A 44,721-nucleotide genomic window follows, 5' to 3' on the forward strand; every position below is an offset into this window, starting at 1 on the left:
GCTGCCAGCCCGGCGGGCGGCATCGGCCCGGCAGGCGGCGGCGGTTCCTCAAGCGGCACCGCCCCGGCAGACGGCACCGCCCCGGCGGGCAGTGCCGCCCCGGCAGACAGTACCGGCGCCTTCGCCCGGAAGGCCGCCCCGTGAACGACGCCCGTCCTGCCGCGCGGGAAACCCGGGTGACCGTCCCCGCCCCCGTTCCCATCCTCATGTACCACGCCGTCTCCCCCGACCCCGCGCCCGCGACCCGGGGGCTCTCCGTCTCCCCCGGGGCCTTCGCCGCGCAGATGGGGATCGTCGCCGGGCTCGGGTTCACCCCGGTGACCACCGCCGCGCTCGCCGGCGCCTGGCGGAGCGGGGCGCCGCTGCCCGCACGGCCCCTGCTCGTCACCTTCGACGACGGGTACGAGGGCGTGCACCGCCACGCCCTCCCCGTCCTGGCGCGGCACTCCTTCGTCGCCACCGTCTTCGTCTCCACCGGCTGGCTGCCCGGCCGGCACTCCACCGGCGGCGCGCTCGACACCATGCTCGACTGGGCCCAGGTGCGCGAACTCGCCGACGCGGGCACGGAGATCGGCGGGCACAGCCACACCCACCCGCAGCTCGACCAGCTCGACGGGCGGCGGCTCCGCTTCGAGGCACTGCGCTGCCGGGAGATCGTGGCCGAGGAGACCGGCACCGCCCCGGGCTCCTTCGCGTACCCCTACGGCTACTCCAGCCGCCGGGTCCGGCACACCGTCCGGGAGTCGGGCTTCGCGCAGGCGCTCGCCGTCGGGAACGCGCTGGCCCGGCGCCATCAGGGGCCGTACGCCCTGGAGCGGGTCACCGTGCGCCGCTCCACCGGCCCCGAGGAGTTCACCCGGCTCGTCGAGGGCCGGGCCCTCGGACGGAACTTCGCCCTCGACCGGACGATGACCAAGGGATACGCGCTCGCCCGGCGCGCCCGGGGAGCCGCCAGGGGCCACTGGATCTGACGGCCCGCCGAGGCGGGGCGCGGACCGGGGTACGAGGCCGCACGCGAACCCGGACGACCGGGGTACGGACCGCAGGCGAACCGGGACGGCGGGCCGCGGGCCACACGCGGGCGTGGGCGTGGGACAGCGCGCGGACAGGGGCACGGGCCTGGGCGTGGGACGGGCAAAACCCGGTGCGCCGTCTGGTCCGTTGGCGGATCATGGGCGCCATGGCTGACACCCCGCCGGTTCCCCCGGCACCGCAGCACGCGCTGCCGATCCGGCTCACCCTCGACGACAGCGATTCCCCGTCGGACGTCGTCGACGCCCTGTTCCTCGGCCGTTTCGCGACCGGAGAGCAGCCGTACGCGCACAGCACCACCCTGGACCGGGTCAGGCCCGAGGCGACGCTGCTCCCGGCGGGTGCCTCGGTGCTGCGGGTCGCGAAGGACGACGACCGCAGCGCGCTGCTCGCCGAGGGCGAGGGGTGGACGGTGCTGGTCTCCCGCTGGAGCCGGGGCGCGGACGTCACCGTGACGGCCACCAGCACGGAGCTGGCCGAGCGGGTCCTGAAGGAGGCGACCGACGGGGCGAAGGACGAGCCGCAGCCGCAGCCGGAGAACGTGACGATGGGCTTCTGGTACATGTCGCCCCGGCGTGGCCCGCACCGGACGACCCGGCAGATCAGCGCGGGGACCTGGGACGAGGTCCGGCCGAACTACTCGGCGCCGGTCGCCGAGTCCATGGACCGGCTGATGAAGGTGACGCCCGAATCCGTCGCCGGGCGGCTACTGCTGCTGCACGGCCCGCCGGGCACCGGGAAGACGTCCGCGCTGCGGACCCTGGCCCGGTCCTGGCGCGACTGGTGCCAGGTGGACTGTGTGCTCGATCCGGAGCGGCTCTTCAACGACGTCGGCTATCTGATGGACATCGCCATCGGGGAGGACGAGGGCACGGCGAAGGGCCGGTGGCGGCTGTTGCTCCTGGAGGACTGCGACGAGCTGATCCGGGGCGAGGCCAAGCACACGGCGGGGCAGGCGCTCTCGCGGCTGCTGAATCTGACGGACGGGCTGCTCGGGCAGGGCCGCAACGTGCTGGTCGGGGTCACCACCAACGAGGATCTGGAGCGGCTCCACCCGGCCGTGGTCAGGCCGGGGCGCTGTCTGGCCCGGATCGAGGTCGGGCCGCTGACCCGGGCCGAGTCGGTACGGTGGCTGGACCGTGAGGAGGGCGTGCCGCGGGAGGGCGCGACGCTGGCGGAGCTGTTCGCCCTGCGGCGCGGCACGCCTCCCGCGGAACTCCCGGAGCCCCGCTCGGCGGGGGCGGGCCTGTATCTGTAGGGCCTGTATCCGTGGGACCCGTATCCGTGGGACCCGTAGGCATATGGGTCCTGCCCGAGGGCCCGTAGGCATACGGGTCCCGTCTCCGTAGGGTCCGTATCCCCCGGCCCCATATCCATAGGCCCTGGACGGGTCGTGCGGGTGGGTCAGCTGTCGTAGGCCGCGCGCAGGGCCTCGCTCAGGGCCGCCTCGGCCGCCTCCCGGCTGAGGCCGAGCCTGCGGGCCTCCTCGGCGTACTGGGCGGCGGCGGAGGCCGCCCGGCGGCTCGCGGCGTCCCCTGCGGCGGCGACGAAGGTGCCGTGACGCCCGCGCGTCTCGATCACCCCGTCCGCCTCCAGGGCCTTGTACGCCTTGGCGACCGTGTTCGCGGCGAGTCCCAGCTGCTCCGCGAGCCCTCGTACCGTCGGCAGCTTGTAACCGACCGGCAGTCTGCCCGACCGGGCCCGCTCCGAGATCTGGGCACGCAGTTGTTCGTAGGGAGCGGTGGTGGATCCATGGTCCACGGCGATGGTGAGTGTCACCCCGCCGATTCTGCCCCCATGCCACCGGAAAATGGGAGGCGGCGGAGCGTCCCCGGCCCGTAGCGTGCGCCCACATGACAGTGATCGTCCGTGATGTGAAAGCCGAGGACGCCGGGGATTTCGCCCGGGTCCGCCGGACCGCCGTGCCCTGCCTGCTCGCCTCGGCCGAGCAATGCGTCTTCGACTGGGCGCACGCCCACCCCGAGAGCCATCGGCGTCCGCTCGTCGCCGTGACCGGGGACGGCGAGGTGATCGGTACGGCGGAGACGGGGATCGCCCACGAGGCCCCCGAACCCGGCCTCGGCTTCGTCAACATCTATGTGGACCCCGCGCACCAGGGCCGGGGCGCGGGCACCCTGCTGCTGCGCGCCGCCGAGGAGCACCTGGCCGCGCGGGGCGCGCGGAGCCTGTTCAGCTGGGTGCTCGACGCGCCGGAGAACACGGCCTGGGCGGCGCGGCGCGGGTACTCCCCCAGCCGTTCCGCGTACTTCCTCCGGCTCGATCTGGCCTCGGCCGTCCTCCCGCCGCTCCAGGAACCGCCCGCCGGGGTGGAGCTGCTGACCGCCGAGGACTTCGCGGAGGACCCCCGGCCGCTGTTCACGCTCGACGCGGTGACGACGGCGGACGAGCCGAGCGACGTGGGCGCGGAGCTGGCCGACTACGCGCACTGGCGGGAGACCACCTGGGAGCATCCGCTGTTCGACCGGGCGCTGACGACGGTCGCGGTGGTGGACGGCGTCCCGGTGGCGTTCAGCGCGGCGCAGACGGACGGGACCGGCCGGTACGGCACCGGGATGACGGGCACGGCGCCCGCCTTCCGGGGGCGCGGACTCGCCAAGCTGGTGAAGAACGCCTCGCTGCACCGGGCCCGCGCGGCAGGCTGTACGGAGGCGCTGACGGGGAACGACACGGAGAACGGGCCGATGCTCGCGATCAACAAGTGGTTCGGGTACGAGGTGGCGGCGCGGGAGGTACGGCATGTCCGGACGTTCGGTTGAGGTGACCCTGACCAAGGGGGGCCGGACGAAGATCCGTTACCCGGCCGAGGTGCTCGGCGAGGAGGGGACCCGGCTGTCGGTCCGCGCCCCGTGGGCCGCCGAGGGGATCCGGGACTTCGGCTTCGTGCGGTTCGAGCCGGGTGACGTCTTCGTGGAGCACTACTGGTGCGACCGCTGGTTCACGGTCAAGGAGGTGTGGACGGCCGACGGTGCCCGCAAGGGCTGGTACTGCGACATCACCCGGCCCGCTCTGATCGGGAGCGCGGAGGTCCTCGTCGACGATCTGGACCTGGACCTGTGGGTGTCGGCGGACGGGAGCGAGGTGCTGCGGCTCGACGAGGACGAGTTCGCGGCGAGCGGGCTCGCCGACTCCGACCCGGAGGCGGCGGCGCACGCCGTGGCCGCCCTGGACGCGCTGGAGTCGCTGGGCCGCGAGGGGCTGGTGGAGCTGCTGGGCCGCGAGGGGGTCTGACGGCTCGGCTGCCGTTCCTCAGGGGTCGCTTACCGGCGCCTTAAAGCGACCCTAAGCTTCCCCTTCTCCCCCGTTCCCCGGGCTTTCGGGCCGATGCGGACGGCTAGCTTTCTGGGCAACCCCCCACACCCCTTCGTGAAGGAGTTGCCCCCTCATGGCCTCTCGCCGTACCGCCGCCTTCGCCACCGCGAGCGCGGTGCTCGCCCTCTCCGGGCTCTCGGCGGCGCCCGCGTCCGCCCACGGGTCGATGACCGATCCGGTGAGCCGGGTGTCGGCCTGTTACGCGGAGGGGCCCGAATCGCCCAGGTCGGCGGCGTGCAAGGCGGCGGTCGCGGTCGGCGGGCCCCAGGCGCTCTACGACTGGAACGGCGTGAACATCGCGAACGCCGCCGGGAAGCACCGGGAGCTGATCGCGGACGGCAAGCTGTGCAGCGCCGGGAACGACAAGTACCGGGGTCTGGACCTGGCGCGGGCCGACTGGCCGGCGAGCCCGCTGACGGCCGGCGCGCACACCTTCCGTTACAAGGCGACGGCTCCGCACCGGGGTTCGTTCGCGCTGTACCTGACCAAGGACGGCTACGACCCGGTGAAGCCGCTGAAGTGGTCGGACCTGGAGGCGAAGCCGTTCGCGACGGTGACCGATCCGCGTCTGGAGAACGGCGCCTACGTCTTCCAGGGGACGGTGCCGAAGAAGTCCGGTCGCCACCTGGTCTATTCGATCTGGCAGCGCTCGGACTCTCCCGAGGCCTTCTACACCTGCTCGGACGTCGTCTTCGGACAGGACTCCGGCGGTACGGCCCCGGCGCCGACCGCCTCCGCCCCCAGTGACCAGCAGATCGAGGACGGCCGGGGCCAGTCCACCGTCGAGCACGGCGGGCACGGGGACGACGACGCGGCGACGGGCCCGGGGACGAGCACCCCGGCGCCCGAGCCGACGCAGGAGCAGGAGCCGGAGCAGGGCGGCGGGGCCGCCACGACGGCGCCGAACGCCCCCGCGCCCGCCACCGGTTCGGATTCCGGGGCGGGTGCGGACTCCGGGACCCCGACGGGTACCGGCACCGAGACGGGCGAGCTGCTCGCCGAGACCGGTGGCGGCTCCGCGACCTCGTATCTCGCGGTGGGCGGCGCCGCCGTCCTGGCGACGGGCGCGGCGCTGCTCTTCGCCCTCGCCCGCCGCCGTCGCGTCTGACCCGGGGTCAGCCGGCCGCCGACAGACAGGTCGTCGGGGTCGCGTGGGCCGGGTCGAGGGCGTTGGCCACCTCGTGGAAGGCGACCCGGTCCACGGTGCCGACGGCGACGTGTTCGGACAGGTCGAGGGCGCACTTGTCCTGGAGGAGGACGTTGGTGACGTCCGGGCCGGTCAGGAACTGGGAGCGGTAGGGGGTGACCACCTCGTCGTAGCGGCTCGCGATGACGTGGTAGCGGACGCCCGGCACGGTGTCGCCGCCCGCGTTGAGCGCGGTGAGGAAGGGCGAGCCCGCGATCTGGTCGGCGAGGCCCGGGGTGGCGTCGTCGATCAGGTCCCGCGCGCCGGGGAAGTACGGCAGGAGTCCCGTGAGGCCGAGCAGGGTGGTGCCGTGGTTGTCGGGGGCGAGGCCGACCAGGGTGTTCACCTTGGCCGCGCCGCCGAGGAACTTGAGGTACCAGCGGGGCATCATGCCGCCCTGGGAGTGCCCGACGAGGTCGGCTTCGGGGGCGCCGGTGGCGTCGAGGACCCGGTCGACGTAGGTCGCCAGCTGTCCGGCGGAGGCGGCGATGGGGCCGAGTCCGTGGAAGACGGGCACGCCGGGCAGTTGTCCGTAGTCCAGTGAGAAGACGCAGTAGCCCCGGTCGACGAGGTAGGGCGCGAGGCCCAGCCAGTTGTCGACGGAGTTGCCGAGGGTGCCGTGGACGAGGACGACGGGGCGCGGATGGGCGGCGGAGGGCTTGCAGGAGTAGTCGTTCCAGCCCCGGCTGACGCTCGCGCCCGTGGTCCGGGCCGTGGCGGCGGTGGGGGCGGTGAGGGTGGCGGCGGTGGCGAGCAGCAGGACGGACAGGGCTCTGAAGGTCCGCTGCCAGGAGGTACGGGACGGCATCGGGCGTTCTCCTCGCGGCTCAGGGGGATGGTGGGGGTACGCCCTGCGGTCCGGACCACAAGTGGAGACGCGCGGTGGGGCCGCGCCCGCACTACGTTACGCACGGGTAGCCTCGGCCGGGAAGTGACGCGTCGGCAAAATTGACATGAGCACAGCTCATTCCCGATCCCTTCGAATTCACCCGTTTGGGCGTGTCCTCCCTGCTAAAACATCCTTCTTCCCCGAATCTGGGGACATGAGTTTCGTCGATGAACTGAAAAACGCCGTCACCCCACGAGCCGCCCTCCTCGTGGTCGGCGTCTTCGCCCTCCAGCTGCTGTTCATCACGTCGTACGTCGGGGCCCTGCACCACCCGAAACCGAGAGACGTCCCCTTCGGCGTCGTCGCGCCGCAGGCCGTCTCCGAACGGTTCGTCGGACAGCTGGAGCAGCTCCCGGGCGGCCCCCTCGACCCCCGTGCGGTCGCCGACGAAGCCGAGGCACGGGACAAGATCATGAACCGGGAGATCGACGGCGCCCTGATCGTCGACCCGACGGGCCCTGCCGACACCCTGCTCGTCGCCTCCGGCGGCGGCACCGCGCTCTCCACCACCCTGGAGAAGATCGTCACCACGGTCGAGGCCGGCCAGCAGCGGACCGTGCGGACCCTCGACATCGCCCCCGCCTCCCGCGAGGACTTCAACGGGCTCTCGTCCTTCTACCTCGTCGTCGGCTGGTGCGTCGGCGGCTACATCTGCGCCGCCATCCTGGCGATCAGCTCCGGCGCCCGGCCCGCGAACCGCTCGCGCGCCGTCATCCGCCTCGGGGTCCTCGCGCTCTACTCGGTCCTCGGCGGTCTCGGCGGCGCCCTCATCGTCGGCCCGGTCCTGGGCGCCCTGCCCGGCAGCATCGCCGGTCTGTGGGGTCTGGGCGCCCTGGTCGTCTTCTCCGTCGGCGCCGCCACCCTCGCCCTCCAATCGGTCTTCGGGATCGTCGGCATCGGTCTGGCCATCCTGCTCATCGTGGTCGCGGGCAACCCCAGCGCGGGCGGCGCCTTCCCGCTGCCGATGCTGCCGCCGTTCTGGAGCTGGATCGGCTCCGCCCTGCCGCCGGGTGCCGGCACCTGGGCCGCCCGCTCGATCGCGTACTTCAAGGGCAACGACCTGACCGCCTCGCTCCTCGTCCTCTCCGCGTGGGCGGTCGTCGGCTCGGCGGTCACCCTGGTGGTGTCCTCCCTGAAGCCCAAGACGCCGGACGAGGCCATCGTGGCGGAGGTGGAGACGCCGGGCGGGGCCCGTTCCTGATCCCCGTCACGCCTCCGTACGACGAAGGGCCCCCGGTGCGCGATGCACCGGGGGCCCTTCCGTCCGTCCGGACTACTCGCCGTAGTAGGCGCGGGTCATCAGTTCCTTCATCTCGTCGATCATCGGCATCCGCGGGTTGGCGGGCGCGCACTGGTCGGCGTAGGCGTTCATCGCCTGCTGCGGCAGGGCCGCGAGGAAGGCCTCCTCGTCGACGCCCTCCTCCCGGAAGGAGGCGGGGATGCCGCACCGGGTCCGCAGCTCCTCCACCGCGCGGGCGTAGGACTCCACGCCCTCCTCCGGCGTCTCGGCCGGCAGACCGAGCATCCGGGCGATCTCCTGGAACCGCTCGGGGGCCCGGTAGACCTCGGCCTTCGGCCACGGCACGGCCTTGTGGGTGACGGTGCCGTTGTGCCGGATCACATGCGGGAGCAGCAGCGCGTTGGTGCGTCCGTGGGCGACGTGGAAGGTGTTGCCGAGGGTGTGGGCCATGGCGTGGACCAGACCGAGGAAGGCGTTGGCGAAGGCCATGCCCGCGATGGTGGAGGCGTTGTGCATCTTCTCGCGGGCCTCGGGCGCCTTGGCGCCCTCCTTCACACAGGTCTCCAGGTTCTCGAAGATCAGCTTGATGGCCTGGAGGCACTGGCCGTCGGTGAAGTCGTTCGCGTAGGCGGAGACGTACGCCTCGGTGGCGTGGGTCAGGGCGTCGAAACCGGAGTCGGCGGTGACCGTGGGCGGAAGGTGCAGCGGCAGCACCGGGTCGACGATGGCGACGTCCGGGGTGAGCGCGTAGTCCGCGAGGGGGTACTTCTGCGCCGCCGCCGGGTCGGAGATCACCGCGAAGGGGGTGACCTCGCTGCCCGTGCCCGAGGTGGTGGGGATGGCGACGAGCCGCGCCTTCTCGCCGAGCTTCGGGAAGCGGTAGGCGCGCTTGCGGATGTCGAAGAACTTCTCCTTGGTGTCCGCGAACTCGACCTCGGGCCGCTCGTACATCAGCCACATGATCTTCGCCGCGTCCATCGGGGAGCCGCCGCCGAGGGCGATGACGGTGTCGGGGCGGAAGTCGCGCATGGCGGCGGCTCCCGCCTGGACGGTGGCCAGCTCCGGGTTGGGCTCGACGGAGTCGATGACCTGGAGGGTGACCGGCTCCTCGCGTCCGTGGAGGATGTCGGTGATCTTCCGGACGAAGCCGAGGTCGCTCATCGTGCGGTCGGTGACGATCGTGACCCGCTTCAGGCCCTCCATCTCGCCGAGGTAGCGGATCGCGTTGCGCTCGAAGTAGATCTTCGGCGGCACCTTGAACCACTGCATGTTGTTGTTGCGGCGTCCGATCCGCTTGATGTTGACCAGGTTGACCGCGGTGACGTTGTTCGAGACCGAGTTGTGCCCGTACGAGCCGCAGCCGAGGGTGAGCGAGGGCAGGAAGGCGTTGTAGACGTCGCCGATGCCGCCGAAGGTGGAGGGGGCGTTGACGATGACCCGGATCGCCTTGACCCGCCTGCCGAACTCCTCGGCGAGTTCCTCGTCCTCGGTGTGGACGGCGGCGCTGTGGCCGAGACCGTGGAACTCGACCATGGCGGCGGAGAGCGCGAGTCCGTGCTCCGTGGAGTCGGCCTTGAGGGCGGCCAGGATCGGGGAGAGCTTCTCGCGGGTGAGCGGCTCGCCCTCGCCGACCTCGGCGCATTCGGCGAGGAGGACCGAGGTGCCCTCGGGGACCTCGAAACCGGCCTGTTCGGCGATCCAGCGGGGCGACTTGCCGACGACGTCGGCGTTGAGCCTCGCGCCGCCGCAGCCGACGGCGTAGGCGGTGGTGCCGAAGACGTACTCCTCCAGCTTGGTCTTCTCGGCGGCGGTGAGGACGTGGGCGCCGAGCCGCCGGAATTCGGCGATGCCCTCCTCGTACACCTCCCGGTCGAGGATCACGGCCTGTTCCGAGGCGCAGATCATGCCGTTGTCGAAGGCCTTGGAGAGCACGATGTCGTGGATCGCGCGGGGGAGCCTGGCGGTACGGGTGACATAGGCGGGGACATTGCCCGCGCCGACGCCGAGGGCGGGCTTGCCGCACGAGTAGGCCGCCTTGACCATGGCGTTTCCGCCGGTGGCGAGGATGGTGGAGACGCCCTCGTGGTTCATCAGAAGGCCGGTGGCCTCCATCGAGGGCTCCTCGATCCACTGCACGCAGCCCTCGGGGGCGCCCGCGGCGACGGCGGCGTCGCGGACGATCCGGGCCGCCTCCGCCGAGCAGGCCTGCGCCGAGGGGTGGAAGGCGAAGACGATCGGGTTACGGGTCTTGAGGGCGATCAGCGCCTTGAAGACGGTGGTCGAGGTGGGGTTGGTGACGGGGGTCATCGCGCAGACCACGCCGACGGGCTCGGCGATCTCCGTGATGCCGTTCAGCTCGTCGCGGCGGACGACCCCGGCGGTCTTCAGACCGGCCATCGAGTGGGTGACGTGCTCGCAGGCGAAGAGGTTCTTGACGGCCTTGTCCTCGAACAGGCCCCGGCCGGTCTCCTCGACGGCGAGCTTCGCCAGGTCGCCGTGGGCGCTCAGCGCGGCGAGCGAGGCCTTCTTGACGATGTGGTCGACCTGCTCCTGCTCGAAGGTCTCGAACCGGGCGAGCGCCTTGAGGGCGTTCCCGACCAGTCCGTCCACCATCTCCTTGGCCGCCATGGCAGGTGCTCCTTTTTCGGTCCCGGTTGCTCTGATGTCTCCATTCGACACCCGGTGACCTGCGAAAAGGCGCGGTGAAAGGCCCTCGGGGAGGGGCCGGAAGTCCCTTTGTGAACGCTTTCACAAAGGGACTTCCGGGAGCGCGCGGGGTGCCCGGTTCAGCTCCCGGCCAGCCGCCGCTCCCCCGCCGCGACGGCGACGGCCAGGGTGTTCCCCGGCGGCGGGAAGGGGCAGAGGAAGTGATCGGCGAAGGCGCACGGCGGCAGCAGCGCGCGGTTGAGGTCCACCGTCACCGAACCGTCCTCCGCCGGGGCCGCCGGACGCAGGAACCGGAAACGGTGACTGTCCTTCCCGCTGGTGGCGTCCGCGAAGACCGCCCACAGGGTGCCGTCCTCCTCGACCGCCGCCTGAAGGGTGTGCGCGGCTCCGTGCAGGGTGAAGGCCAGCTCTCCGGCGAGCCCGAGACCGCGCGCCACGCCGTCCGCGTTCTCCACCCGCACCGTGCGCGCCTCCCCGTAGGGGCGGAAGACGCCGGGCACCACCCAGCGCTCGTCGTACGGGGTGGCCTCGATGCCCCGGAAGGCCTCGCGGGCCTCGGAGCCGGGGTCGAAGTCCCGTACCGCCCAGACGCCCTCGCGGCGCAGCAGCACCAGGCGCCGGTCGCCCACGGCGACCCGGGAGTCCTCCGCCGGGCCCTGGTCGGCGGTCAGCCGGACCGTCCCGGCGAAGGGCTCGCCGTCGACGGTGAGACCGTCCTCGGCGCGGGCGGCGAGCAGCACCTCGTCGCCGTCCTCCCGCCACTGGCCGGGGAGCCCCGGGACCACGCCGTCGGGGAAGTCGGGGAGCCAGTGGGTGCCGGTGAGGGAGAGCACGCCGTACGGGGCGGAGACGGCGGCCTCGCGCTGCTCGTGCCAGTGCCGCCACTCCTCCCGGGCGGCCGGGCCCGTGGTGCCTGCGGCGTCCGTGGCGGCTGTGGCGGCTGCGGTGCCTGTGGCGTCTGCGGCGTCTGCGGCGTCCGTGGCGCTCGGGGTACTTGCGGTGCTCGTGGTGCTCGTCGTGCCGGGGGTGCTCATGGTGTTCAACCTTTCCATACGGGCTCGGGGAGCCCGAGGTGCGAGCGCAGGGTGGTGCCGGAGTACTCGGTGCGGAAGACACCGCGCTCCTGGAGCAGCGGGACGACCCGGTCGACGAAGTCGTCCAGACCGCCGGGGGTGAGATGCGGGACGAGAATGAAACCGTCGGCGGCGTCGGCGGAGGTGAACTCCTCCAGGGCGGCGGCCACCGACTCCGGGGTGCCGACGAAGGACTGACGGCCGGAGGTCTCGATGACCGTCTGCCGGATCGACAGGCCCTTGGCCTCGGAGAGCGCCCGCCACTTCCGGGCCATCGCCACCGGGTCGGCGACCCGCACCCGGCCCTGGACCAGCGAGGAGGACGGGTCGGGGTCGACGTCCGGGAGCGGCCCGTCCGGGTCGTAGCCGGAGAGGTCGCGGCCCCAGATCTGCTCCAGGGCGAGGATCGCGTTCTGCGGGGAGACCTGGAGGAGCCGGATCTCGGCGGCGCGCTCCTGTGCCTCCGCGTCGGTGTCACCGAGGACGTACGTCACCCCCGGCATGATCTTCAGATCGTCGGGCTTCCTGCCGTGGCGGGCGAGCCGTCCCTTGACGTCGGCGTAGAACTCCCGGCCCGCCTCCAGGGTGGAGTGCCGGCTGAAGACCACATCGGCGGCCGAGGCGGCGAACTCCCGTCCCTCCGGGGAGTCTCCCGCCTGGATGACCACCGGGTGCCCCTGCGGGGAGCGCGGGACGGTGAACTCCCCCTCGATGCCGAACTGCGGGCCGCTGTGGGCGAAGGGACGCGGGGTGCCGTCCGGGGTCCAGGAGTCCCACAGCTCCCGTGCGGTGGCGAGGAACTCGGCGGCCCTCGCGTACCGGTCGGCCCGGTCCAGATAGCCGCCGCGCCGGAAGTTCTCCCCGGTGAAGGCGTCGGAGGAGGTGACGACGTTCCAGGCGGCCCGGCCCGCGCTGAGGTGGTCGAGCGTGGCGAACCTGCGGGCCAGCTCGAAGGGCTCGTTGAAGGTGGCGTTGACCGTACCGGCCAGACCGAGCCGGTCGGTGACGGCGGCGAGCGCGTTCAGGACGGTGATCGATTCGGGCCTGCCGACGACGTCGAGGTCGTGCACCCGCCCGTTGTGCTCGCGCAGCCGCAGCCCCTCGGCCAGGAAGAAGAAGTCGAAGAGGCCCCGCTCGGCGGTCCTGGCCAGATGCTCGAAGGAGGAGAAGTCGATCTGCGAGCCGGAGCGCGGATCGGACCAGACGGTGGTCGCGTTGACGCCGGGGAAGTGCGCGGCGAGATGGATCCGCTTCCGGCCGTGGGCGGTGCTCACGCGGTGGCTCCCGTCTTGGTGTACTGGCTCGCGGGGCGAGGCAGCCCCAGGTGGTCGCGGAGGGTGGCGCCCTCGTGGGCGGTACGGAAGAGGCCCCGGTCCCGGAGCCGCGTCACCGTCTCGCCGGTGAACCGCGCCAGGTCCCGCTCGGGGACGACCGGCACGAGGTGGAAGCCGTCGACGGCGCCGCCGCCGTGCCAGGCGGCGATCAGCTCGGCGAGCGCGCCGGGCCCGCCCTCGTACGCGTCGAGGTCGACGGTGGCCGAGAGCAGGACGCGCAGCAGGTCCGGGTTCCGGCCGTGGGCGCGGGCGCCCGCCCGCAGTTCGGCGCGGACGGCGGCCGCCTCCTCGGCGGAGGAGGCCTGGATCAGGGCCACGTCGGCGTGCTGGGCGGCGGTGTCCCGGGCCGTGGGGCGGGTGGCGTCGACGACGGTCACCGGGTTGCCCTGCGGGGGCCGGGGGACGATCGAGGGGCCCTTGACCGAGAAGGTCGCGCCCTGGAAGTCCACGTAGTGCAACCGGGTCCGGTCGATGAACCGGCCGGTCGCCACGTCCCGTATCTCGGCGTCGTCCTCCCAGCTGTCCCAGAGCTTCCGGGAGACCTCGGCGACCTCGCCCGCCTCCTGCCACAGCTCGGCGGTGGGCGGGGCGGAACGGCGGCCGAAGAGCCGGGCCTCCGCTCCGGTCGGGGAGACCCCGATCCGCCAGCCCGCCCGGCCCCGGCTCACCCAGTCGAGGGTGGCGACGGCCGCCTGGACGTGGAAGGGCTCGGTGTGGGTGGTGGTCACGGTCGGCACCAGACCGACGGACCGGGTCTCGGGGGCGATCCGGGCGAGGACCGCCAGCGCGTCGAGACCGGGCCGGGCGAAGGAGTCGTCGTGCGTGAGGAAGTCGAGCGCGGCCCCCTCGGCGAGCCGCGCGAGCGCGACCGCCCCCGCCGCACTTCCGGCGACCGCCCCGGCGACGACCCCGGCGGAGGGGGCACGGGCGGGGGTCAACTCGGCGGCGAGATGGAGCGATCGGAGGCGGGAGGTGCGGGGGTGGGGGTCGGCAGGGGCGTGAAGGTCGGGGCTGGGGCTGGCATCAGAGCTGGTGCCGGGACTGGTCATGCGGTCTCTCTCGGTACGAGTTCGGCGCGGCCGGGTGACGGGGGCGAGGCGGTACGGGCGGGCGGGCGGACAGGCGGCTGGGGCGGGGCGGGGGCCCGGGGCCGGGGCGGTACGGGATTGGAGCGGTACGGGATTGGGCGGGTCCGGATTGGGCGGGTCCGGGCCGGGTGAGGAAGAGGCGCGGGGCGCGCCCGGGGCCCAGTGGCGGACGGGGGCCGGGGGCGGCAGGGGTCCAGGGGCGGCAGGGGTCCGGTGCGCCCAAGGCTTGGCCCGGAGGAGGCCCTGCGCGAACCCGAGGCCCCGTGGCAGATGAGGTCCGGCGCGGGCGGGCGGGCGCGGGCGGGCGCCCCGCACCAGGCCCACCACCCGCACCGCTCCCCTCACCCCTCCCCTCCCTCCGCACCCCATCCCAACCCGTCCCGCCCCACCCGCCCCGTTCCCCCGTCTCAGTTCTTCGTGCGCGGCAGCCCCGGCGGGTTGATCTCCGACTTCTCGACAGCTTCGTTGTCGAGGCCCCAGCGCTTGAGGACCTGGGCGTAGGTGCCGTTCTGGATGAGGTGGTCGATCGCGCCCTGGTAGGCGGCGACGAGGCCGCTGTCCTTCTTGGTGGTGGCCGCGATCTTGCCCTGGAGGCCGACGCCCGCCCCGGAGAACTTGCCGACGGTCTCGGTCTGTCCTGCGGTGGCCACGTGGTAGGCGACGGAGGGGTTGGGGCCGAGGTAGCCGTCGATGCGACCGGACTGGAGGGCGAGGTAGTAGTCCGTGGTGTTGTCGTAGTACTTGATGTCGACGCCCTTGCGGCCGGCCGCCTCGTTCTGCCGGGACCAGTCGACGAGGATCTTCTCCTGGTTGGTGCCGGTGCCGACGGCGATCCGCTTGCCGGAGACGTCCTGCGGTCCCTTCACGGTCCAGCCGGAGCCCTTCTTCGCCTCGAAGGCGAGGTCGTCCCGGCGGTAGGTGGCGAAGTCGTACTTGTCCTTGCGCTCCTCGGTGACCGTGACGTTGGAGAAGACGCCGTCGTACTTGCCGCTGTCGAGCCCGACGAAGAGGTTCTCCCAGGACACCGCGTTGAAGTCGGGCTTCAGGCCGAGCGCGTCGGCGACCAGGGTGGCGATGTCCAGTTCGACGCCGATCAGCGTGGTGTCGTCGGTGGCGCGGAAGGTGAGCGGCGGGTTGCTCTTGGCGGAGACGCCCAGGATCAGGGTGCCTCTCTTGCGGACGGCCTCGGGGAGCTTGGCGGCGAGGGCGTCGACCTTGGCGGTGTGGAGTCGCTTCTGGTCCGGGCCCAGGTTGATGCCGCCTCCCTGGTGGCCCTCGGGCTTGACGGTGTCGATGGCGGCGTCTCCCTGGCCGCAGGCGGTGAGGACCCCGAGGGCGGTGAGCGAGGCGAGGGCGGTGAGAACGGTGCGACGGGTCTTCACGGCAGTGCTCCTGAGAAAAGGGAAGGCGAACGGGAAAAGCGGTGGAACAGCGGAGGGGTGAGGTCAGAGGACCTTGGAGAGGAAGGCGCGGGTGCGCTCGTGGCGCGGGCTGTCCAGGACCTCGGCGGGCGGTCCCTGCTCGACGATCCGGCCCTCGTCCATGAAGACCACGGTGTCGGCGACCTCGCGGGCGAAGCCGATCTCATGGGTGACGACGATCATGGTGGTGCCGGAGGCGGCGAGATCCTTGATGACGTCGAGGACCTCCCCGACCAGTTCGGGGTCGAGCGCGGAGGTCGGCTCGTCGAAGAGCAGGAGCCCCGGTTCGAGGGCGAGCGCGCGGGCGATGGCGACGCGCTGCTGCTGGCCGCCGGAGAGCTGCTTGGGGTAGGCGGTCGCCTTGTCGCCGAGTCCGACCCGCTCCAGCAGGGCCAGGGCCGTGGCCTCGGCTTCCCCGCGGGGGCGTTTGAGGGCCGAGACGGGGGCTTCGACGATGTTCTCCAGGACGGTGAGGTGCGGGAAGAGGTGGAAGTTCTGGAAGACGAAGCCGATCCGGGTGCGCTGTCGGAGGATGTCCCGTTCCCGTAGCTCGTAGAGCTTGTTGCCGGAGCGGCGGTAGCCGACGAGGGTGCCGTCGACGCTGACGGTGCCGCTGTCGACCTTCTCCAGGTGGTTGATCGTCCGCAGGAGGGTGGACTTGCCGGAGCCGGAGGGGCCGAGGACGACGGTGACCTCTCCCGCGCGCACGTCGAGGTCGATGCCGCGCAGGACGTGGAGGGCGCCGAAGCGCTTGTGGACGGCGCGGATCTCGACCTTGGCGGTGGCGTCGGGGGCGGCCTCGGCCAGGGTGCCGGCGGGGGTGGCGTCGGTGAGGTCGGTGAGGTCGGTGACGGAGCTCATCGGGTGCTCCCCTTCGCGTAGTGGCGTTCGACGTAGTACTGGACGACGGAGAGCGCGGTGGTGAGCAGGACGTACCAGGCGGTGGCGACCATGAGCAGGGGGACGACCCGGCCGTTGCGTCCGTAGATCACCTGGACCTGGTAGAAGAGTTCGCCGATCGCCATGACGGAGACGATCGAGGTGCCCTTGAAGAGCGAGATGATCTCGTTGGCGGCGTTGGGCAGGATCGAGCGCATGGCCTGCGGGAGGACGATCCGGCGCAGTTGCCGGAAGCGGGGGATGCCGAGCGAGGCCGCCGCCTGGAGCTGTCCCTCGTCGACGGCGAGGACCCCGCCCCGGACGATCTCCGCCGCGTACGCCGCCTGGTGCAGGGCGAGTCCGAGGACGGCGGCGCTCATCTCGCCGACCAGGCCCATCGTGTCGAAGGAGAGGAAGCTCGGCCCGAAGGGGATGCCGATGCTCAGTTCCTTGTAGAGGTAGGCGAGGTTGAACCAGAAGAGCAGTTGGACGATGAGCGGGATCGAGCGGAAGGCCCAGATGTAGCCGAAGGCGACGGAGCGCAGGAACGGGCTGGCCGACAGGCGCATGAAGGCGAGCACGATGCCGAGGGCGAAGCCGAGGGCGGTGCCGTAGCAGGTGAGCTGGAGCGTGACCCAGACGGCCCGCAGGACGGTCTCGGTGGTGAAGAACGCGGCGAAGACGTCCCATTCCCAGCCGGGGTTGGTGACGAGCCCGTGGACGAACTGGACGAGCAGGACGGCGGTGACGGCGACGGCGGCCCAGCGCCAGGGGTGGCGTACGGGGACGACGACGAGGTCCTCGGTGCCGGGTGGGGCGGGCGGGGCGGGCGGGTCCTGCGCGCGGAGGTCTGCGGCGGGTGGATCGCTGGTGAGAGACATGGCGGTTCCTCGGAGGGGTGGGTGCGGGCGGCGCGCGGTCAGGCGCTCAGCGGGACGGGGAGCCGGTGGTCCCGGTCCCGCAGGAAGGTCAGGGCGGCGCGCGCGGTGACGTCGTTCTGCCCGAAGGCGACCCCTCCGGTGCGGGGTCGGGTGAAGGCGCTGCCGGTGCGGGCGGTGGTGTGCGGACCGAGGGCGAAGCGGCGCGGGTGCGGGCGTCCGTCGCGTTCCAGGAGGCGTCCGTCGACGGGGTCGACGACGAGGAGTCCGGCGGTGGTGGTCCGGACGCCTTCCTCGTACAGTCCGCGCAGCAGCGGGCTGCCGCTGAGTTCGAGGGTGGGGTCGGGTATCCGGGCTTCGACGAGGGCGCGGGCCTCGGTCCACTCCCCCGGCAGGGCCGGGGAGGAGGCCCGGAAGAGGCCGTGTTCCTCGTCGTTCTCGACGGTGACCCCGGGGCCGAGGAAGCGGACGACTCCGGCCCGGGAGAGGGCGAGGAGGCGGTGCAGCCGGGGGCCGGGCGGGCCGGAGGCGAGGTAGCTGAAGAAGCCGTGCCACCAGGGGTCGGAGTCCAGGTGCTTGCCGAGCCTCAGGAGCTGTCCGTAGACGGAGAGCAGTCCGGCGAAGACGGCGGCGTCGGGGCTGTAAGCGGGGTCGTGGCGGCGGGTGACGTCCTCGTCTATGTAGTCGCGCAGGCCTTGCTGGAGGGCTTCGGCGGAGTCGTAGCGGAGGCCGTCCAGGGGGTGGTCGAGGGCGTCGAGGTCGAGCCGGTCGGCGGGGTCGGGGACGGCGGCGGCGATGACGGCGGCGATCTCGGCACCGCGCGGCGGCGCGTCCTCGTAGGCCCGTTCGAAGTCGCTCCAGGCGAGAGTGGTGCGCTCGGGGTGGGTGGAGAAGAGCCGGTGGTAGTGGGCCCAGCCGAGTTCCTTGTCGATGAGCGGCCACACCTCGCGCCGGAAGTCGACGGGGCCGTCGCGGCGCAGCAGGGCGTCTGTCTGCTCGGGCCCGAAGAAGCGGGGCAGCGGGGGCCGTTCGCCGTCGAGGACGTACCCGATCTTGGAGTGGTACGGGACGCCCCGGCGGGAGCCGACGTACAGGACGGGTTCCTTGCCGGAGGGGACGTAGACGAGCGTGTCGCCCTCGCCCTCGTAGTGGCCGCCGCGGCCCTCGGTGAGCAGCACCATCAGGTCGACGAAGGCGAGGCCGAAGCCCCGGACGAGGACGGGTTCCCCGGCGGGCAGGGCGTCGAGGTCGGCGTCGGCGGTGAAGTCCGGCGGCAGGTGGACGAGTCCGTGCCGGGCGGCGAATCCGGCGAGCGCGCGCTGTTCGGTGTCCGGGCGGGCGTCGAGGTGTCCGACGGTGAGGACGACGAGGTCGGCGACGAGGGGTTCGGCCTCGCCGTCGAGCCAGACCCGCTGGCGGCCCGCGCGGGCTCCGCCGACGCGCAGGGCGCTGGTGCGGTGCTCGTGGACGGTGACGGAGGCGGGCAGGGCGGCGCGGGCGCGTTCGTACACCCAGCGCAGATAGGCGCCCTGCTGGGGGCGGGTGGGGAAGCTGTTGCCCGCGATGCCGGCCCATTCGGCGAGGGTGGGCCCGGGGCGGACGGGTCCGGCCAGGTCCACGGTCTCGTCGGTGAACATCGTGACGTCCTCCGCCTGGGAGTTCATCCAGAGCAGCGGGGACTGTTCGGTGCGCCAGATGCGGCCGGGGCCGGGCGGGTGCGGGTCGACGAGGTGCACGTCGAGGGGGTGGTCGCCGTACAGCTCGGGCACGTTGGCGGCGAGCCGTTCGAGGAAGCCGGTGCCGCGCGGTCCGGCGCCGACGATCACGATCGAGGGGCGGCGGCTCATCGCGCGCCTCCGGTGCCGCGGGCGTAGTGCTTCTCGACGTAGTACTGGCCGAGGCCGAGGACGGAGGTGACGGCGACGTACCAGAGGGTGGCGACCAGGAGCAGCGGGATGATCTGGTACGTGCGGTGGTAGACGAGCTGGGTGGAGTACAGCAGGTCCTGTACGGCGATCACGGAGACGATCGAGGTGCCCTTGAGGGTGCCGATGAGCATGTTCCCGGCGGGCGGGACGATGGCCCGCATGGCCTGGGGCAGCACGATCCGGCGGAGCCTGCGCACCCGGCCGAGGCCGAGGGACTGGGCGGCTTCGATCTGGCCCCGGTCGACGGAGAGGATGCCGCCGCGTACGACCTCGGCGGCGTAGGCGGCCTCGTGCAGGGTGAGGCCGATGACGGCGACGGAGACCGGGCCGAGCAGGTTGACGGTGTCGACGCCGAGGATCCTCGGGTAGAGCGCCCCGATGTTGAACCAGAAGAGCAGTTGGACCAGGATCGGGGTGGAGCGGAAGAACCAGACGTATCCCCAGCTCACGGCGCGCAGTACGGGGTTGGCGGAGAGCCTGAGGACGGCGAGCAGGGTGCCGAGGGCGAAGCCGAGGGCCATCACCAGGGCGGTCAGCCACAGGGTGAGGCCGAGACCGCGCAGGACGGACGTCGAGGTGAAGTAGTCGGCGACGACGTCCCATTGGAAGGCCTCGTTGCGGACCACGGAGACGAGGGCGAGGGCGAGCAGGACGAGGACGGCTCCGGCGGCGGTCCACTGTCCGGCGCGGCGGCCGGGGACGATGCGGAGGGGCGGTTCGGCCGGGGGCGGGGTGCCGGCTTTCCCGGCGGGTGCGGCGAGCGTGACGAGGGGAGTCGACATGCGAAGGCTCCGTGGATGCCAGGGGCGGATCGAACACGGGAACGCACACGGGAACGCACGACGGCGTCCGTCCGGGAGTGCGCCTTCACACGCACGGCGATGCAGTGAGCGCGGACCGGGCCCCTCAGCCCGGTGTCCGCCCTGTGAGGCTAAGCCCGGAGAGCGGCGGGCTGTCAAGTCCGTCCGGAATATGGTCCGTTCGACTGATCACTGTTGACGGGCAAACGAATGCCTGTTCCACTGGGCCCATGCATTCGCAGCAGCTCGTCACGCGCTCCCACATCGACTTCGGTCGCGTGTGGTCCTCTTCCTGTTGAGCCGACCCGCTGCCCTGCCCTTCCGCTTCTCCCCGCCCGCGGCGTCCTTCGTGACGCTTCGCGTGCCCCCTTCACCCGCGCGGCACTGAGCCCCACTCCCCTCGCTCCACGCTGTTCTCGTTTCTCTTCGCCCGAATCTCTTCGCCCGAAAGAGACGCATGCCTCTCACACCCAGCCGTGAGTCCGCGCTGTCCGTGCGCAGGACCACGGCCGACGACCCGTTGGCGCGCCCGCTCCTCGACGAGCTGGCGCACGAGTACACGACCCGGTACGGCAGGGCGGACGACCTGAGCCGCTATCCGGCGGCGGAGTTCGCCGCGCCGCACGGTGCCTTCCTGCTGCTCTTGGAGCGGGACGACCCGGTGGCGGGTGGCGCCTATCGCCGGTACGACGAGCACACCGCCGAACTGAAGCGGATCTGGACCCACTCGGCGCACCGCAGACGCGGACTCGCCCGCCGGGTCCTGGCCGCGCTCGAACGGGACGCCGCCGAGCGCGGCTACTCCCGCATCTATCTGACGACCGGACCGCGTCAGCCGGAGGCCAAGCACCTCTATCTGGCGAGCGGCTACCGCCCGCTCTTCGACGTGTCCGTCGATCCCGAGTCGATCGGCTCGCTGCCGTTCGAGAAATACCTGGAGAACCCGAAGCCATGAGTACGCGTACGAGTCCCGGAACCGCCCGCACCGCCCTCGTGTTCGGTCTGATCACCGCGGCGGCACTGGGCCTCACGGCCTGCTCGGGCGGCGAGCCCGCGACGGCCCCCGTCGGAGCCGCGGGGGCGGCCGGCGCGGCGGGCGGCGCGCTGCCGACCGAGGACGTGGTGTCGGCGGTCCGGAAGAACGACGCGGCGATCGGGCTGCTCCCCGCCGAGGTGCGCGAGCGGGGCCGCTTCACGCTCGCCGCCTCGGTCGCGACCCCGCCCAGCTCCACGTATCTGCCCGACGGGAAGACCGTGGTGGGGGTGGACGCCGACTTCGCGGCGGCCGTGGCGAAGGCGCTCGGCCTCGAACTGAAGCGGGAGGTGGTCGGCTTCGAGGCGATCCTGCCCGCGCTCGGCAGCGGCAAGTACGACGTGGGGACGGGGAACTTCGGCGTGACGGAGGAGCGGCGCAAGGCCATCGACTTCGTGACGTACATCAACGACGGGCAGGGCTTCGCGACCCGGGCCGACAGTCCGCTGAAGGCGGTGACCGACCTGACGCTGCTGTGCGGTCTGAAGGTGGCCGTGAACGCGGGCACCACCTTCGAGCGGACCCTGGAGAAGAACAAGGACCGCTGCGCGAAGGCCGGAAAGCCGCCGTACGAGGTGAACGTCTACAGCGAGACGGGGGCGATCTGGATGTCGCTCCAGCAGGGCCGCAGCGATGTCGTGATGAACACGATCAACGGGGTGCGGTACGCGGTGACCCGGCAGAAGAACGTGAAGTTCCTCAACGAGTACCGGCGGCTGGACGTCGGCTTCGCCTTCAAGAAGGGCACCCCGCTGGCCCCCGCCTTCCAGGCGGCGGTCAACGGCCTGAAGGCGGACGGCACCTACGACCGCATCCTGCGCAAGTGGGGTGTGTCGGGCTCGGGCATCCCGACCTCCCGGATCTCCCCGCCGGAGATCCCGGCACCGACGAAGTAACGACGGGGACGGGGGGACGGGGGTACGGGGGCCCGGAGGGCTTCGGGCTCGTCCCCCCGGGCCCGGGTGTCCGGGTGTCCGGGTGCCATCAGTTGCAGCCGCAGTCGCAACCGTCACAGCCGTCGCAGCCGCAGCTTTCGCAGCAGGAAGAACAGCCGTCACAGCAGTCACAACAGTCGCAGCAACTGCCGCAGTCGCACTGCTGGCAGAGCCCCTCGCGCTGCTGCCTGCTCCAGGGGTCCTCGAAGCTCCCGCAGCACATCTGGCAGGTGCAGGCCATGCCGATCCAGAGGGCGCAGCCCGCGATCAGTCCGCGCCGGTTCGGCGGGCCGGGCGGCAGCGGTCCGCCGGAGCCTCCGGGACCGCCGGGACCGGGGACCCAGGGCCCGCCCGGCCCACCGGGACCGCCCGGGGCGTACGGGTTGCCGGGGGCGGGCGCGCCCGGTCCCGGGGTGGCGTAGGGGTTGCCCGGCACCGGGCCGTGGGCGTGCGCCTGCCCCTGGCCGGGTATGCCGTGGGAGCAGGTGGTGGTGGCGAAGGCGCGGTCGACGGAGGTGCGCAGCTCGTGGGCGAGCAGGACGTGCACCAGCTTGCCGTCGGCGAACTCGGCGTCCTTCAGGGCGAGCCGGATGCCGTGCAGCGCGTCGTCGGCGAGACGGCGGGCCTCCGCGCGGGAGGTGCCGGTCGCGGTGAGCGGGTTCCAGGCGCCGTTCTCGGCGTCGGCGCTCTGGTCCTCGACGGCGTCCAGGAGGTGGGCGAGGCGGCCGAAGAGGCGGCCCGCCTCGGCGAGCGGCCCGGCGTTCCCCGGCCGTCCGGCGAGGACGGCGGTGTGCGCGAAGGCGGCGGCGGTGGCGGTCTCGGTGGGTTCGGTGACCGCGAGGAGCGGGGTGCCTGGCCCGGCGAGCGCCTCGATGCCGGTCTGACGGTCGACGGCGTCGACGAGGACGGTGGTGTCGAAGCCGAGGGCGCGGCCGGTCCGCGCGCCCGCCGCGTCCCAGGAGCGGGCGACCCGGCGCGCGGCGGCGGCGACGGGGCGGCGGGCGAGGAGCCCGTCCCGGTCGGCGACGTGGTCCCGCACCTTCGCCGAGGCGAGGACGAGCGAGACGGCGGCGGCGAGCCTGGCCCCCTCGCCCCGGGCGACGGGTGCGGTCCGCATGCCGCGCAGGGGGCAGGGTCCCGCCGTGCGGCGTCCGGCGGTCGTCGTCCCGGTCTGGGCCTCCGTCAGAACCGAGACGATGAGCCCGTCGTAGTTGGTGACGACCCGTGCGAACTGTCCGTGGTCGGCGCGGAGCGCGAGGCAGAGACCGCAGAGGTGGGCCGTCCACTCGACCTTGAGACCTTCGGTGAGGCGGTGGGCGCAGGGTCTGACGATTCCGAACAAGGACGTCCCCGTGAGTCGCGAAGTGGCTGATTCCGAATGGCCGGTGGGCGGCCCCGGGCATCGTAACGAGCCGGGGCGTTCACCCGAACGCGCCCACCGTCACCCATCCAGACCGACTTTCATATTTTCATCTGCATGGCTCTCACTCAGGGGCCTGAAGCCGTATGATTCCTGACGAATCGACAGCAAAAGGTGCTCACGTTCTGCACCAGTACCGTCACGAATCCCCTGTGCGGCGGCTATCCACTTGGCGCGCGATCCGCATCATGGACGACGATAGGGACTGCGGAACCACAAGTGACCGCGCTGAAAGGAGGCGACCATGGGATCGGTGCGCAAGGCGAGTGCCTGGCTGGGACTCGTCGAGGACAACGACGAGCGTTACTACGACGACGAGTACGCCGACGCCGCCGAGGGCGGCGACGCCTGGGTGACGGACCCTCGGGTCCGGGTGGCCACGGACACCGCCGAGGAGCGGGGCCGTCGGATCGCCACCGTCACCCCGGACGGTTTCCGGGACGCCCGGAGCATCGGGGAGCTGTTCCGGGACGGCGTTCCGGTGATCGTGAACCTGACCGCGATGGAGGGGGACGACGCCAAACGCGTGGTCGACTTCGCCGCCGGACTCGCCTTCGGCCTGCGCGGTTCCATCGAGCGGGTGGCGACGCGGGTGTTCCTGCTGACCCCCGCCGACACCCGGATCATCACCGGCGAGTCGGGCCGACGTCGTCAGGACGGCTTCTTCAACCAGAGCTGAACGGGTCCGCCGGCCAGGCGGGGCACCTCCCGGGAGACCGGGGTCAGTGCCCCGGACGCCCCGAGCCGGCGGGCTCGATCGCTTCCCGGGCCGCGGGCACCCGCGGCGCGGCCACCCCGAGGGGACCGGCGACACCGGCAGCCGCGGAGACACCAGCGGCCCCTTCTGTCTCATCCGCACCGGCGGCCCCGTCGACACCGGCAGCACCCCGTACATCGACAGCACCGGAAGCGCCCGGCACATCGGCGGTACCGGCAGTCACCTTCGTACCGGCGGCACCGTTCGCATCGGCGGCACCTTCCGCCCCAGTGCTCCCCCGCGTATCGAAAGCCCCCACGGTCTCGGCAGCCCCGAAGGCCCCGGCGGCACCCTTCGCACCGCCTGCTCCCGTCTCGGGCGCCCGCTGCGGCTCCTCCTGCCACGCGTCCTCGTCGAGTTCCGGATCGGCCGGGCACTCCATCACCCGGGGCAGCCGCAGCGCCATCAGCGCCCCCAGGAAGAGCAGCCCCGCGCTCACGAAGAGCGTGACGTGCAGGCCGTTCACGAAGGCGTGCCGGGCCGCCCGGTGCAGCGCCTCGCCCGCCGTGCCGCCGAGCTGGGCGGCGACCTGATAGGCCTCGCCGAGCGAGTTCGCCGCGTCCCGGCTCACCCCCGCCGGGACCCCGGGGACCGCCGCGAGCCCGGGGGCGTACGCCGCGTTCATCACACTGCCGAGCAGGGCGATACCCATGCCCGCACCCAGCTGATAGGAGGTCTCGCCGATCGCGGCGGCCCCGCCCGCGCTCCGCTGCGGAGCCTCGCTGAGCATCGACTCGTACGCCGAGAAGAGGGTGGTCTGGAGGCCGAAGCCCAGCAGCACGAAGCCGACCGTGAGCAGCGCCGGCCGGTCGTGCTCCCCCATGAGGGTGAGCAGCAGCACGGCGCAGGCGGTGAGGACGAAGCCCCAGCCGACCATCCGGCGCGGTCCGATCCGGCGCAGGGTGTACGAGCCGGTGGCGCCCGCCGCCATGGCGGCGAAGGTGAGCGGGAGCAGCCGCAGCCCGGTCTCCAGGGGGCTGAGCCCCAGGACCAGCTGGAGGTACTGGACGGCGATGAGTTCCAGACCGACGAGGGCCAGCATGGCGAGCACGATGCAGCCGACGGAGGTGGTGAAGGCGGCCCGGGAGAAGAGGCGCATGTCGATCAGCGGGTGCGGGCGCCGCCGCTGCCGCCGGACGAAGAGGACCAGGAGGGCGGCGCCGAGCAGCAGCGGCCCCGCGGTCGCGAGGGCGAGGACGGGATCGCCCGCGCCCACCCGCTTGATCCCGAGGACGCAGCCGAGGACGCCGGCGGCGGCCATGAGGGCGCCGAGGACGTCCCAGGGCCCGTCGGCCGAGCCCTTGGACTCGGGCAGGAGGCGGCGGCCGAGCGGCAGGATCAGGGCCATCAGCGGGATGTTGATGAGGAAGACGGAGCCCCACCAGTAGTGCTCGACGAGGAAGCCGCCGAGGACCGGTCCCGCGGCGGCGCCGATCGCGGCGACGGCGGTCCAGACGCCGATGGCGGTGGCCCGCTCGCGCCGGTCAGGGAAGACCGCCCGCAGGAGGGAGAGGGTGGCCGGCATGATCATGGCGCCGCCGACGCCGAGCAGGGCGCGGGCGGCGATGAGGACCCCTGGTTCGGTGGCGAGCGCGGCGACCGCGGAGGCGATGCCGAAGAGCCCGTAGCCGAGGAGCAGGATCCTGCGCCGCCCGACCCGGTCCCCGAGGGTGCCGAAGAGGATCAGGAGCGAGGCGCAGATCAGCGGGTAGGCGTCGACGATCCAGAGCAGCGCGGTGGAGCTGGGGCGCAGGTCCTCGGTGAGCGAGGGGACGGCGACGTGGAGGATGGTCGCGTCGAGGGCGACCAGGAGGAGGCTGACACAGAGGACGACGAGAACAAGCCAGCGGTTGGCGCCGCCGTCGGCGACGGCACGAGGTCGCGCCGGGGCCGTGTTCGTCCGCGTCATGTACGTACCTCCCAGTGAAGCCCTCGCGCTCGGCGGGTCCTGACCAGGGCGTATCTCCCTGGGGCGGCCCGGCATCGACGGGCGAGTGAGCCGTCAGCGTACGCGAGTTCAAGCGTCGAGCGCGTGGTGCAGCTCTCACCCCGACGGGGCCGGGGGTGTGGTGTACGCCACTCGGGCCCGCCCGCGCGGCGGGTGGAATTCCTCCCGCACACACGTTTGAAGAGAATTCCGGGGCATCAAACACCCTTCCGGAATCAGTCCTCCGGCAATAAGCCGGAAGGTCATCAGATTTCCCGACGGTCTCCGGTAATAGGACGCCCGATGAGACCCACTCCACATCACATCAACATCACGAAGGGAGCGGATCGACCGGGTCGGGTTCTCACTCCCTGTAACGTCGATTGGGTGCGTACCGACATCTTTGCCCGGCTGGACCGGGAGCCGGAACCGCCGAAGATAGAGGTCCCGCGGATGACCCCCACGCGTCTCGCCCTCTTCGGCGGGACGTCTGCGTTCTATCTCGCCATCGTCGTGGCCGTGCTGCTGTCGACCTGGCTGGTGACCCTGGACTGGAAGATCATGCTCTTCCGGCCCTATCAGCAGTGGCCCGAGCTGCACGCCTTCCTGGACTACTACGTGGTCCTCGGCCAGCGCGGCCCCACGGCCGTGATGGTGGCGGCCTGGCTGGGCTGGCGCTCCTGGCGCCAGCACACGCTGCGTCCGCTGCTCTGCCTCGGCGCCGCCCTGCTGCTGCTCAACGTCTCGGTGGGAGCGGTCAAACTCGGGCTCGGCCGTCTCGGCCCCCACTACGCGACACAGATCGGCTCCGCCGAGCTGTTCGCCGGCGGCGACATATTCCCCTCGGGTCACACCGCCAACGCGGTCGTGACCTGGGGCATCCTCGCCTATCTGGCCACCACCCCCCGGGCCAGGCGCTATCTGTCGGCGCTCTCCGCCGTGGTCGCCCTCGGCGTCGGCCTGACCACCGTCTACCTGGGCACCCACTGGCTGAGCGACGTCCTGCTCGGCTGGGCCGCCGGACTGCTCGTGCTGCTCGCACTGCCCTGGTGCGAGCCGGTGATCGCGGTGGCGGAGGCGTGGATCCTGGCCGGTCGCGACCGGGTCCGGGAGCGGCTGCGGGAGCGGCGGCGCCTGGTGCCCTCGCTGCCGGTGGCCTCCGGCGGGCCGCGCCCCGGGTTCTTCCCGCCGCGCGCGCAGGGCTCCGACGAGCCGGTCCGGGAGCCGGTGGGAATGCCCGGCGCACGTCGGGCCCCGGTCGCCCGGGGCTGACGCGCCCGCTGTACGGAAGGGCCCCGGCCGACGATCGGCCGGGGCCCTTCCGTCTGCGCGAGGCGGGCCTTCCGTGCGCGCGGGCGGGCGGTCAGCCGGCCCAGCAGCGGGTGACGGTGCCGTGCTCGACCTCGAAGTTGAGGCGTCCGCGCAGGTACTCCATGGTGACGACGGAGCCGGGCGGCAGGGACCTGACAGTGGTCCAGCCACGGGTCCTGGCGAGCCGCTCGGCACGTTCGGCATCGAGCCCCACATAGGACTCGGGGGCGTCTCCGGGCTGTCGGGGAGGGTGCGGTATGGGTGCCATACCCCTCACGTTAGTACCTCGGCGGTCACGCTTGTGTCACAAGTCACCGACATATGTTTGATACTTCCCCGGTCATCGGGAAGGACTGTTTCCAGCCGTTTCCCCGGTAATTCGGGAGACCGCCCACCAGTTCGTACGAACACTTCCACAAGGCGTACCGGAACGCGCGCAATTCACCGTTCCCGCTCCGCCCGTCCCGAATTGCACCGGCGACGCGCCCGCGAGCCGCTCACGATTTCCTTACAGAATGCTTACGCTGACCGAACGCCCGGGACGCGGAGCCGGGACCACGGCGACGCGGAGGCAGCGATGGGTGATCCGACAATGGCCGCGACCGCGCCCGCGACCACCGAATCCCCCCGGCAGCGCCATGGCCGGATCCTGATCGACTGGCTCAGCACCACCGACCACAAGAAGATCGGCCATCTCTATCTGGCCACCTCGTTTCTCTTCTTCCTGCTCGCGGGGGCCATGGCGATGCTGATGCGGGCCGAGCTGGCCCGCCCCGGACTCCAGCTGGTCACGAACCAGGAGTACAACGAAGCCTTCACCCTGCACGGCACGATCATGCTGCTGCTCTTCGCCACCCCCACCTTCGCCGGCTTCGCCAACGAACTGGTGCCGCTCCAGATCGGGGCGCCCGACGTGGCCTTCCCCCGGCTCAACATGCTCTCGTACTGGCTGTTCCTCTTCGGCGGGCTCATCGTGGTCGGCTCGCTGCTGCTGCCGACCGGTCCGCCCGCCTTCGGCTGGACCGCGTACGCCCCGCTCGACAGCCTCGAACACTCCCCCGGCGTCGGCGCCGACCTGTGGATCACCGGTCTCGCCCTCTCGGGCTTCGGCACGATCCTGACCTCGGTGAACTTCCTGACGACGATCATCGGGATGCGGGCACCCGGCATGACCATGTTCCGGATGCCGATCTTCACCTGGAACGTGCTCTTCACCACGATCCTGGTGCTTCTGGCCTTCCCGGTGCTCGCGGCGACCCTGCTCGTCCTGGAGGCGGACCGGCGCCTCGGCGCCCTGGTCTTCGCCCCCGGCAACGGCGGCGCGCTGCTCTGGCAGCACCTCTTCTGGTTCTTCGGCCACCCCGAGGTCTACATCATCGCGCTGCCCTTCTTCGGCATCGTCAGCGAGATCATCCCGGTCTTCGCCCGCAAGCCGATCTTCGGATACGTGACGCTGGTCGGCGCCACCATGGCGATCACCGGTCTCTCCGTGGTCGTCTGGGCGCACCACATGTTCGCGACGGGCGCGGTGCTGCTGCCGTTCTTCTCGCTGCTCTCCTTCCTCATCGCCGTCCCCACCGGGGTGAAGTTCTTCAACTGGACCGGCACCATGCTGCGCGGCTCGCTCTCCTTCGAGACCCCGATGCTCTGGTGCGTCGGCTTCCTGGTCTCCTTCCTCTTCGGCGGGCTCACCGGGGTGATCCTCGCCTCGCCGCCGATGGACCTGCACGTCACCGACTCGTACTTCGTGGTGGCCCACTTCCACTACACGGTCTTCGGCACGGTCGTCTTCGCGACCTTCGCGGGCTTCTCCTTCTGGTGGCCCAAGTTCACCGGGCGGATACTGGACGAACGGCTCGGGAAGATCCACTTCTGGACCCTCTTCACCGGCTTCCACCTGACCTTCCTGGTGCAGCACTGGCTCGGCGCGGAAGGCATGCCGCGCCGGTACGCCGACTACCTGGACGCCGACGGCTTCACCGCCCTCAACACCGCCTCCACGATCGGCGCCTTCCTCCTCGGCGCCTCCACCCTGCCGTTCCTCTACAACGTCTGGAGAACCTGGCGGTACGGGGCGAAGGTCGAGGTCGACGACCCCTGGGGCTTCGGCCGCTCCCTGGAGTGGGCGACCTCCTGCCCGCCGCCCCGGCACAACTTCGACGCGGTGCCCCGGATCCGCTCCGAGTCGCCCGCCTTCGACCTGCACCACCCGGAGTTCGCCTCCTACGAGCGGGCGCGGCTCAGGAGTTCCCCGGTGCGCGGTTCGGCACGGTGAAGGATTTGAGCGCGCCCAGCCGGTAGCTGCCGCCAGTACCGGCTCGCGCGTGGACCGGGTAGCCGATGGAGGCGGCGGACCGCCCGCGCCGTGACGTCCACCGGGGCTACGGACCGGCCGCACCCTTCAAGGGAGACACCGGACACTCCCCACCGCACCATCAACCCGAGGCGGCAAACCGGCCGCACCCGCCAGGGAAGGCACAGACCCTCCCCACACAGCGCGCCGTCAGCGGAAGCGGCGGACCAGTCGTCCGGCCTTCGCCTTCAGGGTGTAGACGGCGTCGACGGCCCGGCCGGTCTCCCGGTGGAGCACGGTCCGGGCCCGGGGGTGGACGCGTCGGCTCGCGCCCCGTTCGACCAGTTCCGTCCACAGGGCCTCGTGCCGGGCGGCGATCCGGGCGGGGTCGAAGCGCTCGGCGGCGGCCAGCGCCGCACGGCCGGTCTTGGCGCGCAGTTCCTCGTCCTCGACGAGCCCGCGCAGCGCCCGCGCGAAGGCGGCGGTGTCGTCGACCGGCACCAGGAAGCCGTCGGCGCCGTCCTCGATGATCTCGCGCGGCCCGTGCGGGCAGTCGGTGGAGACGACCGGCAGTCCGCAGCGCATCGCCTCGACGATGGTCATGCCGAAGGACTCGCGCCGGGAGGTCACCGCCGCGATCGAGCCCTTGACCAGCTCCGGCTCCAGCGGGCTCACCGAGCCCATCAGGAAGGCCCGCCCGCCGAGCCCCAGGCTCTCGATCTGCCGGGCCAGCGGCGCCTTGAGGTCCTGGACGGCGTCCCCGGTGCCGTAGATCCGCAGCTTCCAGTCGGGGTGGTCGGCCGCGACCTCGGCGAAGGCGTCGATCAGCAGGTCGTACCGCTTGACCCGGGTCAGCCGGCCGGCCGCGACGACGGTCTTCGCCGCCGGGTCGGCCGGTCCCACCGAGGGCGCGGGCACACTGTTGGGCACGGCCTCGATCCGTACGCCGGGCAGCCCGAGCCGCCGGTAGGCGCGGGCGTCCGCCTCGGTGACGGTGGTGACGGCGTCGAGGAGCCGGTACTCGTGGCCGATGTCCCTGCGCAGCCGGTAGCCGTGACCTTCGAGGATGAGGTGTTCCTGCCCGACGAGGACCGGCCCCCGCCGGGCCTGCCGGGCGAGGTGCACATTGAGCCCGGGGCGGGTGGAGACCAGGACGTCGGCCTCCACCCCGCGCAGATGCTCGCCGATCCGGGCGTCGGTGAGCGCGCTGTACTGCTTCCAGCGTCCGTCGCCGCGCGGGAAGACCTCGGCGGGGCGGTGGAAGCCGGGGTGGTCGCCGTCGTACCCGGGGCTGTCCTTCCGCAGGTCGACGAGGTGGCGCAGGGTCACCCCCGAGGGCAGTCCCAGGAGTGGCCGGTCCCGGTGGCGGAAGACGGAGACGATCTCGACCTCGTGTCGCCCGGCCAGTTCCTCGGCGAGGGTGAAGGTGGTCCGGATCGTGCCGCCGTAGTGATAGGCGTTGTGGAGCAGAAAGGAAATACGCATCGCGCTGCCGGTTCCCCCCGGTCAGTTGATCGGTCGCCCGACTGTACTGCCGGTCGGGAGCGGCCCTCGGGGCCGGGGTACGGGGGCGCCGGGGCCGCCATCCGACGCCCCGCACAAGGTCACTGACGATGCGTCAGATACGGTCGATCCGCAGCATGGTCCCGACGTCGATCAGATCGGGGTCGGGGCCGATCAGATCCCGGTTCGCCCGGTACAGGGCCTGCCAGCCGCCCTTGATCCGGAACCGCCGGGCGATCGAGCCGAGGGTGTCGCCGCTCCGCACGGTGTGGACCCGTCCGCTCAGCCCGTACCGCCTCGAACAGGCCGGCCAGGCACCCCAGCCCTGGGTGCGCAGCACCTCCTCGGCGACGGTGATCTGCTGCGGGCGGGTCGCCAGATCGGCGCGGCGGGCGAACGTCCGGCCGCCGTGCCCGACCCAGGTGGCGTGCCGGAACTGTAGTCCGCCGTAGAGCCCGTTGCCGCTGTTCAGATGCCAGCGGCCACCGGACTCGCAGCCCGCGACGCACCCCCAGGGCCACTGGTCGGCCGCGCAGGAGTACGGAGGGGGCGCGGGAGCGGCGGGGATCCCGCCCTGGCCGGGCCCCCGGGCAAGCGCGGGCGCGGCGGTGGTCGCGGCCAGGGTGGGCGCCGGGGCCAGGACCAGGGCCAGCAGGGCGGCCAGGGACGTCGCCGTGAGGGAACCGGCCGTCCGCCGTCGGATCGTCGACACCGGGGCAGGCTAGGCGGGCACCCGGGGCGTCCGGCCCGTGCCGCGCGGAGGACCCGGCCGCCCCACCCGGTCGGAGTCGCCCACCCGGCGCAAGTTGCCCGGCTTCCACGCGTGACCCCGGCCGAGCCTGGCCCGTTGAACTCTGCATGAGGCGCCCGGGAACGGCCCGGCCGTCCCCCCGTACCGAGTCCCAGGGAGCCCCCCGTGCCGCGCATGCTCGACGTCAGCGAGGACGTACGCGCCGAGATCGGCGACGAAGAAGCGGACCGGCTCCTCGCCGGTGACAACGCCCCGGGCAGCTACGACTGCACCTCCTGCCGCACGCCGGGCGATTCCGAGCAGGAGCGCACCAGCACGGTCCTGTTCGTCGGCGACGAGACCGCGGTCCTCGCCTTCGCCCACGCCAGCTGCATCCCCTCCCAGGTCGTCCGGGTGGCCGAGGAGCAGCTTCAGGGCGCGGTCGCCTCCATCACGGCGGCGGACGCCGTGAGCGAGCTGACCACCTCCCACCCGGAGCAGGCCGTGCTCGGAGTGACGAGCGGTCTCGTCCTGATCGACGGCGAGCTGCACCCGGCCCTGGTCGTGGAGCCGACCGCCCCGGTCGCCCGGCCGGGTTCGGACGGTCTCACCGACGAGTTCCTCACCCTCCTGACCGAGCAGGGCTTCCGGCCGGTCCCGGATCTCTCCGCGCCGCCCTCGGTGCTGCCGGGCTGGTCGGTCCTGGTCGCCATGGGCCAGCTGCACTCCGTGCTCCAGCCGGGCCCCGGCGGCGGCGGACAGGCCGCCTGGTGGCAGGCGCACCAGCCGCTCCAGGTCACCGAGGGCTGGCGCGCGGCGGCCAACAAGTCGCGCACGGTGCTGGTCTTCGCCGCCCAGGTCGGCTCGATCGGCCAGCAGCCGCGCGAGGACCTGCTCCGCGACGCGCTGGAGAAAGCCGCGGCGAACGGACGCCTGGTCGCCGCCGCGATGCCGCTGGCCGGTACCTGATGGAGGTCGGCCGCCCCGCCCCGGTCCGGACGGGAGGCACCGGCACGGCCCCGGGGGCCGTGCCGACGGGAGGACCGGTGAGGTCGGTGGGACCGATGGGGCCCATGGGATTCGCGGGGTCTGTGGGGTCGGCGGGGCCTGTGGGGTCGGCAGGATTCGCGGCACCGGTGGGCTCCGCAGGGCCCATGAGACCGGCGGGGCCATGGGTGCCTGTGGGGCCAGCGAGATCCGCGGGACCAGTGGGGTCCGCAGGGCCGCCCATGGGACCGGCGGGATCGGCGGGGCCTGTGGGACCGGCAGAATTCGCGGCACCGGTGGGCTCCGCAGGGCCCATGAGACCGGCGGGGTCTGTGGGGCCGGTGGGCCAAGTGGGGCCCATGGGATCTGCGGGACCGGCAGGACCAGTGGGGCCCGTCGGAGCAGCAGGGTCCATGGGGCCCGCGGGACCGGCGGCGGGGACAGGAGACGGGGCAGGGCCCCGTCCGCTACCCCAGCGGACCTCTCTGCCCCAGCGGACCTCGCTCCCTCAACGGACCTCGCTCCCCCAGCGGACTTCCGTCCCCCAGCGCGCCTCGCTCCCCCAGCGGACCTCGCTCACGCGGGGCCGCCCGCATCCGACGGACGACCGGGTCGTTGGCTCCTATGTGCACTCATACGACCCGTTCCGTCCCCCGTATCCGACTCCGACTCCGATCCCTGGGATGCGTCCCGCCCGGGAAACCCCGGCGGGCGCCTCGCCCACGCCGATCTACGAAGCCCTGTGCGCGGAGTACCGCAGGGCGTTCCGCACCCTGCCGGGCGACCGCTCCGGCGAGGAGGAACTGGCCTTCCGGGCCTTCGGTACGGCCCTGAGCACGGGTCTGTACGGAACCGGTCCCGTACACCGGTACGCGGCGGCGCACCCCCCGGCGTGGCAGGCGCCGCCGCCCGTGCGGCAGCCCTCCACGCAGGTGGCCCTGCCACCGGGCCCCCGGCCATATCCCGTCTCCGGGTGCTACTTCTTGCGGCCGCGCTTCTCGCGGACCCGGACCGAGATGTGGATCGGGGTGCCCTCGAAGCCGAACTCCTCGCGGAGACGGCGCTCGATGAAGCGGCGGTAGCCCGCCTCAAGGAAGCCGGAGGCGAAGAGGACGAAACGGGGCGGCTTGGTGCCCGCCTGGGTGCCGAAGAGGATACGGGGCTGCTTGCCGCCGCGGATCGGGTGCGGGTGGGCCGCGACGATCTCGCCGAGGAAAGCGTTGAGCCGGCCGGTGGGGACCCGGGTCTCCCAGCCCGCGAGCGCGGTCTCGATGGCCGGGACCAGCTTGTCCATGTGCCGGCCGGTCTTGGCGGAGACGTTGACCCGGGGCGCCCAGGAGACCTGCTGCATCTCCGTCTCGATCTCGCGCTCCAGGTAGTAGCGGCGCTCCTCGTCCAGCTCGTCCCACTTGTTGTAGGCGATGACGATGGCGCGGCCCGACTCGACCGCCATCGTGATGATGCGCTGGTCCTGCACCGAGATGCTGTCGCTGGTGTCGATGAGGATGACGGCCACCTCCGCCTTCTCCACGGCGGCGGCGGTGCGCAGGGAGGCGTAGTAGTCCGCGCCCTCCTGGAGGTGGACCTTCTTGCGGATGCCCGCCGTGTCGACGAACTTCCACGTCACGCCGCCGAGCTCGATCAGCTCGTCGACCGGGTCGCGGGTGGTGCCCGCCAGCTCGTTGACGACGACGCGGTCCTCGCCCGCCACCTTGTTGAGCAGGGAGGACTTGCCGACGTTCGGGCGGCCGATGAGGGCGATGCGGCGGGGGCCGCCGACCACGTTGCCGAAGCGCTGCTCGGGGGCCTCGGGGAGGACCTTCAGGACCTCGTCGAGGAGGTCGCCGGTGCCCCGGCCGTGCAGCGAGGAGACCGGGAACGGCTCGCCGAGGCCCAGGGACCAGAGCATCGCCGCGTCGGCCTCGCCGGACTGTCCGTCGACCTTGTTGGCGGCGAGGACGACCGGCTTCCCGGCGCGGCGGAGCAGCTTGACGACGGCCTCGTCGGTGTCGGTGGCGCCGACGGTGGCGTCCACGACGAAGAGACAGGCGTCGGCGGCCTCGATGGCGTACTCCGCCTGGATGGCGACGGAGGCGTCGATGCCGAGGACGTCCTGCTCCCAGCCGCCGGTGTCGACGACCTTGAAGCGGCGCCCGGCCCATTCGGCCTCGTAGGTGACGCGGTCGCGGGTGACGCCCGGCTTGTCCTCGACGACGGCCTCGCGGCGGCCGATGATCCGGTTCACCAGGGTCGACTTGCCGACGTTCGGCCGGCCGACGACGGCGAGGACGGGGAGCGGGCCGTGCCCGGCCTCCTCGATCGCGCCCTCGACCTCTTCGGCGTCGAAGCCCTCTTCGGAGGCGAGCTCCATGAACTCCGCGTACTCGGCGTCGCCAAGTGCCCCGTGGTCGTGCTGGTCGTTCATGAAGTCCGTTCCTTGATCATTCGTGGTCGGTGGGTCCCCGGGCCGCGGGGCCCACTACTGGGAGTGTCGCTCAGCGCCCGGTGAGGCGCCTGGCGTTTTCCAGGTGGTCGGTGAGCTTCCCCTGGATGCGTACGGTGGCCTCGTCCAGCGCCTTGCGGGTGCGGCGGCCGGAGCCGTCGCCCGCTTCGAAGGCGTCGCCGAAGACGACGTCGACCCGGCCGCGCAGCGGCGGCAGCGCCTTGACCAGGCGGCCCCTGCGCTCGGTGCTGCCCAGCACCGCCACCGGGACGATCGGTGCGCCGCTGCGGACGGCGAAGTAGGCGAGGCCCGCGCGGAGCGACGCGAAGTCGCCCTCGCCCCGGGTGCCCTCGGGGAAGATCCCGAGGACGCCGCCCTGCTCCAGGACGCCCAGGGCGTTGCCTATCGCGGTGCGGTCGGTGCCGTGGCGGTCCACCTTGACCTGCCCGATGCCTTCGAGGAAGCCACCGAGCGGGCCGACGAACGCTTCCTTCTTGATGAGGAAGTGCACGGGTCGCGGGGCGGTGCCCATGAGCATGGGGCCGTCGATGTTGTGCGCGTGGTTGACGGCGAGGATGACGGGACCGGCGGCCGGCACCCGCCAGGCGCCGAGGACGCGCGGCTTCCACAGGCCGTACATCAGACCGATGCCGATGCGTCGGCCGACGGCGGCGCCCTTCTCGGAGGGCAGGGTCACTGGGCGGCCGTCCCCTTCTCCGCGCCGGTGGCCGCGCGCCGCTCGTCCACCAGGGTGACGACGCACTCGATGACCTGGTCGAGGGTGAGTTCGGTGGTGTCGATCTCGACGGCGTCGCCGGCCTTGGCCAGCGGGGAGGTCTTACGGCTGGAGTCGGCCGTGTCCCGCTTGATCAGGGCTTCCTTCGTCGCGTGGACGTCGACGCCCTTCAGCTCGCCGGAGCGGCGGGCGGCGCGGGCCTCGGGCGAGGCGGTGAGGAAGATCTTCAGATCGGCGTCGGGCAGGACGGTGATGCCGATGTCCCGGCCCTCGACGACGATGCCGTGCTCGGCGCCCCGGGCGATGGACCGCTGAAGCTCGGTGATGAGGGTGCGCACCTCGGGGACGGCGCTGACGGCGCTGACGTTGGAGGTGACCTCCTCGGTCCGGATGGGACCGGAGGCGTCGGCGCCGTCCACGGTGATGGTGGGACGGGCCGGGTCGGTGCCGGAGACGATGACGGGCTTGGCCGCGGCGTTGGCGACGGCGTCCGCGTCGTTCACGTCGACGCCGTTGCTGATCATCCACCAGGTGATCGCCCGGTACTGCGCGCCGGTGTCGAGGTAGCTCAGCCCCAGCTTGGCGGCGACCGCCTTCGAGGTGCTGGACTTGCCCGTGCCGGAGGGCCCGTCGATGGCGACGATCACGGATTCCACGGTGGGAACACCTTCCTGGGATGAGCGGCGGGGCCCGGCGGAGTTGCGGGGGACCCCCACAAGGTTACCGAGTCCCACGCACCCGTTCGGCCCAGGCCACGTCGAGGCGGGGACCCAGGCCACGTCAGGGCCGGGTCCGGGCCACGTCAGGGCGGGCGGGGGGGCCTGACGGCCGGGGTCCCCGGCCGGCCTGCGGGGCCCCGCCGGTCCTCAGGGCCTGCCCGGTCCCACAAGGGCCCGCCCAGTCCACAGGCCCCACCCGGTCCCACAAGGGTCCGCGCGGGCCCGCCCGGCGGGGCCGGGGGTCCGGACCCGTACCCCCGCCGTCGTCCTCACCCCGCCCGCAGTCCCCATCCCCGTTCCTGGAGGGCCTTGGCCAGGGTCGGGGCAGCCGAGGGTTCCACCATGAGCTGGACGAGGCCGGCCTGCTGGCCGGTGGCGTGTTCGATGCGGACGTCCTCGACGTTGACTCCGGCGCGGCCCGCGTCGGCGAAGATGCGGGCGAGTTCGCCGGGCTGGTCGCTGATGAGGACGGCGACGGTCTCGTAGGCGGTGGGGGCCGCGCCGTGCTTGCCGGGGACGCGGGCGCGTCCGGCGTTGCCCCGGCGCAGCACGTCCTCGACGCCCGAGACGCCTCCCTTGCGCTCCTCCTCGTCGGCGGACTGGAGGGAGCGCAGGGCGCGGACCGTCTCGTCGAGGTCGGCGGCGACGCCGGAGAGGACGTCGGCGACGGGACCGGGATTGGCGGAGAGGATGTCGATCCACATGCGCGGGTCGGACGCGGCGATGCGGGTGACGTCGCGGATGCCCTGCCCGCAGAGGCGTACGGCCGACTCCTCGGCGTCCTCCAGGCGCGCGGCGACCAGGGAGGAGACCAGCTGCGGGGTGTGGGAGACCAGGGCGACCGCCCGGTCGTGGGCGTCGGCTTCCATGACGACGGGCACGGCCCGGCAGAGGGCGACCAGCTCCAGGGCGAGGTTGAGGACCTCGGTGTCGGTGGCCCGGGTGGGGGTGAGGACCCAGGGGCGGCCCTCGAAGAGGTCGGCGGTGCCCGCGAGGGGCCCGGAGCGCTCCTTGCCCGCCATGGGGTGGGTGCCGATGTACGGGGTGAGGTCGAGGCCCCGGGCGGCCAGCTCGCGCTGGGGGCCGCCCTTGACGCTGGCGACGTCCAGGTAGCCGCGGGCGAGCCTGGCGGTCATGGCCTCGGCGAGAGTGTCGGCCACATGGGCGGGGGGAACGGCGACGACGACGAGGTCGACCGGGCCCTCGGGGGCGGCGTCGGTGCCCGCGCCGAGCGCGGCGGCGGTGCGGGCGCGGGCCGGGTCGTGGTCGCGGAGGTGGACGGTGACGCCCCGGCCCGCGAGGGCGAGCGCGGCGGAGGTGCCGATCAGTCCGGTGCCGATGACGAGCGCTGTTCTCACGGGGCGATGTCCTTGCGCAGGGCGGCCGCGGCGCCGAGGTAGACGTGCGCGATCCGGGTCTTGGGGAGGTCGGTCTCGACATGGGCGAGGAGGCGGACGACCCTCGGCATCGCGCCTTCGACGTCGAGTTCCCGTGCGCAGAGCAGCGGGACGTCGGCGATCCCGTGGTGCCGCACGGCGGCGGCGGGGAAGTCGCTGTGCAGATCGGGCGTGGCGGTGAACCAGATGCTGATGAGGTCGTCGGCGGTGAGCCCGTTGCGGTCGAGGACGGCGGTGAGCAGCTCCCGCACCTGTTCGCCCATGTGCCCGGCCTCGTCCCGCTCCAGCTGGACGGCTCCTCGGACCGCTCGTACCGCCACGTCCTGCTCCTCACGCCTGCGTCGTTGCTCGGATCAGCCTAGTCAGGGACGGGGGCGGGGCGTCGCGGCGCCCGCCTTCCGAGACGCGTACGGCCTGGTCCGCGTCTTCCGGGACGCGTACGGTCCGGCGCGCGCGTTCCGTGACACGCACGGCCCGGTATCGGCCCTGCGTCCGCCCTGTGCCCGCACGGTGTCCGCCCTTCGGGGCGCGTGCGGCCAGGTGGGGGACCCGGCGTCGCGGGCGCGGGCGTGTCGCCGCCTCCGGCGGGGGCCGGGCGCCAAGCTGGCCGTATGACCTCTCGCGCCACGACGCGCCGTACCGTCCTGTTCACCGCCGCCGCGCTGACGACGGGCTGCGGCTCGGACGACGGGGGCGACGGCGGCATGTCCACCGCCACGCCGGAGATCACCGGTACGGCCCCCGGTACGCCGAGGACCCCGGAGACCCCCGCGTCCCCGAAGTCTCCGGAGGCGGGCGGCACCACCCCCGCCACTCCCCCGGTCTCGCCCGGCGAGCGGCTGGCGAGCACCTCGGAGATCCCGGTCGGCGGCGGCAAGGTCATCACCAAGGCGAAGGTGGTGGTCACCCAGCCGAAGGCCGGGGAGTTCAAGGCGTTCTCGGCGATCTGCACCCATCAGGGCTGCACGGTGGACAAGGTCGCGGACGGCACGATCGACTGCCCGTGCCACGGCTCCAAATACCGGATCGCGGACGGCACGGTGGCGGCGGGTCCCGCGCCGCGCCCGCTGCCCCCGGAGCGGATCACCGTCTCGGGGGACACGATCACGCTGGCGTAGCCTGACCGGCATGACCCCGGAAGAGCTGGTGCGCGATCACACGGTCTACTCCTGTGTGATGGGTTCCCGCGCGTTCGGACTCGCGACCGAGGACAGCGATACGGACCTCCGGGGCGTCTACCGGGCCCCGACCGCGCTGTTCTGGCGCTTCGACAAGCCTCCGGCGCATGTGGAAGGGCCCGCCGACGAGCAGTTCAGCTGGGAGCTGGAACGCTTCTGCGAGCTGGCCCTGCGCAACAACCCGAACGTCCTGGAGTGCCTCCACTCCCCCCTCGTCGAGCGGGTCGACGACCTGGGCCGGGAGCTGCTCTCGCTGCGCGGCGCCTTCCTCTCCCGGCAGGCCCACGCCACCTTCGTCCGGTACGCCGACGGCCAGCGCCGCAAGCTGGAGGCGGACCTGCGCCAGTACGGGCAGCCCCGCTGGAAGCACGTCATGCATCTGCTGCGGCTCCTGGGGAGCTGCCGGGACCTGCTGCGCAGCGGGGAGCTGCGGATCGACGTCGGCGAGGAGCGGGCGGGGCTGCTCGCGGTCAAGCGGGGCGAGGTGTCCTGGCCGGAGGCGGAGCGCCGGATGAACCGGCTCAGGGACGAGGCCGAACGCGCCCAGGACACGAGCCCGCTGCCGGAGTCCCCGGACCGGGCGCGGGTCGAGGACTTCCTGGTCCGCGCCCGCCGCGCCTCGGCCCTCGCCACCCCCTGACACCTCCCTCCGGCGCCTCACGCGTCCCAGAGCGCCCCGAAGGCCAGCAGCTCGCCCCGGTACTCGACGCGCTCGGCCCACTCCCCCGGCCAGGCGTCGGCGCCGAGGTGGGCCCCGGCGAAGGTGCCCGCGAGGGCGGCGATCGAGTCGGAGTCGCCCCGGGTGCAGGCGGCGCGGCGCAGGGCGGTGAGGGGTTCGCCGGGGAAGAGCAGGAAGCAGAGGAGCCCGGTGGCGAGGGCTTCCTCGGCGATCCAGCCGTCTCCGGTGTACGTGCAGGGGTCCAGCTCGGGTTCGGCCGTGCGCTGGACGGCGTCCAGGCGCTCCAGGACCGCCAGGCACTCGTCCCAGCCTCGCCGGATGAAGGAGAGGGCGTCGGCGTCCTGGGAGCGGGTCCACAGGTCGCCGAGCCACCGTTCCCGGTAGACGGAGCGGTTCTCGTACGCGTACGAGCGCAGCCTGCCGACGAGGCCCGCGGGGTCGGTGCCCCGGGCGAGCAGGTGGACGGCGTGGGCGGTGAGGTCGGAGGCGGCGAGCGCGGTGGGGTGGCCGTGGGTCAGGGCCGACTGGAGCTGGGCGGCGCCCGCCCGCTGCTCGTCGTCGAGCCCGGGGACGAGGCCGACGGGGGCGACCCTCATGTTGGCGCCGCAGCCCTTGGAGTGGATCCGGGAGGCGTCCTGCCACAGGGCGTCGGTCATCAGGGCCTGGCAGGCGGCCAGGCAGGTGTTCCCGGGGGCGCGGTTGTTCTCGGGCGAGCGGTACCAGTCGACGTACTCCTGCCGCAGGGGTCCGACGAGCCGCTCCGGGGCGAGCGGGCCCCGGTCCGTCGCGGTTCTGATGCCCCGGGCGAAGGCGAGGGTCATCTGGGTGTCGTCGGTGACGTACGCGGTGCCCCGGGCGAGCGGCAGTGGCATCTCCCGCCAGGGACCGTACGAGGAGAGGATCGACGGCACGTCCTTGAACTCGGTGGGGAAGCCGAGCGCGTCGCCGAGGGCCCCTCCGAGCAGGGCTCCGGTCGCGGCGCGCTTGGGGTGCTTGGGGGTCACGAGGGGTGTCCTTCCGGTCGCAGCAGGGGCGGGTGGAGGGTGGTGGCCCCGCCCGCGCGGTAGAGGGCGGCGGGTTTGCCCCGGCCGCCGGTGAGGCGCGGTGGTCCTTCGACGGCCTGGACGAAGCCGGGGGTGGCGAGGACCTTGCGCCGGAAGTTGGGGCGGTCGAGCGGGACGCCCCAGACCGTCTCGTAGACCTGCCGCAGCTCGCCGAGGGTGAATTCGGGCGGGCAGAAGGCGGTCGCGAGGCAGGTGTACTCAAGGCGGGCGCCGACCCGTTCGTGGGCGTCGGCGAGGATCCGGTCGTGGTCGAAGGCGAGGCCGCTCGCCGTGTCGTACGGCATCCAGCGGGCCTGGGCCGCGTCGCCGCCGCCGCGCGGTTCCGGCGGGTCGGGGACGAGGGCGGTGAAGGCGACGGAGACGACCCGCATCCTCGGGTCGCGGTCCGGTGCGCTGTAGGTGCGGAGCTGTTCGAGGTGGAGTCCGGCGACGGAGGTCTCGGAGAGGCCGGTCTCCTCGGCGAGTTCGCGGCGGGCGGCCGTCTCGGCGGACTCGCGGGGCAGCAGGAAGCCGCCGGGCAGGGCCCAGGCTCCGGCGTACGGTTCCTCGCCGCGCTCGACGAGCAGGACGTGGAGGCGGTCGCCGCGCAGGGTGAGGACGGCGAGGTCGACGGTGACGGCGAAGGGCTCGAAGGAGCGCGGGTCGTATCCCTCGGGCGTGCGGTGTCCGGTCATCGGCGCTCCGGAAGCGGGTCGGTGAAGCCCCAGCCTTCGGCGACGAGGGCGTCCACGGCGGCGACGGCGGCGGTGAGCCGTTCCTCGTGCGGTCCGCCGAGGACGACCGTGCGGCGGCCGGTACGGGTGAGCCGGGCGAGGAAGCGGGCGGTCATCCAGGGCCGCAGGTGCTCGCCGTCGCGGAGCCCGTCGTCCTCGAAGGGGACGCCCCGGTGGTCGGTGAGCAGCCAGAGGTGGCCTCGGCCCCGGGCGGCGATCTCGCCGGTGGCGGGGCTCGCGGTGCCCATGTACCGCTCGTGCCAGATGGTGGTGGCGAAGGCGTCGGTGTCGCAGAAGAGGACGGGTGAGCCGTCGCGGGCGGCCTCCTCCTCCAGTTCGGCCTGGCGCTGGGCGATGACGGGGAAGTCGGCGGAGTGGAAGGAGACGTCGGGCCACTTGGCGCCGGGGTGCTCGGCGCGGAGTTCGGCGAGTTTGAGCGCGCTGTACTCGCGGCCGTACTCGGGTACGCAGCGGGTGCGGGCCCAGACGCCGCCGCGCCGCCGGTAGTGGTCGGCGAGGGCGAGGGCCATGGTGGTGGTGCCGGTGGACTCGGCGCCGAGGACGACGACCCGCCGGGTGAGGGCGGCGCGGACCGGTGGGGCGAGGTGTTCCCAGCAGCCGACGGGGTCGGCGCGGACGGCGGTGCCGGAGACGGGGTGGCGGAGGCGCTCGGGGTCGACGAGGACGGATACGGCGCCGAAGCGGCGGCCCAGTTCCTCGCCGTAGCCCTCGGAGGTGAAGACGGCGTCGACGCGTTCGGGGACGGCGGCGCGGAAGACGGCCATGTGGGCGTCCCAGACGGCGGGGTCGTGGACGTCGACGGGGGTGTCGTCGACGGCGCCGACGACGAGGGCGTCGGGGTGGGTCTCGCGCATCCAGGCGACGCGTTCGTCGAGGGGGACGGATTCGACGGAGGAGGCGCAGACGAGGACGGTGAGGCGTTCGCACTGTCCGAGGGCGGTCTCGACGAGGTGGTGGTGGCCCGCGTGCGGCGGATAGAACTTGCCGAGCACCAGACCGTGTCCGTAGCGCTTCACGCGACCGCTCCCGCCGGGACGGGCCGCCGGGCGGCGAGGTCCCTGGTCCAGCCGCGCAGCCCGGACGCGCAGAGCGCCAGGAAGCCGACGTAGAGCAGCGAGGTCAGGTACAGGCCCTTGTGGGCGTAGAGCGGTACGTAGACGAGGTCGGCGGCGATCCAGAGCCACCAGGACTCCAGGCGCTTGCGGCACTGGCCGTAGGTGGCCATGAGGGAGAGCGCGGTGGTGAGGGCGTCCCAGAAGGGGACGGTGGAGTCGGTGGCGTGGTCGAGCAGCAGGGTGAGGGCGAGGGTCCCCGCCGCCCCCGCCGTGAGCAGCCAGGTCCACTCGGCGCGGGTGGTGCGGCGCACCGGGAGGGTGCCGGATCCCGGTCCGCCCCCGTGGGTCCAGGTCCACCAGCCGTAGGCGGCGAGGGCGATGAAGACGAACTGGAGGCCGGCGTCGGCGTAGAGCCCGCTCTGGGCGAAGAGCAGGACGAAGAAGAGGTTGTTGGCGATGCCGACGGGCCAGTTGGCGAGGTGCTGCCGGGCGACGAGCAGGACGCAGAGGGCGCCGCTGCCGAAGCCGAGCACCTCGGTCCAGGCGACCGGGGTGTCCAGGACGGTGAAGAGCGGTGTCCGCAGGGGGTCCAGTATCTGTGCGAGGCTCACGCCCGCCTCCTTAAGAGTCAAGATGACTATAAAGGCGGGGAGGGGTGGCCACAAGGGTTCCGGGGGTGCGGGAAGACGGGGCGGATCCCGCCCGTCCGGGGGCGGGGACGGGGACGGGGCGGAGGCGGATCCCGCCGCCTTGGGGCGGAGGCGGAGGCGGATCCCGTCACCTTGGGGCGGAGGCCGAGGCAGATCCCGCCCCGTCTCGGAGTGGGGCGGAGGCGGGCCCCGCCCGTCTCAGAGTGGGCCCCGCCCGTCTCGGGGCGGGGCGGACCCCCGCCCCGGGACGCGACGAAGCCCGTGACCACCGGGGTCACGGGCTTCGTCGTGGGCACGGGCTCCGGCCGGAGTCACGAGCCCCGTGGGGGACGTGACTCCGGCGGAGACGCGCCTCCGCCAGGGGCACGGCCCCCGCCAGGGGCACGGCCTCCGCCAGGGGCACGGCCTCCGCCAGGGGCACGGCCCCCGCCGGCCGTCACGAGCCCCGTGGGGACTCGTGACGGCCGGGGAGACCGGGGACCGCCGGGAAGGCTCGTCCGTACGGCCGTGGGGCCTTACATGCCGACTTCCTTCATCAGCATGCCGACCTCCGTGTTGGTCAGGCGGCGCAGCCAGCCCGACTTCTGGTCGCCCAGGGCGATCGGGCCGAAGGCCGTGCGGACCAGCTTGTCGACGGGGAAGCCCGCCTCGGCCAGCATGCGGCGCACGATGTGCTTGCGGCCCTCGTGCAGGGTGACCTCGACCAGGTAGTTCTTTCCGGTCTGCTCGACGACCCGGAAGTGGTCGGCGCGCGCGTAGCCGTCCTCCAGCTCGATGCCGTCCTTGAGCCTGCGGCCGACCTCGCGGGGCAGCGGGCCGGTGATGGCGGCCAGGTAGGTCTTCTTCACGCCGTACTTCGGGTGCGTGAGGCGGTGGGCCAGCTCGCCGTGGTTGGTGAGCAGGATGATGCCCTCGGTCTCCGTGTCGAGACGGCCGACGTGGAAGAGCCGGGTCTCGCGGTTGGTGACGTAGTCGCCGAGGCACTGACGGCCGTCCGGGTCCTCCATGGTGGAGACGACACCGGCGGGCTTGTTCAGCGCGAAGAACAGGTGCGACTGGGTGGCGACGGTCAGGCCGTCCACCTTGATCTCGTCCTTCTCCGGGTCGACGCGCTTGCCCTGTTCGAGGACGATCTCGCCGTTGACCTCGACACGGGCCTGCTCGATCAGCTCCTCGCAGGCGCGTCGCGAGCCCATGCCGGCACGGGCGAGGACCTTCTGGAGCCGCTCGCCCTCCTGCTCGGCGCCGGGGAAGGTCTTGGGGGTCTTGATCTCCGGGCGGCCCTCGTACCGCTCCCGGTTGCGCTGCTCGATCCGGGCGTCCAGCTCGCGCGAGCGGGCCGGAGCCTGCCGCTGCCCGTGCGGGCCCCGGCGGGGCACGCCGCCCTGGGGGGCCTTGGGGCCGCCCTTGGCGCCGCCGCGGGCC

General features: G+C 72.7%; 40 protein-coding genes. 14 read left to right on the top strand and 26 right to left on the bottom strand.

Annotation, left to right across the window (positions count from 1 at the left end):
- Window positions 1–206: 206 nt before the first annotated feature.
- Both BU197_RS04855 and BU197_RS04860 read left to right on the top strand, forming a co-directional pair.
- Window positions 207–971, top strand: coding sequence for a polysaccharide deacetylase family protein (locus BU197_RS04855; protein ID WP_188266978.1), 765 nt, complete (start codon window positions 207–209; stop codon window positions 969–971).
- Window positions 972–1,171: 200 nt separating this feature from the next.
- Window positions 1,172–2,290, top strand: coding sequence for a DUF5925 domain-containing protein (locus tag BU197_RS04860; protein ID WP_188266942.1), 1,119 nt, complete (start codon window positions 1,172–1,174; stop codon window positions 2,288–2,290).
- A gap of 146 nt (window positions 2,291–2,436) precedes the next feature.
- Here BU197_RS04860 and BU197_RS04865 read toward each other — a convergent pair whose 3' ends face one another.
- Complete coding sequence (locus tag BU197_RS04865; protein WP_188266943.1) at window positions 2,437–2,811, bottom strand: GntR family transcriptional regulator; 375 nt, start codon at window positions 2,809–2,811, stop codon at window positions 2,437–2,439.
- 74 nt (window positions 2,812–2,885) lie between these two features.
- Between BU197_RS04865 and BU197_RS04870 the strand changes: the two genes are divergently transcribed.
- The 3 genes from BU197_RS04870 to BU197_RS04880 all read left to right on the top strand — a co-directional run bounded on the left by BU197_RS04870 (window position 2,886) and on the right by BU197_RS04880 (window position 5,470).
- Window positions 2,886–3,809 (top strand): GNAT family N-acetyltransferase, encoded by a 924-nt coding sequence (locus BU197_RS04870; RefSeq protein WP_188266944.1) that lies wholly within the window; start codon window positions 2,886–2,888, stop codon window positions 3,807–3,809.
- Entirely contained in the window at window positions 3,790–4,281 is a 492-nt protein-coding gene (locus BU197_RS04875; protein WP_188266945.1) for a DUF402 domain-containing protein, read from the top strand. The genes BU197_RS04870 and BU197_RS04875 overlap by 20 nt, the downstream gene beginning before the upstream one ends.
- 154 nt (window positions 4,282–4,435) lie before the next feature.
- Window positions 4,436–5,470: a lytic polysaccharide monooxygenase gene (locus BU197_RS04880; RefSeq protein ID WP_188266946.1), complete on the top strand. Its 1,035-nt coding sequence runs from the start codon at window positions 4,436–4,438 to the stop codon at window positions 5,468–5,470.
- A gap of 7 nt (window positions 5,471–5,477) precedes the next feature.
- Here the strand turns inward: BU197_RS04880 and BU197_RS04885 are convergent, their stop codons facing one another.
- Complete coding sequence (locus BU197_RS04885) at window positions 5,478–6,356, bottom strand: esterase/lipase family protein (protein WP_188266947.1); 879 nt, start codon at window positions 6,354–6,356, stop codon at window positions 5,478–5,480.
- A gap of 235 nt (window positions 6,357–6,591) precedes the next feature.
- Between BU197_RS04885 and BU197_RS04890 the strand changes: the two genes are divergently transcribed.
- Complete coding sequence (locus BU197_RS04890; RefSeq protein ID WP_188266948.1) at window positions 6,592–7,638, top strand: ABC transporter permease; 1,047 nt, start codon at window positions 6,592–6,594, stop codon at window positions 7,636–7,638.
- Window positions 7,639–7,710: 72 nt separating this feature from the next.
- On the opposite strand, the gene adhE is transcribed toward BU197_RS04890, so the two are convergent.
- The 9 genes from adhE to BU197_RS04935 form a co-directional block, all read right to left on the bottom strand.
- On the bottom strand, window positions 7,711–10,341 hold the full coding sequence (gene adhE, locus BU197_RS04895; RefSeq protein WP_411158441.1) for a bifunctional acetaldehyde-CoA/alcohol dehydrogenase: 2,631 nt from the start codon (window positions 10,339–10,341) through the stop codon (window positions 7,711–7,713).
- A gap of 122 nt (window positions 10,342–10,463) precedes the next feature.
- A complete protein-coding gene (locus BU197_RS04900) occupies window positions 10,464–11,378 on the bottom strand; it encodes a DUF1684 domain-containing protein (protein WP_188266950.1) in 915 nt (304 codons plus the stop codon).
- A gap of 5 nt (window positions 11,379–11,383) precedes the next feature.
- On the bottom strand, window positions 11,384–12,691 hold the full coding sequence (locus BU197_RS04905) for an NtaA/DmoA family FMN-dependent monooxygenase (protein WP_188266951.1): 1,308 nt from the start codon (window positions 12,689–12,691) through the stop codon (window positions 11,384–11,386).
- Window positions 12,688–13,800 carry an LLM class flavin-dependent oxidoreductase gene (locus BU197_RS04910; protein ID WP_188266952.1) on the bottom strand — a complete coding sequence of 371 codons (1,113 nt, stop codon included), beginning with the start codon at window positions 13,798–13,800 and terminating at the stop codon, window positions 12,688–12,690. Before BU197_RS04910 ends, BU197_RS04905 begins: the two co-directional genes overlap by 4 nt.
- Window positions 13,801–14,246: 446 nt before the next feature.
- On the bottom strand, window positions 14,247–15,221 hold the full coding sequence (locus BU197_RS04915) for an ABC transporter substrate-binding protein (protein WP_188266953.1): 975 nt from the start codon (window positions 15,219–15,221) through the stop codon (window positions 14,247–14,249).
- Window positions 15,222–15,284: 63 nt separating this feature from the next.
- Window positions 15,285–16,121 (bottom strand): amino acid ABC transporter ATP-binding protein, encoded by an 837-nt coding sequence (locus tag BU197_RS04920; protein WP_223182586.1) that lies wholly within the window; start codon window positions 16,119–16,121, stop codon window positions 15,285–15,287.
- Window positions 16,118–17,020 carry an amino acid ABC transporter permease gene (locus BU197_RS04925; protein ID WP_188266954.1) on the bottom strand — a complete coding sequence of 301 codons (903 nt, stop codon included), beginning with the start codon at window positions 17,018–17,020 and terminating at the stop codon, window positions 16,118–16,120. Before BU197_RS04925 ends, BU197_RS04920 begins: the two co-directional genes overlap by 4 nt.
- Window positions 17,021–17,058: 38 nt before the next feature.
- Complete coding sequence (locus BU197_RS04930; RefSeq protein WP_188266955.1) at window positions 17,059–18,864, bottom strand: FAD/NAD(P)-binding protein; 1,806 nt, start codon at window positions 18,862–18,864, stop codon at window positions 17,059–17,061.
- Window positions 18,861–19,727 (bottom strand): amino acid ABC transporter permease, encoded by an 867-nt coding sequence (locus BU197_RS04935; protein WP_188266956.1) that lies wholly within the window; start codon window positions 19,725–19,727, stop codon window positions 18,861–18,863. The genes BU197_RS04930 and BU197_RS04935 overlap by 4 nt, the downstream gene beginning before the upstream one ends.
- 475 nt (window positions 19,728–20,202) lie before the next feature.
- On the opposite strand from BU197_RS04935, the gene BU197_RS04940 reads away from it, so the two are divergent.
- Window positions 20,203–20,700 (top strand): GNAT family N-acetyltransferase, encoded by a 498-nt coding sequence (locus tag BU197_RS04940; protein ID WP_188266957.1) that lies wholly within the window; start codon window positions 20,203–20,205, stop codon window positions 20,698–20,700.
- Window positions 20,697–21,674 (top strand): ABC transporter substrate-binding protein, encoded by a 978-nt coding sequence (locus BU197_RS04945; protein ID WP_188266958.1) that lies wholly within the window; start codon window positions 20,697–20,699, stop codon window positions 21,672–21,674. Before BU197_RS04940 ends, BU197_RS04945 begins: the two co-directional genes overlap by 4 nt.
- A gap of 88 nt (window positions 21,675–21,762) precedes the next feature.
- Here BU197_RS04945 and BU197_RS04950 read toward each other — a convergent pair whose 3' ends face one another.
- A complete protein-coding gene (locus BU197_RS04950) occupies window positions 21,763–23,055 on the bottom strand; it encodes a DUF5685 family protein (RefSeq protein WP_188266959.1) in 1,293 nt (430 codons plus the stop codon).
- Window positions 23,056–23,377: 322 nt separating this feature from the next.
- On the opposite strand from BU197_RS04950, the gene BU197_RS04955 reads away from it, so the two are divergent.
- Window positions 23,378–23,812 carry a cell division protein SepF gene (locus tag BU197_RS04955; protein ID WP_188266960.1) on the top strand — a complete coding sequence of 145 codons (435 nt, stop codon included), beginning with the start codon at window positions 23,378–23,380 and terminating at the stop codon, window positions 23,810–23,812.
- Between the two features lie 43 nt (window positions 23,813–23,855).
- On the opposite strand, the gene BU197_RS04960 is transcribed toward BU197_RS04955, so the two are convergent.
- On the bottom strand, window positions 23,856–25,799 hold the full coding sequence (locus BU197_RS04960) for an MFS transporter (RefSeq protein ID WP_223182585.1): 1,944 nt from the start codon (window positions 25,797–25,799) through the stop codon (window positions 23,856–23,858).
- Window positions 25,800–26,204: 405 nt separating this feature from the next.
- Between BU197_RS04960 and BU197_RS04965 the strand changes: the two genes are divergently transcribed.
- On the top strand, window positions 26,205–27,089 hold the full coding sequence (locus tag BU197_RS04965; RefSeq protein ID WP_188266961.1) for a phosphatase PAP2 family protein: 885 nt from the start codon (window positions 26,205–26,207) through the stop codon (window positions 27,087–27,089).
- A 91-nt stretch (window positions 27,090–27,180) separates the two neighbouring features.
- Here BU197_RS04965 and BU197_RS04970 read toward each other — a convergent pair whose 3' ends face one another.
- Entirely contained in the window at window positions 27,181–27,396 is a 216-nt protein-coding gene (locus BU197_RS04970) for an I78 family peptidase inhibitor (RefSeq protein WP_188266962.1), read from the bottom strand.
- 309 nt (window positions 27,397–27,705) lie between these two features.
- On the opposite strand from BU197_RS04970, the gene ctaD reads away from it, so the two are divergent.
- The gene (ctaD, locus tag BU197_RS04975; protein WP_188266963.1) at window positions 27,706–29,403 is read left to right on the top strand and encodes a cytochrome c oxidase subunit I; all 1,698 of its coding nucleotides are present in this window, start codon (window positions 27,706–27,708) and stop codon (window positions 29,401–29,403) included.
- Between the two features lie 228 nt (window positions 29,404–29,631).
- On the opposite strand, the gene BU197_RS04980 is transcribed toward ctaD, so the two are convergent.
- Window positions 29,632–30,906, bottom strand: a complete 1,275-nt coding sequence (locus BU197_RS04980) for a glycosyltransferase family 4 protein (RefSeq protein ID WP_188266964.1) — start codon at window positions 30,904–30,906, stop codon at window positions 29,632–29,634.
- A gap of 133 nt (window positions 30,907–31,039) precedes the next feature.
- The gene (locus BU197_RS04985; protein WP_188266965.1) at window positions 31,040–31,636 is read right to left on the bottom strand and encodes a transglycosylase family protein; all 597 of its coding nucleotides are present in this window, start codon (window positions 31,634–31,636) and stop codon (window positions 31,040–31,042) included.
- A gap of 204 nt (window positions 31,637–31,840) precedes the next feature.
- Here BU197_RS04985 and BU197_RS04990 point away from each other — a divergent pair, with 204 nt between their 5' ends.
- The gene (locus BU197_RS04990; protein WP_188266966.1) at window positions 31,841–32,623 is read left to right on the top strand and encodes a hypothetical protein; all 783 of its coding nucleotides are present in this window, start codon (window positions 31,841–31,843) and stop codon (window positions 32,621–32,623) included.
- Between the two features lie 994 nt (window positions 32,624–33,617).
- On the opposite strand, the gene der is transcribed toward BU197_RS04990, so the two are convergent.
- From der to aroH, 5 genes are all read right to left on the bottom strand, one after another.
- On the bottom strand, window positions 33,618–35,066 hold the full coding sequence (gene der / locus BU197_RS04995) for a ribosome biogenesis GTPase Der (RefSeq protein ID WP_188266967.1): 1,449 nt from the start codon (window positions 35,064–35,066) through the stop codon (window positions 33,618–33,620).
- A gap of 70 nt (window positions 35,067–35,136) precedes the next feature.
- A complete protein-coding gene (locus tag BU197_RS05000) occupies window positions 35,137–35,724 on the bottom strand; it encodes a lysophospholipid acyltransferase family protein (protein WP_188266980.1) in 588 nt (195 codons plus the stop codon).
- A gap of 53 nt (window positions 35,725–35,777) precedes the next feature.
- Complete coding sequence (gene cmk, locus BU197_RS05005; protein ID WP_188266968.1) at window positions 35,778–36,476, bottom strand: (d)CMP kinase; 699 nt, start codon at window positions 36,474–36,476, stop codon at window positions 35,778–35,780.
- Between the two features lie 332 nt (window positions 36,477–36,808).
- Entirely contained in the window at window positions 36,809–37,897 is a 1,089-nt protein-coding gene (locus tag BU197_RS05010) for a prephenate dehydrogenase (RefSeq protein ID WP_188266969.1), read from the bottom strand.
- Entirely contained in the window at window positions 37,894–38,256 is a 363-nt protein-coding gene (aroH, locus tag BU197_RS05015; protein ID WP_188266970.1) for a chorismate mutase, read from the bottom strand. Before aroH ends, BU197_RS05010 begins: the two co-directional genes overlap by 4 nt.
- A gap of 291 nt (window positions 38,257–38,547) precedes the next feature.
- Between aroH and BU197_RS05020 the strand changes: the two genes are divergently transcribed.
- Together BU197_RS05020 and BU197_RS05025 are read left to right on the top strand one after the other, a co-directional pair.
- Window positions 38,548–39,054, top strand: coding sequence for a Rieske (2Fe-2S) protein (locus BU197_RS05020; protein ID WP_188266971.1), 507 nt, complete (start codon window positions 38,548–38,550; stop codon window positions 39,052–39,054).
- A 10-nt stretch (window positions 39,055–39,064) separates the two neighbouring features.
- Window positions 39,065–39,754, top strand: a complete 690-nt coding sequence (locus tag BU197_RS05025; protein ID WP_188266972.1) for a DNA polymerase beta superfamily protein — start codon at window positions 39,065–39,067, stop codon at window positions 39,752–39,754.
- Between the two features lie 17 nt (window positions 39,755–39,771).
- On the opposite strand, the gene BU197_RS05030 is transcribed toward BU197_RS05025, so the two are convergent.
- From BU197_RS05030 to BU197_RS05050, 5 genes are all read right to left on the bottom strand, one after another.
- Window positions 39,772–40,797, bottom strand: coding sequence for an ADP-ribosylglycohydrolase family protein (locus BU197_RS05030; protein ID WP_188266973.1), 1,026 nt, complete (start codon window positions 40,795–40,797; stop codon window positions 39,772–39,774).
- A complete protein-coding gene (locus BU197_RS05035; protein ID WP_188266974.1) occupies window positions 40,794–41,531 on the bottom strand; it encodes an NUDIX hydrolase in 738 nt (245 codons plus the stop codon). The genes BU197_RS05030 and BU197_RS05035 overlap by 4 nt, the downstream gene beginning before the upstream one ends.
- A complete protein-coding gene (locus BU197_RS05040) occupies window positions 41,528–42,607 on the bottom strand; it encodes an AAA family ATPase (protein WP_188266975.1) in 1,080 nt (359 codons plus the stop codon). The genes BU197_RS05035 and BU197_RS05040 overlap by 4 nt, the downstream gene beginning before the upstream one ends.
- Window positions 42,604–43,257, bottom strand: coding sequence for a nicotinamide riboside transporter PnuC (pnuC, locus tag BU197_RS05045; protein ID WP_188266976.1), 654 nt, complete (start codon window positions 43,255–43,257; stop codon window positions 42,604–42,606). The genes BU197_RS05040 and pnuC overlap by 4 nt, the downstream gene beginning before the upstream one ends.
- Window positions 43,258–43,811: 554 nt before the next feature.
- Window positions 43,812–44,721: pseudouridine synthase (locus tag BU197_RS05050; RefSeq protein WP_188266977.1), on the bottom strand; the 910-nt coding region annotated here is incomplete at its 5' end.

Source organism: Streptomyces sp. CBMA291 (assembly GCF_014596525.1).
Lineage (GTDB): Bacteria > Actinomycetota > Actinomycetes > Streptomycetales > Streptomycetaceae > Streptomyces.

What these genes read in the sequence shown, in the direction of transcription:
- BU197_RS05035 (WP_188266974.1), bottom strand. Translation starts at nt 41,531, where the DNA reads ATGACCGGACACCGCACGCCCGAGGGATACGACCCGCGCTCCTTCGAG.
- BU197_RS04960 (WP_223182585.1), bottom strand. Translation starts at nt 25,799, where the DNA reads ATGACGCGGACGAACACGGCCCCGGCGCGACCTCGTGCCGTCGCCGAC.
- BU197_RS04890 (WP_188266948.1), top strand. Translation starts at nt 6,592, where the DNA reads ATGAGTTTCGTCGATGAACTGAAAAACGCCGTCACCCCACGAGCCGCC.
- BU197_RS04855 (WP_188266978.1), top strand. Translation starts at nt 207, where the DNA reads ATGTACCACGCCGTCTCCCCCGACCCCGCGCCCGCGACCCGGGGGCTC.
- BU197_RS04935 (WP_188266956.1), bottom strand. Translation starts at nt 19,727, where the DNA reads ATGTCGACTCCCCTCGTCACGCTCGCCGCACCCGCCGGGAAAGCCGGC.
- BU197_RS05000 (WP_188266980.1), bottom strand. Translation starts at nt 35,724, where the DNA reads ATGTACGGCCTGTGGAAGCCGCGCGTCCTCGGCGCCTGGCGGGTGCCG.
- BU197_RS04870 (WP_188266944.1), top strand. Translation starts at nt 2,886, where the DNA reads ATGACAGTGATCGTCCGTGATGTGAAAGCCGAGGACGCCGGGGATTTC.
- BU197_RS04860 (WP_188266942.1), top strand. Translation starts at nt 1,172, where the DNA reads ATGGGCGCCATGGCTGACACCCCGCCGGTTCCCCCGGCACCGCAGCAC.
- BU197_RS05020 (WP_188266971.1), top strand. Translation starts at nt 38,548, where the DNA reads ATGACCTCTCGCGCCACGACGCGCCGTACCGTCCTGTTCACCGCCGCC.
- BU197_RS04885 (WP_188266947.1), bottom strand. Translation starts at nt 6,356, where the DNA reads ATGCCGTCCCGTACCTCCTGGCAGCGGACCTTCAGAGCCCTGTCCGTC.
- BU197_RS04910 (WP_188266952.1), bottom strand. Translation starts at nt 13,800, where the DNA reads ATGACCAGTCCCGGCACCAGCTCTGATGCCAGCCCCAGCCCCGACCTT.
- der (WP_188266967.1), bottom strand. Translation starts at nt 35,066, where the DNA reads ATGAACGACCAGCACGACCACGGGGCACTTGGCGACGCCGAGTACGCG.
- BU197_RS04930 (WP_188266955.1), bottom strand. Translation starts at nt 18,864, where the DNA reads ATGAGCCGCCGCCCCTCGATCGTGATCGTCGGCGCCGGACCGCGCGGC.
- BU197_RS04925 (WP_188266954.1), bottom strand. Translation starts at nt 17,020, where the DNA reads ATGTCTCTCACCAGCGATCCACCCGCCGCAGACCTCCGCGCGCAGGAC.
- BU197_RS04875 (WP_188266945.1), top strand. Translation starts at nt 3,790, where the DNA reads ATGTCCGGACGTTCGGTTGAGGTGACCCTGACCAAGGGGGGCCGGACG.
- BU197_RS05025 (WP_188266972.1), top strand. Translation starts at nt 39,065, where the DNA reads ATGACCCCGGAAGAGCTGGTGCGCGATCACACGGTCTACTCCTGTGTG.
- BU197_RS04970 (WP_188266962.1), bottom strand. Translation starts at nt 27,396, where the DNA reads ATGGCACCCATACCGCACCCTCCCCGACAGCCCGGAGACGCCCCCGAG.
- ctaD (WP_188266963.1), top strand. Translation starts at nt 27,706, where the DNA reads ATGGGTGATCCGACAATGGCCGCGACCGCGCCCGCGACCACCGAATCC.
- BU197_RS04940 (WP_188266957.1), top strand. Translation starts at nt 20,203, where the DNA reads ATGCCTCTCACACCCAGCCGTGAGTCCGCGCTGTCCGTGCGCAGGACC.
- BU197_RS04920 (WP_223182586.1), bottom strand. Translation starts at nt 16,121, where the DNA reads ATGAGCTCCGTCACCGACCTCACCGACCTCACCGACGCCACCCCCGCC.
- BU197_RS04955 (WP_188266960.1), top strand. Translation starts at nt 23,378, where the DNA reads ATGGGATCGGTGCGCAAGGCGAGTGCCTGGCTGGGACTCGTCGAGGAC.
- BU197_RS04945 (WP_188266958.1), top strand. Translation starts at nt 20,697, where the DNA reads ATGAGTACGCGTACGAGTCCCGGAACCGCCCGCACCGCCCTCGTGTTC.
- BU197_RS04880 (WP_188266946.1), top strand. Translation starts at nt 4,436, where the DNA reads ATGGCCTCTCGCCGTACCGCCGCCTTCGCCACCGCGAGCGCGGTGCTC.
- BU197_RS04980 (WP_188266964.1), bottom strand. Translation starts at nt 30,906, where the DNA reads ATGCGTATTTCCTTTCTGCTCCACAACGCCTATCACTACGGCGGCACG.
- BU197_RS04900 (WP_188266950.1), bottom strand. Translation starts at nt 11,378, where the DNA reads ATGAGCACCCCCGGCACGACGAGCACCACGAGCACCGCAAGTACCCCG.